The 54,560-nt window shown below is 65.6% G+C and carries 61 protein-coding genes and 1 tRNA gene (2 of these 62 only partly in view); 11 read left to right on the top strand and 51 right to left on the bottom strand.

Annotated features, from left to right (window positions below; all coding sequences use genetic code 11):
* The 12 genes from der to EBN1_RS03535 form a co-directional block, all read right to left on the bottom strand.
* Positions 1–769, bottom strand: partial view of a ribosome biogenesis GTPase Der gene (der, locus tag EBN1_RS03480; RefSeq protein ID WP_011236522.1) — the 5' portion only. It extends 560 nt beyond the left edge of the window; 769 of the gene's 1,329 nt are visible here — the first part of the coding sequence; it begins with the start codon at positions 767–769; the stop codon falls past the left edge of the window.
* Positions 770–783: 14 nt separating this feature from the next.
* Positions 784–1,926: an outer membrane protein assembly factor BamB gene (bamB, locus tag EBN1_RS03485; protein ID WP_011236523.1), complete on the bottom strand. Its 1,143-nt coding sequence runs from the start codon at positions 1,924–1,926 to the stop codon at positions 784–786.
* A gap of 3 nt (positions 1,927–1,929) precedes the next feature.
* A complete protein-coding gene (locus EBN1_RS03490) occupies positions 1,930–2,577 on the bottom strand; it encodes a tetratricopeptide repeat protein (RefSeq protein ID WP_011236524.1) in 648 nt (215 codons plus the stop codon).
* The gene (hisS, locus tag EBN1_RS03495; RefSeq protein WP_041646893.1) at positions 2,564–3,862 is read right to left on the bottom strand and encodes a histidine--tRNA ligase; all 1,299 of its coding nucleotides are present in this window, start codon (positions 3,860–3,862) and stop codon (positions 2,564–2,566) included. The genes EBN1_RS03490 and hisS overlap by 14 nt, the downstream gene beginning before the upstream one ends.
* Positions 3,863–3,891: 29 nt before the next feature.
* Positions 3,892–5,136 carry a flavodoxin-dependent (E)-4-hydroxy-3-methylbut-2-enyl-diphosphate synthase gene (gene ispG / locus EBN1_RS03500; RefSeq protein ID WP_011236526.1) on the bottom strand — a complete coding sequence of 415 codons (1,245 nt, stop codon included), beginning with the start codon at positions 5,134–5,136 and terminating at the stop codon, positions 3,892–3,894.
* 6 nt (positions 5,137–5,142) lie between these two features.
* On the bottom strand, positions 5,143–6,075 hold the full coding sequence (locus EBN1_RS03505; RefSeq protein ID WP_011236527.1) for a RodZ domain-containing protein: 933 nt from the start codon (positions 6,073–6,075) through the stop codon (positions 5,143–5,145).
* On the bottom strand, positions 6,072–6,869 hold the full coding sequence (pilW, locus tag EBN1_RS03510; RefSeq protein WP_011236528.1) for a type IV pilus biogenesis/stability protein PilW: 798 nt from the start codon (positions 6,867–6,869) through the stop codon (positions 6,072–6,074). Before pilW ends, EBN1_RS03505 begins: the two co-directional genes overlap by 4 nt.
* Positions 6,870–6,871: 2 nt before the next feature.
* Positions 6,872–8,098 (bottom strand): 23S rRNA (adenine(2503)-C(2))-methyltransferase RlmN, encoded by a 1,227-nt coding sequence (gene rlmN, locus EBN1_RS03515; protein WP_011236529.1) that lies wholly within the window; start codon positions 8,096–8,098, stop codon positions 6,872–6,874.
* Between the two features lie 87 nt (positions 8,099–8,185).
* Positions 8,186–8,611: a nucleoside-diphosphate kinase gene (gene ndk / locus EBN1_RS03520; RefSeq protein ID WP_011236530.1), complete on the bottom strand. Its 426-nt coding sequence runs from the start codon at positions 8,609–8,611 to the stop codon at positions 8,186–8,188.
* Between the two features lie 131 nt (positions 8,612–8,742).
* Complete coding sequence (gene sucD / locus EBN1_RS03525; protein WP_011236531.1) at positions 8,743–9,636, bottom strand: succinate--CoA ligase subunit alpha; 894 nt, start codon at positions 9,634–9,636, stop codon at positions 8,743–8,745.
* A gap of 11 nt (positions 9,637–9,647) precedes the next feature.
* Entirely contained in the window at positions 9,648–10,808 is a 1,161-nt protein-coding gene (sucC, locus tag EBN1_RS03530) for an ADP-forming succinate--CoA ligase subunit beta (protein ID WP_011236532.1), read from the bottom strand.
* 246 nt (positions 10,809–11,054) lie between these two features.
* Positions 11,055–11,609 carry a DUF2889 domain-containing protein gene (locus EBN1_RS03535; RefSeq protein ID WP_011236533.1) on the bottom strand — a complete coding sequence of 185 codons (555 nt, stop codon included), beginning with the start codon at positions 11,607–11,609 and terminating at the stop codon, positions 11,055–11,057.
* Positions 11,610–11,876: 267 nt separating this feature from the next.
* On the opposite strand from EBN1_RS03535, the gene EBN1_RS03540 reads away from it, so the two are divergent.
* Entirely contained in the window at positions 11,877–13,595 is a 1,719-nt protein-coding gene (locus EBN1_RS03540) for a type IV pilus assembly protein FimV (protein ID WP_049780165.1), read from the top strand.
* Positions 13,596–13,627: 32 nt separating this feature from the next.
* Here EBN1_RS03540 and EBN1_RS03545 read toward each other — a convergent pair whose 3' ends face one another.
* Positions 13,628–14,374, bottom strand: coding sequence for a Nif3-like dinuclear metal center hexameric protein (locus EBN1_RS03545; RefSeq protein ID WP_011236536.1), 747 nt, complete (start codon positions 14,372–14,374; stop codon positions 13,628–13,630).
* A gap of 84 nt (positions 14,375–14,458) precedes the next feature.
* On the opposite strand from EBN1_RS03545, the gene EBN1_RS03550 reads away from it, so the two are divergent.
* A complete protein-coding gene (locus EBN1_RS03550) occupies positions 14,459–15,622 on the top strand; it encodes a Do family serine endopeptidase (RefSeq protein WP_011236537.1) in 1,164 nt (387 codons plus the stop codon).
* 31 nt (positions 15,623–15,653) lie between these two features.
* Here EBN1_RS03550 and tatC read toward each other — a convergent pair whose 3' ends face one another.
* From tatC to hisB, 10 genes are all read right to left on the bottom strand, one after another.
* Positions 15,654–16,442, bottom strand: a complete 789-nt coding sequence (tatC, locus tag EBN1_RS03555) for a twin-arginine translocase subunit TatC (RefSeq protein ID WP_011236538.1) — start codon at positions 16,440–16,442, stop codon at positions 15,654–15,656.
* On the bottom strand, positions 16,439–16,882 hold the full coding sequence (tatB, locus tag EBN1_RS03560) for a Sec-independent protein translocase protein TatB (protein WP_011236539.1): 444 nt from the start codon (positions 16,880–16,882) through the stop codon (positions 16,439–16,441). Before tatB ends, tatC begins: the two co-directional genes overlap by 4 nt.
* A 104-nt stretch (positions 16,883–16,986) precedes the next feature.
* Positions 16,987–17,214: a Sec-independent protein translocase subunit TatA gene (gene tatA / locus EBN1_RS03565; RefSeq protein WP_011236540.1), complete on the bottom strand. Its 228-nt coding sequence runs from the start codon at positions 17,212–17,214 to the stop codon at positions 16,987–16,989.
* A gap of 11 nt (positions 17,215–17,225) precedes the next feature.
* On the bottom strand, positions 17,226–17,573 hold the full coding sequence (locus EBN1_RS03570) for a histidine triad nucleotide-binding protein (RefSeq protein WP_011236541.1): 348 nt from the start codon (positions 17,571–17,573) through the stop codon (positions 17,226–17,228).
* 12 nt (positions 17,574–17,585) lie between these two features.
* Positions 17,586–17,912, bottom strand: coding sequence for a phosphoribosyl-ATP diphosphatase (locus tag EBN1_RS03575; RefSeq protein ID WP_011236542.1), 327 nt, complete (start codon positions 17,910–17,912; stop codon positions 17,586–17,588).
* The gene (gene hisI, locus EBN1_RS03580) at positions 17,909–18,310 is read right to left on the bottom strand and encodes a phosphoribosyl-AMP cyclohydrolase (RefSeq protein ID WP_011236543.1); all 402 of its coding nucleotides are present in this window, start codon (positions 18,308–18,310) and stop codon (positions 17,909–17,911) included. Before hisI ends, EBN1_RS03575 begins: the two co-directional genes overlap by 4 nt.
* Entirely contained in the window at positions 18,307–19,065 is a 759-nt protein-coding gene (gene hisF / locus EBN1_RS03585) for an imidazole glycerol phosphate synthase subunit HisF (RefSeq protein ID WP_011236544.1), read from the bottom strand. Before hisF ends, hisI begins: the two co-directional genes overlap by 4 nt.
* Positions 19,065–19,814 carry a 1-(5-phosphoribosyl)-5-[(5-phosphoribosylamino)methylideneamino]imidazole-4-carboxamide isomerase gene (gene hisA, locus EBN1_RS03590; protein WP_011236545.1) on the bottom strand — a complete coding sequence of 250 codons (750 nt, stop codon included), beginning with the start codon at positions 19,812–19,814 and terminating at the stop codon, positions 19,065–19,067. The genes hisF and hisA overlap by 1 nt, the downstream gene beginning before the upstream one ends.
* A 55-nt stretch (positions 19,815–19,869) precedes the next feature.
* On the bottom strand, positions 19,870–20,508 hold the full coding sequence (gene hisH, locus EBN1_RS03595) for an imidazole glycerol phosphate synthase subunit HisH (RefSeq protein ID WP_011236546.1): 639 nt from the start codon (positions 20,506–20,508) through the stop codon (positions 19,870–19,872).
* Positions 20,509–20,550: 42 nt separating this feature from the next.
* Positions 20,551–21,138: an imidazoleglycerol-phosphate dehydratase HisB gene (gene hisB, locus EBN1_RS03600; RefSeq protein ID WP_011236547.1), complete on the bottom strand. Its 588-nt coding sequence runs from the start codon at positions 21,136–21,138 to the stop codon at positions 20,551–20,553.
* A gap of 185 nt (positions 21,139–21,323) precedes the next feature.
* Here hisB and hisC point away from each other — a divergent pair, with 185 nt between their 5' ends.
* Entirely contained in the window at positions 21,324–22,394 is a 1,071-nt protein-coding gene (gene hisC / locus EBN1_RS03605) for a histidinol-phosphate transaminase (RefSeq protein WP_011236548.1), read from the top strand.
* Positions 22,395–22,439: 45 nt separating this feature from the next.
* Here hisC and hisD read toward each other — a convergent pair whose 3' ends face one another.
* Together hisD and hisG are read right to left on the bottom strand one after the other, a co-directional pair.
* Entirely contained in the window at positions 22,440–23,756 is a 1,317-nt protein-coding gene (gene hisD, locus EBN1_RS03610; RefSeq protein WP_011236549.1) for a histidinol dehydrogenase, read from the bottom strand.
* Positions 23,753–24,394: an ATP phosphoribosyltransferase gene (hisG, locus tag EBN1_RS03615; RefSeq protein WP_011236550.1), complete on the bottom strand. Its 642-nt coding sequence runs from the start codon at positions 24,392–24,394 to the stop codon at positions 23,753–23,755. Before hisG ends, hisD begins: the two co-directional genes overlap by 4 nt.
* A 133-nt stretch (positions 24,395–24,527) precedes the next feature.
* On the opposite strand from hisG, the gene rnk reads away from it, so the two are divergent.
* Positions 24,528–24,923 carry a nucleoside diphosphate kinase regulator gene (gene rnk, locus EBN1_RS03620; RefSeq protein ID WP_041645676.1) on the top strand — a complete coding sequence of 132 codons (396 nt, stop codon included), beginning with the start codon at positions 24,528–24,530 and terminating at the stop codon, positions 24,921–24,923.
* A gap of 27 nt (positions 24,924–24,950) precedes the next feature.
* Here the strand turns inward: rnk and murA are convergent, their stop codons facing one another.
* The 11 genes from murA to EBN1_RS03675 form a co-directional block, all read right to left on the bottom strand.
* A complete protein-coding gene (gene murA / locus EBN1_RS03625) occupies positions 24,951–26,201 on the bottom strand; it encodes a UDP-N-acetylglucosamine 1-carboxyvinyltransferase (protein WP_011236552.1) in 1,251 nt (416 codons plus the stop codon).
* An 8-nt stretch (positions 26,202–26,209) separates the two neighbouring features.
* Complete coding sequence (locus EBN1_RS03630) at positions 26,210–26,467, bottom strand: BolA family protein (protein WP_011236553.1); 258 nt, start codon at positions 26,465–26,467, stop codon at positions 26,210–26,212.
* A gap of 10 nt (positions 26,468–26,477) precedes the next feature.
* Positions 26,478–27,248 carry an ABC transporter permease gene (locus tag EBN1_RS03635; RefSeq protein ID WP_011236554.1) on the bottom strand — a complete coding sequence of 257 codons (771 nt, stop codon included), beginning with the start codon at positions 27,246–27,248 and terminating at the stop codon, positions 26,478–26,480.
* On the bottom strand, positions 27,241–28,137 hold the full coding sequence (locus EBN1_RS03640) for an ABC transporter ATP-binding protein (RefSeq protein ID WP_011236555.1): 897 nt from the start codon (positions 28,135–28,137) through the stop codon (positions 27,241–27,243). The genes EBN1_RS03635 and EBN1_RS03640 overlap by 8 nt, the downstream gene beginning before the upstream one ends.
* A complete protein-coding gene (locus tag EBN1_RS03645) occupies positions 28,134–28,436 on the bottom strand; it encodes an STAS domain-containing protein (protein WP_011236556.1) in 303 nt (100 codons plus the stop codon). The genes EBN1_RS03640 and EBN1_RS03645 overlap by 4 nt, the downstream gene beginning before the upstream one ends.
* Entirely contained in the window at positions 28,433–29,089 is a 657-nt protein-coding gene (locus tag EBN1_RS03650; RefSeq protein WP_011236557.1) for an MlaC/ttg2D family ABC transporter substrate-binding protein, read from the bottom strand. Before EBN1_RS03650 ends, EBN1_RS03645 begins: the two co-directional genes overlap by 4 nt.
* Before the next feature lie 6 nt (positions 29,090–29,095).
* Positions 29,096–29,935, bottom strand: coding sequence for an MlaA family lipoprotein (locus EBN1_RS03655; RefSeq protein WP_011236558.1), 840 nt, complete (start codon positions 29,933–29,935; stop codon positions 29,096–29,098).
* 25 nt (positions 29,936–29,960) lie between these two features.
* Entirely contained in the window at positions 29,961–30,428 is a 468-nt protein-coding gene (mlaD, locus tag EBN1_RS03660; protein ID WP_011236559.1) for an outer membrane lipid asymmetry maintenance protein MlaD, read from the bottom strand.
* Positions 30,425–31,219 carry a lipid asymmetry maintenance ABC transporter permease subunit MlaE gene (gene mlaE / locus EBN1_RS03665; protein ID WP_011236560.1) on the bottom strand — a complete coding sequence of 265 codons (795 nt, stop codon included), beginning with the start codon at positions 31,217–31,219 and terminating at the stop codon, positions 30,425–30,427. The genes mlaD and mlaE overlap by 4 nt, the downstream gene beginning before the upstream one ends.
* Entirely contained in the window at positions 31,216–32,043 is an 828-nt protein-coding gene (locus tag EBN1_RS03670) for an ABC transporter ATP-binding protein (protein ID WP_011236561.1), read from the bottom strand. Before EBN1_RS03670 ends, mlaE begins: the two co-directional genes overlap by 4 nt.
* 147 nt (positions 32,044–32,190) lie before the next feature.
* Positions 32,191–34,161, bottom strand: a complete 1,971-nt coding sequence (locus EBN1_RS03675; protein WP_011236562.1) for a monovalent cation:proton antiporter family protein — start codon at positions 34,159–34,161, stop codon at positions 32,191–32,193.
* A 150-nt stretch (positions 34,162–34,311) separates the two neighbouring features.
* Between EBN1_RS03675 and EBN1_RS03680 the strand changes: the two genes are divergently transcribed.
* The 6 genes from EBN1_RS03680 to EBN1_RS03705 all read left to right on the top strand — a co-directional run bounded on the left by EBN1_RS03680 (position 34,312) and on the right by EBN1_RS03705 (position 38,726).
* Positions 34,312–35,307: a KpsF/GutQ family sugar-phosphate isomerase gene (locus tag EBN1_RS03680; RefSeq protein WP_041645680.1), complete on the top strand. Its 996-nt coding sequence runs from the start codon at positions 34,312–34,314 to the stop codon at positions 35,305–35,307.
* A complete protein-coding gene (locus tag EBN1_RS03685; RefSeq protein ID WP_011236564.1) occupies positions 35,307–35,828 on the top strand; it encodes a KdsC family phosphatase in 522 nt (173 codons plus the stop codon). Before EBN1_RS03680 ends, EBN1_RS03685 begins: the two co-directional genes overlap by 1 nt.
* 8 nt (positions 35,829–35,836) lie before the next feature.
* A complete protein-coding gene (lptC, locus tag EBN1_RS03690) occupies positions 35,837–36,418 on the top strand; it encodes an LPS export ABC transporter periplasmic protein LptC (RefSeq protein WP_011236565.1) in 582 nt (193 codons plus the stop codon).
* On the top strand, positions 36,415–36,987 hold the full coding sequence (gene lptA, locus EBN1_RS03695; RefSeq protein WP_011236566.1) for a lipopolysaccharide transport periplasmic protein LptA: 573 nt from the start codon (positions 36,415–36,417) through the stop codon (positions 36,985–36,987). The genes lptC and lptA overlap by 4 nt, the downstream gene beginning before the upstream one ends.
* A 50-nt stretch (positions 36,988–37,037) precedes the next feature.
* On the top strand, positions 37,038–37,814 hold the full coding sequence (locus EBN1_RS03700; protein WP_011236567.1) for an enoyl-CoA hydratase: 777 nt from the start codon (positions 37,038–37,040) through the stop codon (positions 37,812–37,814).
* 351 nt (positions 37,815–38,165) lie between these two features.
* A complete protein-coding gene (locus tag EBN1_RS03705; RefSeq protein WP_011236569.1) occupies positions 38,166–38,726 on the top strand; it encodes a phasin family protein in 561 nt (186 codons plus the stop codon).
* Positions 38,727–38,823: 97 nt separating this feature from the next.
* On the opposite strand, the gene EBN1_RS03710 is transcribed toward EBN1_RS03705, so the two are convergent.
* The 10 genes from EBN1_RS03710 to miaB all read right to left on the bottom strand — a co-directional run bounded on the left by EBN1_RS03710 (position 38,824) and on the right by miaB (position 49,854).
* Positions 38,824–40,053, bottom strand: coding sequence for a PilT/PilU family type 4a pilus ATPase (locus tag EBN1_RS03710; RefSeq protein ID WP_011236570.1), 1,230 nt, complete (start codon positions 40,051–40,053; stop codon positions 38,824–38,826).
* Between the two features lie 108 nt (positions 40,054–40,161).
* Positions 40,162–40,953: a lysophospholipid acyltransferase family protein gene (locus EBN1_RS03715; protein ID WP_011236571.1), complete on the bottom strand. Its 792-nt coding sequence runs from the start codon at positions 40,951–40,953 to the stop codon at positions 40,162–40,164.
* An 8-nt stretch (positions 40,954–40,961) separates the two neighbouring features.
* The gene (gene gmhB, locus EBN1_RS03720) at positions 40,962–41,495 is read right to left on the bottom strand and encodes a D-glycero-beta-D-manno-heptose 1,7-bisphosphate 7-phosphatase (RefSeq protein WP_011236572.1); all 534 of its coding nucleotides are present in this window, start codon (positions 41,493–41,495) and stop codon (positions 40,962–40,964) included.
* Between the two features lie 15 nt (positions 41,496–41,510).
* Positions 41,511–43,598 carry a glycine--tRNA ligase subunit beta gene (gene glyS / locus EBN1_RS03725; RefSeq protein ID WP_041646897.1) on the bottom strand — a complete coding sequence of 696 codons (2,088 nt, stop codon included), beginning with the start codon at positions 43,596–43,598 and terminating at the stop codon, positions 41,511–41,513.
* Positions 43,598–44,518: a glycine--tRNA ligase subunit alpha gene (gene glyQ, locus EBN1_RS03730; protein WP_041645683.1), complete on the bottom strand. Its 921-nt coding sequence runs from the start codon at positions 44,516–44,518 to the stop codon at positions 43,598–43,600. The genes glyS and glyQ overlap by 1 nt, the downstream gene beginning before the upstream one ends.
* A 127-nt stretch (positions 44,519–44,645) precedes the next feature.
* Entirely contained in the window at positions 44,646–46,145 is a 1,500-nt protein-coding gene (lnt, locus tag EBN1_RS03735; protein WP_041645685.1) for an apolipoprotein N-acyltransferase, read from the bottom strand.
* A gap of 40 nt (positions 46,146–46,185) precedes the next feature.
* Positions 46,186–47,034, bottom strand: a complete 849-nt coding sequence (locus EBN1_RS03740) for an HlyC/CorC family transporter (protein ID WP_011236576.1) — start codon at positions 47,032–47,034, stop codon at positions 46,186–46,188.
* 49 nt (positions 47,035–47,083) lie between these two features.
* The gene (ybeY, locus tag EBN1_RS03745) at positions 47,084–47,548 is read right to left on the bottom strand and encodes an rRNA maturation RNase YbeY (RefSeq protein WP_011236577.1); all 465 of its coding nucleotides are present in this window, start codon (positions 47,546–47,548) and stop codon (positions 47,084–47,086) included.
* Positions 47,545–48,516, bottom strand: coding sequence for a PhoH family protein (locus tag EBN1_RS03750; RefSeq protein WP_011236578.1), 972 nt, complete (start codon positions 48,514–48,516; stop codon positions 47,545–47,547). The genes ybeY and EBN1_RS03750 overlap by 4 nt, the downstream gene beginning before the upstream one ends.
* Positions 48,517–49,854 carry a tRNA (N6-isopentenyl adenosine(37)-C2)-methylthiotransferase MiaB gene (miaB, locus tag EBN1_RS03755; protein WP_011236579.1) on the bottom strand — a complete coding sequence of 446 codons (1,338 nt, stop codon included), beginning with the start codon at positions 49,852–49,854 and terminating at the stop codon, positions 48,517–48,519. It lies immediately after the preceding gene.
* Between the two features lie 52 nt (positions 49,855–49,906).
* Here miaB and EBN1_RS03760 point away from each other — a divergent pair.
* Positions 49,907–49,983 (top strand) — tRNA-Met (locus tag EBN1_RS03760).
* Between the two features lie 439 nt (positions 49,984–50,422).
* On the opposite strand, the gene EBN1_RS03765 is transcribed toward EBN1_RS03760, so the two are convergent.
* The 5 genes from EBN1_RS03765 to EBN1_RS03785 all read right to left on the bottom strand — a co-directional run.
* Entirely contained in the window at positions 50,423–50,620 is a 198-nt protein-coding gene (locus tag EBN1_RS03765) for a hypothetical protein (RefSeq protein WP_157866568.1), read from the bottom strand.
* A gap of 714 nt (positions 50,621–51,334) precedes the next feature.
* The gene (locus EBN1_RS03770) at positions 51,335–53,128 is read right to left on the bottom strand and encodes a DUF927 domain-containing protein (protein ID WP_241762800.1); all 1,794 of its coding nucleotides are present in this window, start codon (positions 53,126–53,128) and stop codon (positions 51,335–51,337) included.
* A gap of 128 nt (positions 53,129–53,256) precedes the next feature.
* Entirely contained in the window at positions 53,257–54,141 is an 885-nt protein-coding gene (locus EBN1_RS03775) for a toprim domain-containing protein (protein WP_011236584.1), read from the bottom strand.
* Positions 54,138–54,377, bottom strand: coding sequence for a hypothetical protein (locus tag EBN1_RS03780; protein WP_041645689.1), 240 nt, complete (start codon positions 54,375–54,377; stop codon positions 54,138–54,140). Before EBN1_RS03780 ends, EBN1_RS03775 begins: the two co-directional genes overlap by 4 nt.
* A 13-nt stretch (positions 54,378–54,390) precedes the next feature.
* Positions 54,391–54,560, bottom strand: the 3' portion of a protein-coding gene (locus EBN1_RS03785) for a helix-turn-helix domain-containing protein (RefSeq protein WP_041645691.1). Its footprint extends 58 nt past the window's final position; 170 of the gene's 228 nt are visible here — the last part of the coding sequence; its start codon lies off the right edge, out of view; the stop codon is at positions 54,391–54,393.

A 54,560-nucleotide genomic window follows, 5' to 3' on the forward strand; every position in this document is an offset into this window, starting at 1 on the left:
CGATCGCCTGCAGCGTCTTGATCACCGAGAACTTCTCGACCGCCTCGAACACTTTGCCGCGCCGGCGCAGGCCGGCCGTATCGATCAGCGTGTAGTGGCGCCCGTCGCGTTCGAACGGGATCGCGATTGCATCGCGTGTCGTGCCCGGCATGTCGAACGCGATGACGCGCTCCTCGCCGAGCAGGCTGTTGACGAAAGTCGACTTGCCGACGTTCGGACGGCCGACGATCGCGATCCGTGGCGTGCGCCCCTCGTCCTCTTCGGGCTCCACATCCGGCGGAAAGGCGCCGAGCACGAGGTCGAGGAGCTGTTTCACCCCCTCGCCGTGGGAGGCGGAAACCGGCAGCGGATCGCCGAGCCCGAGCGCATGGAATTCGGCCGCGACCATCGTCCGCTCCATGCCTTCCGACTTGTTGACGACGAGATAGACCGGGCGCCCGGCGCGGCGCAGGCGTGCAGCGATCTGTTCGTCATGAGGCGTGAGGCCGCTGCGGCCGTCGACCATGAACAGCAGCGCGTCGGCCTCGGCGATCGCCTGCTCGGCCTGCCGTGCCATCTCGTGCATGATGCCGTCCTTGGCGACCGGATCGAAGCCGGCCGTGTCGACGACGAGATAATCGCGGTCGCCGACGCGGCCGATGCCGTAGTGGCGGTCGCGCGTCAACCCGGGCTGGTCGGCCACGAGTGCGTCACGGGTTTTCGTCAGCCGGTTGAACAGCGTGGACTTGCCGACGTTGGGCCGGCCAACCAGAACTATTGTGGGTTTCAAGCGCTCATTCCCGCCTAGCGGACTTCAAAGACGCGGATGTTGCCGTCACGCGTCTGGATGACAAAACCCTGGGCACCGAAGCGGCGCGGATCGGCAACGATCGCGCTGTCGTCGGCACGCGCCCGCGCCGCGAAAGCGCCGCTCTCGCGGTCGAGGAGATGCACGTACCCTTCCATGTCGCCCACGGCGACGAAGTTCCCCGCGACAAGCGGGCGCGATACGGTCCGTCGCGCCAGCGCATCCTGTTTCCACGCGCTCGCGCCGCTGCCGGCCTCCAGCGCATGGACGGCGTCCCTGTCGTCCGTGATGTAGACAAAGCGCGCGTCGCGGTCCATGCCCGCGCTGCTCGAGAACTCGCGCGACCAGATCGCGTTGCCGTTGGTCGCGTCGAAGCACGCCGCGCGTCCCTGATAGGCCACCGCGCACACTTCCCGCCGGCCGAGCACCGGCGTTCCGGCGACGTCGGCAACCCGCTCGAGTTCGGTCGCGCCGCGCGGCGTCGCCACCGTCAGCTCCCACAGCGGCCCGCCGTTGGCGAGATTGACCGCGACCAGCTTGCCTCCCGGATAACCGACGAGCGCCACACCGCCTTCGATCGTCATGCCGGCGAAACTGCGCAGCGCCAGCGGCGGCGTCGGCCGCTGGAACACCCAGCGCCGACTGCCATCGCGAGCGTCAAGCCCGATCAGGCGGCTGTCGGATGCGCGCACGACCACCACCGCGTCCCCGACCGCGGGCGGGGCGAGGACTTCAACTCCTGCCGGAACTCGCCAGCGCGGCTCACCGGTCGCTGCGTCGTATGCGACCACTTCGCCGCCGGTCGTCACGACCACTGCCAAGCGGCCGTCGCTGCCGACTCCGGCAGACAGGCGCTTGCCGACTTTCGCCGTCCACACGGCTTTTCCGTCCTGGTAGCGCGCGACCGTGCCGTCGTGCGCCGCCGCATAGACTTCCTCGCCGACGACGGCCGGCTGGAACACGTACGGCCCCGACGAGCCGACTTCCGCCTGCCAGACCGTGTGCAGCTCGGCCGAAGGCTTGAAGGCGACGAGCTCCGCCGGCTCGGGTGTCGACGACGCAAAAGGATTCAGCGACGAGCAGCCGGCGGAAAGCGCGAGCGAGCCCGCGAGCAGCAGGGTGACCAGAGGACGCGTCATCGCTCAGCCCTCCAGCGCCTGAAGCTTCACGCGCACCACTTCGCGCAACGTCTCGCCGCCTTCGGTGCCGCCCTGCGCAATCGCATCCAGCGCGCCCTGGTAGGCGCTGCGGGCTTCGGCCAGCTTGCCGTTCGCGGCCAGCACGTCACCGCGCAGATCGGCGAAACGCCCTTTCAGCGCTGCATCCGGCTCGGCTTGCAGCCGGGCGAGCGCATCGGCATGGGCGCCTTCGTCGAGCAACACGCTCGCGAGTCGCAGCCGCGCGATGTCACGCAGGACCGCGTCGTCGCCGTGCTCCACCAGCCACTCGAGCTGGGCACGCGCGTTCTTTCCCTCGCCGGCGCTGAACTGCACGCCGGCCGACAGCAGCGCGGCCATTTCGGCATAGACGGTGCCGGAGAATTTTTCGATGATCTGCCCGGCGGCCTCGCGGGCCTTCTGCGCGTCGCCTCGCTCGGCGGCCTGCTGCACAACAAAATACAGCGCGCCGGCCTCGCTCGCCTGCTTGTTCTGGTACCACCTGAAGCCTTGCCAGCCGACCGACGCGAGCGCCGCCGCCACTGCGAGCGTCGTCACGAGCTTGCCGTACTGGGCCCACCAGGCCTTCAGCTCGGAAATCTGCTCCTGTTCTTCCAGGTCATAAACTGCCATCTTCTTCCTCATTTTCCGTGAACAGGCATTCGGCCACTGCATTGGCGAGGCCATCGAGCGCGACGCGCTGCTGGCCGCCGGGGCCGCGCAACGGCTTCAGGCCGACTTCCCCCGTCGCCGCCTCGTCGTCACCGATCACGACTGCGACCGGCGCCCCGCTTGCGTCCGCTTTCTTCATCTGCGACTTGAAGCTGCCGCCGCCGCAATGCATCAACACCGCGAAACCATGGCTGCGCAGGGCCTCGGCGGCGCGAAACGCGAGGCGCTGAGCCTGCTCGCCGAGGTGGACGACGTACACGTCCGGCTGGGCCGGTTCGGCCTCGCCGCCGCTTTCGCGCCATAGCGCGAGCAGCCGCTCGATGCCCATCGCGAAACCGGCCGCCGGCGCCGGACGGCCGCCGAGCTGTTCGACGAGACCGTCGTAGCGGCCGCCCGCGCACACCGTGCCCTGCGCGCCGAGCCGCGTCGTGACCCACTCGAACACGGTACGGTTGTAATAGTCGAGGCCGCGCACGAGCCGGTGGTTGATGCGGTACGGCACGCCAGCGTCCTTGAGCAGCACCTGTACGCCATTGAAGTGCTTCAGCGAGTCCTCGCCGAGGAAATCGAGCAGCTTGGGCGCGTTATCGACGAGGTCCTGCAGTTCGGGGTTCTTGGTGTCGAGGATGCGCAGCGGATTCGTATGCAGGCGCCGCCTGCCATCGTCGTCGAGGCGCTCGCGATGCCTCTCGAGGTACGCGACGAGTTCCGCCCGGTGGCGCGCCCGTTCGTCGGAGGAGCCGAGCGAGTTCAGCTCCAGCCTGACGTCCTCCAGCCCGAAATCGTCCCACAGGCGCGCGCACATCAGGATGTGTTCGGCGTCGATATCGGGACCGTCGAAGCCCAGCGCCTCGACGCCGATCTGGTGAAACTGGCGGTAGCGCCCTTTCTGCGGCCGCTCGTGGCGGAACATCGGGCCGTGATAGTAGAGGCGCTGCGCGCCGGCGGACAGCATCTTGTGCTGGATCGCCGCGCGCACGCACGATGCCGTGCCCTCCGGGCGCAGCGTCAGTTGTTCACCGTTGAGCGCGTCCTCGAAAGAGTACATTTCCTTCTCGACGATGTCCGTGACTTCACCGATCGCGCGCTTGAACAGCGGCGTCGGCTCCACGATCGGCATGCGGATCGGCCGGTAGCCGTAGCTGCGCAACCAGTCGCGGACGATATCTTCGAAATGCTCCCAGGCTTCGGCCTCGTCGGGCAGGATGTCGTTCATCCCGCGTACCGCCTGCAAGGCCTGAATCATCGGTTTTTTTTCTGTCATAAGCTGACGGTTCAGCCCGCCTTTTTCACGTATCTGGTGGCCACGTAGTCGTCGACGATGGCCTTGAATTCGGTGCCGATATTGTCGCCGCGCAGCGTGACGGTTTTCTCGCCATCGACGAACACCGGTGCCGCGGGAGTCTCGCCGGTGCCGGGCAGCGAGATGCCGATGTTGGCGTGCTTGCTCTCGCCCGGCCCATTCACGACGCAGCCCATCACCGCGACGGTCATGTTCTCGACGCCGTCGTACTGCTCGCGCCACACCGGCATCTGGTCCCGCACGTAGGACTGGATGCCCGACGCCAGTTCCTGGAAGAAAGTGCTGGTCGTGCGCCCGCACCCCGGGCACGCGATCACCATCGGCGTGAACGCGCGCAGGCCCATCGTCTGCAGGATTTCCTGCGCGACGACGACTTCCTGCGCGCGGCTGCCGTTCGGTTCCGGCGTCAGCGAGATGCGGATCGTGTCGCCGATGCCTTCCTGCAGCAGTACCGCGAGCGCCGCGGTCGAGGCGACGATGCCTTTCGACCCCATTCCCGCTTCGGTCAGCCCGAGGTGCAGCGGATAGTCGCAGCGCGCCGCCAGATCGCGATACACCGCGATCAGGTCCTGCACGCTCGACACTTTCGCCGACAGGATGATGCGGTCGCCCCCGAGCCCATATTCTTCGGCTTTCGCCGCCGACTCCAGCGCCGAGACGACGAGGGCTTCGCGCATCACCGCGTTCGCGTCGCGCGGCTGTGCGAGCTTCGCGTTCTGGTCCATGACGCGCGCCAGCACCGACGGATCGAGGCTCCCCCAGTTCACGCCGATGCGCACCGGCTTGTCGTGGCGGCACGCGATGTCGACGATCGCGGCGAACTGCGGGTCGCGCTTCGCGCCCGCGCCGACGTTGCCCGGATTGATCCGCAGCTTCGCCAGCGCCTCGGCGCAGGCCGGATGCTCGGAGAGCAGCTTGTGCCCGTTGTAGTGGAAGTCGCCGACGAGCGGCACGTCGACGTTGAGCGCCAGCAGGCGATCACGGATATGCGGCACGGCTTTCGCGGCCGCCTCGTTATTGACCGTGATGCGCACGAGCTCGGAGCCGGCGCGGGCGAGCTCGGCGACCTGCATTGCGGTTCCGAGCACGTCGACGGTGTCGGTGTTCGTCATCGACTGCACGACCACCGGCGCGTTCGAACCGATGCTGATGCGCCCCACCCTGACCTGCCGGGTCTTGTGACGGACGAGTGATCCCGAAGAAGAATTCGTTGCCATTTCAGCTCACTTCACGGTCAGCTTTGCGACGCCGACGCGAATATGGGGAACAAGGTCCAGCGGCTGGCCGCGAAATTCCGTCGTGACCTTTTGCGCGTTGCCGACGACGAGCCCGAACGGCGGCTGGCCCTGGACCGTACGGGTGCTGCCCGCCGCATTGAGGCCGGAAAAAATGACCTTCCCCGTCGCGTCGCGCACCTCCACCCACGATTCACCGGCAAAACGAAACACGAGGTGTTCGACGCCCGGCAGTCCGGCGGGAACGGTGGTGGTCGCCCTGTCTTCCGCAATGGACGCGGGAGCGGCTTCCGCCAAAGGCGCCGCGGCGGGCGCCTGCGGCGGCACGTCGTTCGCCGCCACGCCATCCGGCGTCACCGCAGCAGGCGAGGACAGTTGCGGCGCCACGTCGGGCTCGGCCGCGGACGGAGGTTCGAGCGGCACCGGCAATGGCGTTGCCTCCCCTTCGGACGGCGCCAATTCGACAGTCGCGGTTTCGGTATCCGGCATCTGGAACCAGTCGAAAAACCATCCCGCGACGACAACGGTCAATAAGGCGCCGGCAACCAGCGCTGCCGGCAGACGAGCGGAACGCGCCGCCCTGCCGCTCGGCATCACACCTTCGGCATTCGACAGCGGAGCGAGTTCGACCGGCATCGCAGCGGCGTTTTTTGCGAGGCCGGCGAGCAGCGCGGCCGGATCGATCCCGAGATACCGCGCGTAATTGCGCAGAAAGCCGCGAACAAACGCCGGCCCTGGCAGCAGCTCGAAGCGCTCGGCTTCCATCGCCTCGATCTGCCGGGAAGTCAGTTTCAATGCGTACGCGACGTCGCCTACGGTCTCGTGGCGGGCTTCGCGTGCACGCCGCAGGATCTGTCCGACAGATGCGGCAGCAGCCGGCTCGACCGGGGTCGCGTCCTCTTCACGATGAACGTCGTTCACTCGTAATTTCCCTGTTTCATTGCCCGATGTTCCCCGCTATCGGCAAAACGGCCGCGCAGTTGCGCCGCGTAGCTCGACTCGGCCTCACGATTGCCGAGTTTGCGCTCGGTGCGCACACCGAGCCATACGGACTCCGCTGACGGCTCGCTTTGCTGGTGCAACTGCACGAGATGGTTCCGCGCAAGCTCGTAGTCGCCGCGGCGGTAGGCGATCGCGGCAAGGTGGTAGAGCGCCTGCGCGTTGGATGGGTCGAGCTCTGCCGCGCGCTGGAACTCGGCCTCGGCCGCAGCATCGTTGCCGCGCCGCAGATGGCACAGGCCCGCGTTCGCGTAGGGCCGTGAAGGCGTGCGGTAATAGGGGTTGCGCGCGGCGAGCGCGAGCCGTTCGAGCCCTTCCGCTTCCTGCCCCGACACGCACAGGAACCAGCCATAGCTGTTGTTGAATTCGGGGTCGTTCGGCGCCTTCTGCAGTGCGCGCTGGAAATTGTCGCGCGCCGCGTTCCGGTCGTCGATGAACATATAGACGAGACCCATCAGGTGATACGCCGGCGAGTACGCGGGATCGCTCGCGAGAGCCGCCCGCCCCTCGTCGAGCGCAACCGCGTAGCGCCCGACTTGTAGATAGGCCATGCCGAGATCCACGTGGACCTTGGCGCTCGCCGTCGCCGGATTCGTCGCCGGCACGTCGGAGACCGGTCGCTCCGCGATCGGGCGTCCTGCCCCCGATGGGGCCGCGCACGCAGTCAGCCCGAACACGACAGCGCAAAGGAGCAGCCGTCCCGCGAACCGGCGCATCCTCAGCGGCCCTCCATCGGCTTCACCAGCCTGACCGTGCGCCGCGACCGGTCCTGCACTTGTCCGGCGAGCTGCCCGCAGGCCGCGTTCACGTCGTCGCCGCGCGTCTTGCGGGTCGTCGTGACGATGCCAGCGTCGATGAGGATCGCCGCAAAGCGCCGGATGCGTTCGGCCGGGGAACGATCGAAGCCGGAGTTCGGAAAAGGATTGAACGGGATCAGATTGAACTTGCACGGCACGTCGCGCACCAGTTCGACGAGCGCGCGGGCGTGTGCGTCCGAGTCGTTGACGTCGTCGAGCATGACGTATTCGAAGGTCACGAAGTCGCGCGGCGCCCGTTCGAGGTAGCGCTGGCACGCTGCCATCAGCTCGCGCAACGGATATTTGCGATTGATCGGCACGAGGCGGTCGCGCAACGCATCGTCCGGCGCATGCAGCGACACTGCCAGCGCGACCGGGCATTCGTCGCGCAAGCGATCCATTGCCGGGACGATGCCGGATGTCGACACCGTTACGCGGCGGCGCGACAGTCCGTACGCGTGATCGTCGAGCATCAGCCGCAGCGCAGTGACGACGTTGTCGAAGTTCGCGAGCGGTTCGCCCATCCCCATCATCACGACGTTGCTGATGACACGGCCGTTGTGATCCTCCTCCGGGTCAGAGGATCGCCACGAGTCGGATTGGACGCCCTTGGCGTCCGCAGCACGATGGTCCAGCTTGGTCGCGCGGGACGCGTGGTCGGGCCCGCCGTCCCCGTCCTTCGAACCTGCCGGCGACGCGCTGCCGCCGAGGAGCCGGTTCGCGAGCCACAGCTGGCCGATGATCTCGGCCGCCGAAAGGTTGCGATTGAAGCCCTGCTTGCCGGTCGAGCAGAACGCGCAGTCGAGCGCGCACCCGGCTTGTGACGAAATGCACAGGGTGCCGCGATTCGTCTCGGGAATGAACACCGCTTCGACCGCGTTCGCGCTGCCGACGTCGAGCAGCCATTTGCGCGTCCCGTCGACCGATACCGCATCGCGAATCGCGCGGGGCGCGCGGATGCAGGCTTCTTCGGCGAGCTTCGCGCGCAGGCTTTTCGCCACGTCGGTCATGTTGCCGAAATCGGTTTCGCCGAAACGGTGCATCCAGCGCATCACCTGGCGCGCGCGAAAAGGCTTCTCGCCCCGTTCAGCGAACCAGGTGACGAGACCGTCGACGTCGAAATCGAGCAGGTTGACCGGTGTAAGCATCTGCGTTCCGTACAGCTCCCATAATGCAATCGGCCCGCTATCGATGAAGATGCGCGGGCCGATGCGCGGGCTCTCCCCGTGAGGGGTTCAGCGGGTGTAAACGTTCATGCCGGGAAAGAAGAACGCAATCTCGACTGCCGCCGTTTCCGGCGCATCGGAACCATGGACCGCGTTCGCGTCGATGGATTCCGCAAAATCCGCACGAATCGTGCCGGCATCGGCTTTTTTCGGATCGGTGGCGCCCATCAGGTCGCGGTTCGTCGCAATCGCGCTCTCGCCTTCGAGCACCTGGATCATCACCGGCCCGGAAATCATGAAGGACACGAGATCCTTGAAGAACGGGCGCTCCTTGTGCACGGCGTAGAACTGGCCGGCTTCGCGCTCGGACAGATGCACCATCTTCGACGCGATGATCTTCAGGCCTGCATCTTCGAAGCGCTGGTAGATCTTGCCGATCACGTTCTTCGCGACGGCGTCGGGCTTGATGATGGACAGGGTACGTTCGATTGCCATGAAAAACTCCGGATGGACGATAAGCGGGAAAAAGCGCAGCGAAGGATTCTAGCAGTTTTTCCCTGCCCGCTCCCAGCAACGAAAAGCGCCGGTCCAGCCGGCGCTTTTCCACTGGGCGGGGTGAGTCGTGCTTACAGCATCGCCTTCAGCAGCTTGGCCATCTCCGACGGGTTGCGCGTCACCGTGAAGCCGCACTCTTCCATGATCGCGAGCTTGGCGTCAGCAGTGTCCGCACCACCCGAGATCAGCGCACCGGCGTGGCCCATGCGCTTGCCGGCCGGCGCGGTGACGCCGGCGATGAAGCCGACGATCGGCTTCTTCATGTTGGCCTTGCACCACTGCGCCGCTTCGGCTTCGTCCGGACCGCCGATCTCGCCGATCATGATCACCGCATCGGTGTCCGGATCGTCGTTGAACATGCGCATCACGTCGATGTGCTTCAGGCCGTTGATCGGGTCGCCGCCGATACCGACTGCCGACGACTGACCCAGACCGATTTCGGTCAGCTGCGCGACGGCTTCATAGGTCAGCGTGCCCGAACGCGACACGACACCGATGCGGCCCTTGCGATGGATGTGACCCGGCATGATGCCGATCTTGATCTCGTCCGGCGTGATCAGACCGGGGCAGTTGGGCCCCAGCAGCAGCGTTTCCTTGCCGCCCTTGGCCACTTTCTGCTTCATCTTGTTGCGCACGATCAGCATATCGCGGACCGGGATGCCTTCGGTGATGCAGATCGCCAGATCCAGGTCGGCCTCGCAGGCTTCCCATATCGCATCGGCGGCACCGGCCGGCGGCACGTAAATCACGGACACGGTCGCGCCGGTGGCCTGCTTGGCGTCCTTGACCGAGCCGTAGATCGGCACGTCGAGGATCTTCTCACCGGCCTTCTTCGGGTTCACGCCGGCGACGAAGCAGTTCTTGCCGTTGGCGTACTCGATGCACTTCTCGGTGTGGAACTGGCCGGTCTTGCCGGTGATGCCCTGGGTAATGACTTTGGTGTCTTTGTTGATCAGGATGGACATTCACACTCTCCTTACTTGACCGCCGCGACGATCTTGGTCGCAGCTTCCGCCATCGTGTCGGCGGCGATGATCGGCAGGCCCGACTCGGCGAGGATCTTCTTGCCGAGGTCTTCGTTGGTACCTTTCATGCGCACCACGAGCGGGACGGAGAGATTGACTTCCTTGGCTGCGGCGACCACGCCGGTGGCGATGGTGTCGCACTTCATGATGCCGCCGAAGATGTTGACCAGGATGCCCTTGACCTTGGGGTTCTTGAGCATGATCTTGAACGCTTCGGTGACCTTCTCGGTCGTCGCGCCGCCGCCGACGTCGAGGAAGTTGGCCGGCTCGGCGCCGAACAGCTTGATCGTGTCCATCGTGGCCATCGCCAGACCGGCGCCGTTCACCAGGCAGCCGATGTTGCCGTCGAGCGAGATGTAGGCGAGGTCGAACTTCGAGGCTTCGATCTCGTCCGCATCTTCTTCGTCGAAGTCACGGAAATCGACGATTTCCGGGTGACGGTACAGGGCGTTCGAATCGAAGTTGAACTTGGCGTCGAGCGCCTTGATGTTGCCGTTGCCTTCGAGGATCAGCGGGTTGATTTCCGCCAGCGAGGCATCGGTTTCCATGTAGCAGGTGTACAGGCGCTTCAGCGCATCCACGGCCTTGGCGACTGAAGCTTCCGGCACGCCGATACCGCGCGCCAGGTTCTCGGCTTGTGCGTCGGTCAGGCCGACCAGCGGGTCGACGAATTCCTTGAGGATCTTCTCGGGCGTGCTGTGCGCGACTTCCTCGATGTCCATCCCGCCTTCGGAGGAGGCCATGATCGCGACCTTCTGGGTGGCGCGATCGGTCAGCGCCGCGACGTAGTATTCCTTCTGGATGTCGGCGCCTTCTTCGATCAGCAGGTTGCGCACCTTCTGGCCTTCGGGGCCGGTCTGGTGCGTCACGAGCTGCATGCCGAGGATGTCGCTTGCGTGCTGGCGGACTTCATCGAGCGAGCGGGCGAGTTTCACGCCACCGCCTTTTCCGCGCCCGCCCGCATGGATCTGCGCCTTGACGACCCAGATCTTGCCGCCCAGTTCTTCAGCCGCCTTGACTGCGCCATCCACCGACACGGTGTGGAAACCGCGCGGCGTGACGACGCCGTACTTTCTCAACAGCTCTTTTGCCTGATACTCATGAATCTTCATGGTTGCCCTTCGATCGAAGACGCGACGCGCAAGCGGCGCGAACAGGTTGATGGGACGCTTCGGAGCTTCGCTCCGCGACGGGCGCCGTCTCCCTCGTCCGACGCACGCCGCTGCCGGCCGGACACTGCAGCCCGGCCCCGTCTCATGACTCGCCCCCTCACCGGGCGCGATCGCCGCAAGATCGCCGGATTATAACCGGAATTGCGCAGTGCGGAATTTCAGCCGGGCCCGTGTACCCAATAGGAATTACGAGTCTTTCGCCCGCTCCCGATGCCACTTCGGGTAGTACAGGCGCACAGTCTGCGTCGAGGTCTCCAGCGCGTGGCAACGGTCGAGCTGGAACGGCTTCTCGCCCCCGTCCTCGTTGTCGCGGCGAAAAGTGGCCAGCGTCTGGATTGCCACGGTGGGCAGGCTCAGCAACAACTCTGTCATGTGGGAGCAACCGCGGACGTCGCTGAACATTTCGCCGACGGTCCGGCGAAAACCGTGCATCAGGTTCAGGCCGATGAGTTGCCGGTAGGCCGGCGCGATGGTCTCGCAGCCACCCGGATACGGCACGCGCTCGGAACAGGCTTCCGCGTCGACGATCGTGAAATCGGCGTCGAGGGTGACGCGCACCCTCATCTCGTGGATCGCGTCGCCAGCCCGGCGGACACCGGAAGCGAGCACATAGTCGAGATCTTTCGTGTCCCGCAGGCAGGCTTCGAGCTCGAGCATTCCGTCGTCGCGCCGGTACCCTTCGACGCTTATCTGGCGCAGATGGGCTTTCTGGCGGGGAACACGCGGAGGAGGAAGGGGCATCTTCACGTACGGCAGCGTATGGGACGTCGATACTACCGTGAATTCCGCAGTCGTGGCTGAAGCGCCAACGCAGGATACGAACCCTGCGAGGCAGCGGCGACCCGTGGCGGGGCAGAGAGCCGCAAACCGAATCGGGTGTTTTCCGAATTACTGCACACCGCGCTGAAGAATGCCCGCCCCCTGCACATGTAGGCTGTTTAAAATGGCGGCACCAATTGATACAAACTGTAACGCCTCCTTGCCCACTGCAGCGTCGACGAGCCGACCATGAACAGAACCGCGCACCTGGCCGTCTCCTTTTCCGTTGTGCTGAGCGTCACCGCGCTCGCGCCATCGCCGGGCATGGCCGCCGTCGCGCTTGGCGAGCCGGTGGCGTTGTCGGCGATCGGAGCACCGCTGCGCGTGGAGATCGCGATCGCCGGCGGGGAGCCGGCGCGCGCCCGCGAATGCCTGAAGCTGACGCCAGGTACCGTAGAAGGCGGCGTGCCCTGGGTACGGGACGCGCGGATAGGCATCGTCGGGCACGGTCACGCGGCGCGCATTGTCGTGTCCGGAACGGCCCCGGTCGCCGAGCCGATCGTGCAACTCGGGATCGAAGATACGTGCGACGCGCACCTGCGGCGCGAGTACACGCTGCTGCTGCCCTTCCCCGATTTTCCGCCGGAGGTGCCGGCGATTCCCGCAGCGATCGGGCACGACGCCGAAACACGCGCCGCACCACCCGAGCCCTCCGCCACCAGGACAAAACCGCGGACTGTCCCGGGTGCGGGCACGTCCTCCGTGCAATCTGCGCGTTCGGCAAGAATGACAACGCGAACTCCCGCGCCCGCATCCGCCATCAGAAGAGAACCCCGCCTCCGGCAAGAAGGCCATCGGCTTCCCTCCGGTCCGGAAGTTCGCCGTGAAGACGGCTTGCGTCTTAGCAGCGCCCCCCTCAAGACGGAGCCAACCGGGGCGGCAACGGACGCCGGGCAGGATCAGTTACAGCGCGAACAAAACGCGATCGTCGCGATCGACCGGACGATCGTCGCCCAGCTCGAACTGAACGAACGCATCCGCCGGCTGGAGCAAATCCAGGCGGCGATGATGGAGCGATTGCGCGCAACTGCCGATCCCGCTTCCAGAACGAGCGCAATCGCCCCCTCCGCAGCGGTGCCGTCGGCAACGCCCGCCTCGTCACCGCGCGGCTGGATCGTTCCGGCGACGGCGCTCGCCACCCTGTTACTCGTCCTGGCCGGAGGGGGACTGTGGCTGCGCAGACACCGGAGGGACGACGCAACCCGCTCCGGTCCGACCCGATTTGCGAACACTCCATCGCTTCCTGGCCTGTCCGGACGACTCGACGCCCCGTCCGCAACACCTGACACTCCCGCCGCGCCGGCCTCGGCAGGACCCGGATTTCCGCTGTCTGCAGCAACTTCCGTCCCGGCCCGCCCGCCCGTTTCCCCACCTGAATACCCGCGTCCGGAGCTCCCGGCGGCGCTCCTCGTCGAGGACGATGCGGAAGAGCATGAATCGGCGATCGAACTGGCGGAAATCATGATGGCTTTCGGCCGCGTGCAAGGAGCGGCCGAGACGCTCGCCGAGTTCATCGAGTCGAACCCGAAGAAAGCCGTCACGCCGTGGCTGAAACTGCTCGAAGTGTATCGTGCCGCGGGATTGCGGCCCGAGTTCGACACGCTCGCGCGACAGCTGAACAAGACGTTCAACGTCAAGGCGGTAACCTGGGACACGTTCGACGAAGCGCGCCGGCCGACGGGCACGATCGAACAGATGTCTCACGTCATGGGCCGGATTCAAAACCTGTGGGGAAGCCGCGACTGCCAGGCCTACCTGGAGAACCTGCTACGCGACAACCGCGACGGCATGCGGGAAGGCTTCCCGCTCAGCGTGATCGACGAGATCCTCATTCTTGCCGGCGTTCTCGAAGAGCACCTCGGTCCGTATCAGCCGGACGTCCGGAAGGAGCTGTCCCTCTCGTCCTGACCCCGCGGCTGCTGCGAACGGCCGGGCGGCGATCAGACCGGATTGTCGAGATCGGCAAACCGGGCGTCGAGCCCGAAAGCGTCGGACAGATATTGCGCGAGCGCGTGCACGCCGTAGCGCTCCGTCGCGTGATGCCCGGCAGCGATGAAGGCGACGCCGGATTCGCGGGCAACATGCACCGTCTGCTCGGAGATTTCCCCGGAGACATAGAGATCCGCTCCCGCGGCAATGGCCTCCTCGAAATAACCCTGGGCACCGCCGGTGCACCATGCCACCTGCCGGACGACGCGCTCGGGGTCGCCGACGAGCAACGGCTCCCGACCAAGCCTCGCAGCGAGCGAACGGGCGATATGGCCGGCGCTGTTCGGCTGCAGCGGGGTTCCGATCCAGCCCAGTTCCTGATCGCCGAACCGTCCTTCCCCGTGCCAGCCCAGCAGCTTCCCCAGTTGAGCGTTGTTGCCGAATTCCGCGTGGGCATCGAGCGGGAGATGGTAGGCGAGAAGACTGATATCGTTGCGCAGCAGCCCGGCGAGGCGCCGCTTGCGGATCCCCGTGATGCGGCCGTCCTCGCCGCGCCAGAAGTAGCCATGGTGCACAAGCAGCGCGTCGGCGCCTTCGGCGACCGCCAGATCGACCAGCGCCTGGCTCGCCGTCACCCCGCACAACACCCGTCTCACCTCCGCGCGTCCTTCCACTTGCAATCCGTTTGGGCAATAATCCCTGAATCGCGCGATATCCAGCAGTTCATTCAGATGGGTTTGCAGCTCGATGAGTTGCATGCGCTCTCCGCTCACCAACTTGTCCGGTTTTGTCCGATTCCTCCGCGAGTGGCTGTGCAGCCGCTCGCGCATCAGAGCAACATTATGCGCCGCCTGTGGCTGACTTTCGCGCAGGCCGTGACGATCAGCGTCGCGGTGCTGTTTGTCCTCACCACCCTGAAGCCCGAGTGGCTCAAAGGCACTGCGCCGTCCTCGGTGGTGGAAATCCTCGAAGCCCCCGGCGCCGCCTCCGCTTCGGCCGCCGTGGCCCCGGGTTCGTACGCGGAAGCCGCCCAACGCTCGATGCCGGCGGTGGTGCACATCTACACGACAAAGGACGTCGCGCGCCCGCGTCATCCGCTTCTCGACGATCCGATCTTTCGTCATTTCTTCGGCGAGCGCCAGGACAACGCGCCGCCGCAGCGCGCGTCGGGGCTGGGCTCGGGCGTCGTCGCGAGCCCCGACGGATTCATCCTCACGAACAATCACGTGATTGAAGCCGCGGACGAGATCGAGGTCGCACTCAACGACGGGCGGAAATTCCCCGCCAAGCTCGTCGGCCGCGACCCGGAGACCGATCTCGCGGTGCTGAAGCTCGAAGGCAACGGAAAGCTTCCGGCGATCACGTTTGCGGCAACTGACGCCGTCGAGGTCGGTGACGTCGTGCTCGCGATCGGCAATCCGTTCGGGGTCGGCCAGACGGTAACGATGGGAATCGTTTCGGCACTCGGCCGCAGCCAGCTCGGGATCAATACCTTCGAGAACTATATCCAGACGGATGCGGCGATCAATCCCGGAAACTCCGGCGGCGCACTCGTCGACAGTCACGGGAACCTCGTCGGAATCAATACCGCGATCTATTCGCGTTCGGGAGGCTCGCTCGGTATCGGTTTCGCGATACCGGTCTCGATTGCGCGAAACGTCCTCGAACAGATCGTTTCCACCGGGGAAGTGACGCGCGGCTGGATCGGCGTCGAGATACAGGAAATAACTGCCGAACTGGCCGAATCCTTCGGTCTGCCGAAAGTCGATGGCGCCCTGATCGCCGGGGTGCTGCGCGGCAGCCCGGCCGAACGCGCAGGAATCCTGCCGGGCGACGTGCTGCTCAGCGTTGACGGGACGTCGGTGCATGACCCCCGGGGAATGCTGGAAACTGTCGCAGCCCTGCCCCCGGGACACGAAGCCCTGTTCCGCCTCCGCCGCCCGACTGGCGAAATCGAGCTGAAAGTACAGATCGGACGCCGACCGACACCCCCTGCCGAGCGCTGATCGCGCTTGCGCGTCCAGCGGCGGCCCTTGCTTATTTCCGGTCGGGCTCCGGCGCTTCGAGGCGATCGAGGTCCGGCTCGACTCGCTCAGGTTCTTCCGTTCCCGCCCGCTTGCTAACGAACTTCGCCAGCAGGATTCCCACTTCGTAGAGCAGGCACATCGGCACTGCGAGCATGAACTGCGACACCACATCGGGAGGCGTGATGATCGCCGCGATGACGAACGCGCCGACAATGACGTAGGGCCGGACTTCGCGGAGCTTGGAAATGCTGACCACCCCTGCCTTGACGAGCAGGATCACCGCCACGGGAACTTCGAACGTCAGGCCGAAGGCGATGAACAGGGTCATCACGAACGACAGATACTGTTCGATATCCGGCGCGGGGACTATGCTCTTCGGCGCGAACTCGGCAATGAACTTGAAGACGGTACCGAACACGAAGAAATAGCAGAAGGCCATGCCGAGCAGAAACAGCAGCGTGCTGCCGAGCACCAGCGGCAGGCCGAGGCGGCGCTCGTGGGCATACAGTCCCGGGGCGATGAACGCCCAGGCCTGATAGAGCACGAAAGGCAGCGCGAGAACGAAAGACACCATCATGGTGACTTTGACCGGCACGAAAAACGGCGTGACCACGCCGGTGGCGATCATGTGCGTGCCTTCTGGCAGCGTATTCATCATCGGCTTGGCAAGCAGGTCGTAGATCTCGCCCGCCCAGGGCATCAGGCAGACGAACACCACGATGACCGCGACCATCGCCCGCAACAGCCGGTCGCGCAGTTCGACGAGATGCGAGATGAAGGTTTCTTGAAGCTCGCTCATGCTTTCTCCGGCCCCGACCCGGGAACAGCCGCCGGCTCCCTGCCCGCCGAAGCGGCATCACCGTGCGGCGCAAGGGACATGGGAGCGGGAGCAGCCGGCGCTTCCACCGCGTGAGTGAGCGGCACGGGAGCCGCATCGACCGTCACGCCGGATTTCACCTCCGCGACGGTCTTATTCACGTCCGCCTCGATTTTTGCCGCCTCGCCACGCATCGACGATTCCAGTTCTCGTGCCTGTTGTTCGACCTGCTGTTGCAGCGCCTTGAGCTCTTCGAGCTGCATTTCACGCTTGATGTCCGACTTCACATCCGAGACGTAGCGCTGCAGCCGGCCCAGCAGGTGACCAGCGGTGCGGGCCACCTTCGGCAGGCGCTCCGGGCCGACGACGATCAGCGTCACCACTGCGATGACGATGAGTTCCGAAAAACCGAAATCAAACATGATCTAGCTGGTTGTCCCGCCTGGATGCTGCGCTAGCGGATCGCTCCAAAACGAAGGGGCGCACTGCCGCGGCGCCCCTTTGAGCGGGTATATCCCATGGGAGGTCAGTGGCTGACCGTGTGGCTCTTGTCCGTCGCCTGAGCGTCGAGCGTGTCACCGCCGATCTTCTGCTGCACGTCTTCGCCGGACTTTTCGGAATCCCGCATGCCGTCCTTGAAACCCTTGACTGCGCCACCCAGATCCTGGCCCACATTGCGCAGCTTCTTCGTACCGAAGACCAGCACCACAATCACCAGAACGATCAGCCAGTGCCAGATACTGAATGAACCCATTACTTCTCTCCTTAACGCCTCAACATTGCCGGAAGCACCTCCGGCCCGCCCAGGATGTGGACGTGCAGATGATACACCTCCTGCCGTCCCACCCGACCCGTGTTAATGATCGTTCGAAAGCCGTCGAGGCAACCTAGTTCCCCGGCGATCCTGGCAGATTCGGTCATCACCCGGCCCATCACCGCTGCGTGCTCGGGTCGCAACTCGGCCATCGACGGAATGTGCAGCTTCGGGATCACCAGGAAGTGAACCGGCGCGACCGGATGGATGTCGTGAAAGGCGAGGATGTCCTCGTCCTCGTGGATCTTTTTCGCCGGGATCTCGCCGGCCACGATCCTGCAGAAGATACAGTCGCTCATGGTTCGTTCGCCTCACGAAACCGTACGGGATTTCTTCTCGTCGATGCCGGAGACTCCTTCGCGACGCCGGAACTCCGCGAGTACGTCATCGACCGACAGGCCGAAATGCGTCAGCAGCACCAGTGAGTGGAACCACAGGTCGGTGACTTCCCAGACCACGTGGAGCATGTCCTTGTCCTTGGCTGCCATGATCGTCTCGGCCGCCTCCTCGGCGACCTTCTTGCAGATCGCGTCGGTACCCTTGGCATACAGGCTCGAGACGTAAGACGAATCCGGGTCGGCTTTCTTGCGCTCGGCGAGGGTCGCGGCGACTCGGTGCAGCACTTCGATATCGATCATTTGTAGATATCCTTCGGATCTTTGACGACCGGATCGACTGTTTCCCATGAACCGTCGGCCAGGTAGCGCTGGAAAAAACAACTGTGGCGGCCGGTATGGCAGGCGATGCCTCCGATTTGCTCGATTTTCAGCAGGACGACGTCGCTGTCGCAGTCGAGACGGATTTCCAGCACTTTCTGGATATGGCCGGACTCCTCGCCCTTGTGCCACAGCCGGCGACGTGAACGCGACCAGTAGATCGCCTCGCCGGTTTCGGCGGTGCGCTGCAGCGCCTCGCGGTTCATCCACGCGAACATCAGCACGTCGCCGCTCGCCGCTTCCTGCGCGATCACCGGCACCAGCCCCTGGTCGTCCCACTGCACCTCGTTGAGCCAGCGTACGGAGTTCGGTCTGCTCACAGTCTCACCTCGATCCCCCGGCTGCGCATCAGTTCCTTCGCTTCGCGCACCGTATGCTGCCCGAAGTGAAAGATGCTGGCGGCGAGCACCGCATCCGCGCGCCCCTCCGAGACGCCCTCGGCCAAGTGCTCGAGCGTTCCGACGCCGCCGCTGGCGATCACCGGGATCGGCACTGCGTCGGCGACGGCGCGCGTCAGTCCCAGGTCGAAACCGATTTTCGTGCCATCCCGGTCCATGCTCGTGAGCAGGATTTCACCGGCGCCGAGCGCGGCCACCTTCTGCGCCCACTCGACTGCGTCGAGCCCGGTGTTGTTGCGCCCGCCGTGCGTGAACACCTGCCATCTGCCGGGCGCCGTCTGTTTCGCATCGATTGCGACGACGATGCACTGGCTGCCGACTTTGCCGGCGGCCTCGGCGACGACCTGCGGGTTATTCACCGCGGCGGTGTTGATGCTGACTTTGTCGGCGCCGGCGTTCAGCAGCCGGCGCACATCTTCGACGGTGCGCACGCCGCCGCCCACCGTCAGCGGGATGAAAACCTGCTCGGCAACCTGTTCGACGACATGCAGGATGATGTCGCGAGCATCCGAGCTGGCAGTGATGTCGAGAAAGGTGATCTCGTCGGCACCCTGCTCGTCGTAGCGACGCGCGATTTCGACCGGATCACCGGCGTCGCGCAATTCGACGAAGTTGACCCCCTTGACGACGCGCCCGGCATTGACATCGAGACAGGGGATGATGCGTTTGGCAAGCATCAGCCTTCGCCGCCGTTGAGTTCGTCGGCGCGCGCCTGCGCGACGGCAAAATCCAGCGCCCCTTCGTAGATGGCGCGCCCCGTGATCGCGCCCATGATCCCTTCGGCCTCGACTGCGCAGAGCGCATCGATGTCCGCGATGCTGGCGATGCCGCCGCTCGCGATGACCGGAATGCGCAGCGCCTGGGCCAGGCGGACGGTTGCTTCGACATTGACGCCCGACAGCATGCCGTCGCGGCCGATGTCCGTGTAAATCACCGCTTCGACGCCGTAGTCCTCGTATTTCTTCGCCAGATCGACGACGTCGTGACCGGTCATCTTCGACCAGCCGTCAACGGCGACCTTGCCGTCCCTGGCATCCAGGCCGACGATGATATGGCCTGGAAACGCGCCGCAGGCGTCATGCAGGAAGCCCGGGTTCTTCACTGCGGCGGTGCCGATGATGATGTACGAAATGCCGTTGTCGAGATAATGCTCGATCGTGTCGAGGTCGCGGACGCCTCCGCCGAGTTGCACCGGAATGTCGTCGCCGACCTCATCGACGATCGAGCGGATCGCGGCGCCGTTCTTCGGCTTGCCGGCGAACGCACCGTTCAGATCGACCAGGTGCAGGCGTCTCGCCCCCTGCTCGATCCAGTGCCGGGCCATCGCGGCCGGATCCTCGGAAAATACGGTCGCATCGTCCATTTCGCCCTGCTTCAGGCGTACACAATGGCCGTCCTTGAGATCGATAGCGGGAATCAGCAGCATACGGGGGATGGGGTCAATATCAGAAGTGGATGGGAAACGGCAATGGCCAGACGGGTCAGGGCGCCCAGGAAATGAAATTCGCAAGCATTTTCAGGCCCGCCTGGGCGCTCTTTTCCGGATGGAACTGAACCGCGAAGATGTTAGCCCGGGCGACTGCACTGGTAAACCTTGTCCCGTAGTCGCTTTCGGCGGCGACCAGCGCCGCGTCGGCTGGCGCGACGAAATAGCTATGGACGAAATAGAAGCGCTCGTTGTCCGGGATCCCCTCCCACATCGGATGAGGCTTGCGCTGGCACACTTCGTTCCAGCCCATGTGCGGCACTTTCAGCCGGCTGCCGTCGGCCGCGACCATCTTCGCGTCGGGGAAGCGGACCACGCCCCCCGGCAGGATTCCCAGTCCGGGCACGTTGCCTTCCTCGCTGTGCTCGAACAGCATCTGCTGGCCGATGCAGATGCCGAGGAAAGGCTTCGACGCTGCGGCAGTTTTGACCACCTCGCGCAGGCCGCGCAGGTCGAGTTCGCGCATGCAGTCGGGCATCGCGCCCTGCCCGGGGAACACCACTCGTGCGGCGGCGGCCACGACGGCCGGATCGGAAGTTACGGCCACCCGCTTGCCGGGCGCCACATGTTCGATCGCCTTGGCAACCGAGCGCAGATTGCCCATGCCATAGTCGATGATCGCTACGTCGCTCATCGCGGAATCGCTCGTATCGTAATCAGATGAATCGGGAAGGAATCAGAGTGCGCCCTTGGTCGAGGGGATCGCTCCCGCCGCACGCTCGTCGCGTTCGGCCGCCATCCGCAACGCGCGGCCGAAAGCCTTGAAAATCGTTTCGCACTGGTGGTGGGCGTTGTCGCCGCGCAGGCTGTCTATGTGCAGCGTCACGCCGGCGTGATTGACGAAGCCCTGGAAAAATTCGCGCGCGAGATCGACATCGAAGCTGCCGATTCGCGCCCGCGTGTAGCTGACGAAATAGTGCAGCCCGGGGCGTCCGGAAAAATCGACGACGACACGCGACAGCGCCTCGTCGAGCGGCACGTAGGCGTGACCATAGCGGCGGATGCCCCGCTTGTCGCCCAGCGCCCTGGCGAAAGCCTGCCCGAGCGTGATACCGACATCCTCGACGGTATGGTGGTCGTCGATGTGCGTATCGCCCTCGGCCCGGATATCCAGGTCGAACGCACCGTGGCGGGCGATCTGGTCGAGCATGTGGTCGAGGAACGGCACTCCGGTGGCGAAAGCGGCCTTGCCACTGCCATCAAGGTCGACGCGCGCGGTGATCCGGGTTTCGAGGGTATCGCGAGTAACTTCGGCTTGCCGCATGGGAGTGGGAACAAAAATGAGAAGGGCCGGATGCCGGCAGGCATCGTTCTCGCGCCATGATACCATCGCCCGCGAGTCGCGCCGCAATGCTGCCGTTCCGGTACCTGCGCGGACGCGCGGCATGCGGGGCGCAGCAGCGATCCCTTTCTCTTTCCCTTTCCAGTCCGACACGCCCTGATCCGCCGATGAGCCAATACTGGAGCGCCGTTGTCCACGGCCTGACCCCTTATGTCCCGGGCGAGCAGCCCAAGCTCGCCAACCTGGTCAAGCTCAACACCAACGAGCATCCGTATGGGCCGTCGCCCCGCGCGCTCGCGGCGATCCGCGCCGAAGCGTCGGACGCGCTGCGGCTCTACCCCGACCCGCACGCCGACCGGCTCAAGGCGGCGATCGCGACGCGCTTCGGCGTCGAGCCGCGCGAGGTGTTCGTCGGCAACGGTTCGGACGAAGTGCTCGCTCATGCGTTCATGGCGCTCCTGAAGCACGAGCGCCCGCTGCGCTTTCCGGACATCTCGTACAGCTTCTATCCGGTCTACTGCGGCCTGTACGGCATCGCGTTCGAGACCGTGCCGCTCGACGACGACTTCGCGATCCGCCCGGATGACTACCTGCCGCACGGCTCGGTCGCTGCCGGCGGCATCATCTTCCCGAACCCGAACGCACCGACTGGCCGGCTGATGCCGCTAAGTGACATCGAACGCATCGTCGCAGGCAATCCACAGTGCGTCGTCGTCATCGACGAAGCGTATGTCGACTTCGGCGGCGAATCGGCGATTCCGCTCGTGCGGCACCATCCGAACCTGCTCGTCGTCCAGACGTTGTCGAAATCGCGTTCGCTCGCCGGCCTGCGCGTCGGCTTCGCCGTGGGCAACCCGGATCTGATCGAAGCGCTCGACCGCGTCAAGGACAGCTTCAACTCGTATCCGCTCGACCGCTTGGCGATCGCGGGCGGTGTGGCCGCGATCGAGGACGAGGAGCACTTCCAGCGCACCCGCATGGCGGTGATCGCGACTCGTGAGCGCCTTTCGGCGGATCTCGCGTCGCTCGGCTTCGACGTGCTGCCGTCGGCAGCGAACTTCGTGTTCACCCGGCATCCGCACCGCGATGCGGGAGAGCTCGCCGCGCAGCTGCGCCGGCGCGCGATCATCGTGCGCCACTTCCGTCAGCCGCGGATCGAGCAGTTCCTGCGCATCACGGTCGGCACCGACGAGCAGTGCGCCGCGCTCGTCGAAGCGCTGCGCGACATCCTGCGTTAGGGCAGCGCGGCGAACATCGCCGGCCTCTGCCCGCCCGCCAGGCGACTATCGATCGTGCAGCCGCATTTCGGCCGAGCGCGCGTGCGCCTGCAGGCCCTCGCCGCGCGCGAGGATCGACGCGACGCGGCCGAGCGTCTGCGCGCCGGCTTCGGATATCTGCACGATGCTGGTGCGCTTCTGGAAGTCGTACACACCGAGCGGTGACGAAAAGCGCGCGCTGCGCATCGTCGGCAGCACGTGGTTCGGCCCGGCGCAGTAATCGCCGAGCGCCTCGACCGACCAGTGTCCGACGAAAATCGCTCCGGCATGGCGGATGCGGCCGATCCACGGTTCGGCATCGTCCAGCGAAAGTTCGAGGTGTTCGGGGGCGATACGGTTCGCGATCGCACAGGCCTGCTCGAGGCTGTCGACGTGGATCAGCGCGCCGCGGTTCGCAAGCGACGCGGCGATCGTCTCGCGGCGCGGCATCGACGGCAGCAGGCGCTCGATCGACGCGGCAACCGCATCGATGAAGCCGGCGTCGGTGCACAGCAGGATCGACTGCGCGAGCTCGTCGTGCTCAGCTTGGGCAAACAGGTCCATCGCGACCCAGCCCGCCTGACCACTGCCGTCCGAGATGATCAGCACTTCCGACGGACCGGCAACCATGTCGATGCCGACGGTGCCGAACACGCGGCGCTTCGCCTCGGCGACATAGGCGTTGCCGGGACCGACGATCTTGTCGACCTGCGGCAGAGTCTGAGTGCCGTACGCGAGTGCGGCCACCGCCTGTGCGCCGCCGATCGTGAATACGCGGTCGACGCCGGTGATCGCAGCCGCCGCGAGCACCAGCGGATTCTTCTCGCCATTCGGCGTCGGCACCACCATGATCAGCTCGCCGACCCCGGCGACCTTGGCCGGAATCGCGTTCATCAACACGGAACTCGGGTACGACGCGCGCCCGCCCGGCACGTACAGGCCGACGCGGTCGAGCGGCGTGACTTTCTGGCCGAGCCGCGTGCCGTCGGCTTCGACGTAGTCCCAGGATTCGGCGCGCTGGCGTTCGTGATAGACGCGCACGCGGTCGGCCGCGACGCGCAGCGCCTCGCGTTGCTCGACGGTGAGGCTGTCGAGCGCCGCTTTCAGCTCCGACTTCGACAGTTCCAGCTGAACCATCGACTTCACGTCGAGATGGTCGAAACGCCGCGTGTATTCGAGCACTGCCGCATCGCCCGTAGTGCGCACCGCGCGCAGGATCTCGCTGACCGCGGCGTCGATGCGCGCGTCCGCGCCGCCTTCGAACGCGAGCAGCGCATCGAGTGTCGCCAGGAATTCGGGTTCGCGCGCGTCGAGGCGGCGGATCGCGGCAGCCGGAGCGGTCATTTCACGGCTCCTGCAAAGGCCTCCAGCAGCGGCTGGATGAGTTCGCGCTTGAGCTTGAGCGAAGCCTGGTTGACGATCAGACGCGAGCTGATCGGCATGATCTCCTCGACTTCCTCGAGATTGTTCGCGCGCAAAGTGCTGCCGCTCGACACGAGGTCGACAATCGCATCGGCGAGGCCGACCAGCGGCGCGAGCTCCATCGAACCGTACAGCTTGATCAGGTCGACGTGCACACCTTTCGCGGCGAAATGCGTCTTCGCGCTGTTGATGTATTTGGTCGCAACACGGACACGCCCTCCGGGCCGGGAAGCCGCGGCATAATCGAAGCCCTTGCGCGTCGCCACGCACAGCCGGCATTTTGCGATATCGAGGTCGAGCGGCTGGTACAACCCCGCTCCGCCGTGCTCGAGGAGGACGTCCTTGCCGGCGATGCCGAGGTCGGCAGCGCCATACTGCACGTAGGTCGGCGTGTCGGTTGCGCGTACGATGACGAGGCGCACGTCCGGACGGTTCGTGTCGATGATCAGCTTGCGCGAGGTCTCGGGATTGTCGGCGGGCACGATGCCGGCCGCCGCGAGCAGCGGCAGCGTTTCCTCGAAGATGCGGCCCTTCGACAGGGCGAGGGTGATGCTGGACACGGACGGCGCCTCGGAAGAAATCGGGCTGACATTGTAACCCGGCACGCCTTCTGTTAGCCTGCAGCGGTTGGCTGAACCGCGCAGCGGTTCGGCCATTTTTACTTTTCCCAGCAACGATTTGAGGTGAGATGAGATGAAACCCGAGATCGTGATCTCTTCACGCGACCTGGAGCGCCTGGAGGGCCTGCTGTTCTCGCCCGCCGCTCGCAACCGGGGCGACCTGAATGGCCTGCGCGATGAACTGGAGCGCGCTGTCGTACGCGAACCGGAGAACATGCCGGGCGACGTGATCACCATGAACAGCCAGGCGCGCTTTCGCGAACAACCCAGTGGCCGGGAATACGAGCTGACTCTCGTCTATCCCGGCGATACGGAGCAGGGTCCCGGCAAGGTGTCCGTATTCTCGCCGGCTGGCAGCGCGCTGCTCGGCCTGTCGGTCGGCCAGGCGATCGACTGGAAGACCGACGACGGGCGTTCGATCCACCTCGAAGTGCTCGAAGTCCGGCAGCCGGAAGCCGCCGGACACTGAGCTGCCAACCCGCGTCGCGCCTGCGCTTCAGGCGATGCGACGCACGTGGGCACCGAGCGCGGCGAGCTTCTCCTCGAGCCGCTCGTAACCGCGATCGAGGTGGTAGATGCGCTCGATGACCGTTTCACCTTCGGCGACGAGGCCGGCGATGACGAGACTTGCCGAGGCGCGCAGATCGGTCGCCATCACGGTCGCCCCCTGCAGCCGCTCGACCCCCTGCACGACGGCGGTATTGCCGTCGATGCGGATGTCGGCACCGAGGCGCTGCAACTCGACGGCATGCATGAAGCGGTTCTCGAAGATCGTCTCACGGATCATCGCCGCCCCGCTGGCGACCGCGTTGATCGCCATGAACTGCGCCTGCATGTCGGTCGGAAACGCCGGATACGGCGACGTGCGGATATTCACCGACGTCAGGCGCGCCGGCGCCTTCAGGCGGATCGCGTCGCGCTCGGTGACGACGTCGCAGCCGGCATCCATCAGCTTGTCGACGACGGCATCGAGATACGCGGTCGACGTGCGGGTCAGGCGGATCTCGCCGCCGGTCGCCGCCGCCGCACACAGGTAGGTGCCGGTTTCGATGCGGTCCGGCATGATGCGGTGCGTCGCGCCGTTGAGGCGGTCGACGCCGCGGATGCGGATGACGTCGGTGCCGGCACCCGAGATGCGTGCACCCATCGCGACGAGGCAGTTCGCCAGATCGACGACTTCGGGTTCGCGCGCGGCGTTCTCGATCACCGTTTCGCCGTCGGCGAGACAGGCCGCCATCATCAGGTTTTCAGTGCCGGTGACCGTCACCATGTCGGTGAAGAGGCGCGCACCGGCGAGGCGCGACACGACCGCGTGCACGTAGCCGTGCTCGACCGTCACCTGCGCTCCCATCGCCTGAAGGCCCTTGATGTGCTGGTCCACGGGGCGCGCGCCGATCGCGCAGCCGCCCGGCAGGCTCACGCGCGCTTCGCCGCAGCGCGCGACGAGCGGCCCGAGCACGAGGATCGACGCCCGCATCGTCTTGACCATCTCGTACGGCGCGACCGGGTTGTCGATCGCGGACGCGTCGAGCGTGACGGCGGCGTTGTCGCGACTGACCTTGACTCCCATCTGCCCGAGCAGATTCAGCAGAGTGTCGATGTCGTTCAGCTGCGGCACGTTCGTTAACGTCACCGGCTCACGGGTCAGCAGCGCGGCACACAGGATCGGCAAGGCCGCGTTCTTCGCGCCGGAAATCGCCGCTTCTCCGGCCAGGCGCACGCCGCCTTCGATCAGTAGCTTGTCCATCGCGTCGCTCAGAACCCGAGTCCGCCGCGCACTTCGGCCCACTTCGCGGGCGTGAAGGTCTGCAGCTGCAGCGCATGGATCTCGTTGCCCATCAGCTTGCCGAGCGTCGCATACACGGCTTGGTGCTGACGGACTTTCAGCTTGCCCTCGAATTCGGCACTGACGACGATGCCGGTAAAGTGGACGCCGTCGTCGCCCTGGATTTCGACGAATTCGCAGGGCAACCCCTGCTCGATCAGTCTCTTGATTTCGCTTGCTTCGAACATTTTGATTTCCTCAGGCACGCAGCTTGTAGCCCCGGGCGAGCATCGCCAGGGTCAGGGCCGCAAGTAACATCAGACACACACTAACGACACCCAGACTCAGCCACGGCGACACGTCGGACTGGCCGAAGAAGCCGTAACGAAAACCGTCGATCATGAAGAAGAACGGGTTGGCATGCGACACGTCCTGCCACAGCTGCGGCAGGGAATGCAGCGAATAGAACACGCCGGACAGCATCGTCAGCGGCATGATCAGGAAGTTCTGGAACCCGGCGAGCTGGTCGAACTTGTCGGCCCAGATGCCGGCGATGACGCCGAGCGAAGCGAGGATCGCGCTGCCCATCAGGGCGAACGCCAGTGCCCAGCCCGGCGCCGCGATCGACAGGTCGACGAACGGAATCGACACCAGCAGCACGCCGGTGCCGACGAACAGTCCGCGCAGCATCGACGCGATGACGTAGGCGGCATAGAACTCGCGGTACGACAGCGGCGGCAGCAGGACGAAAATGATGTTGCCGGTGATCTTGCTCTGGATCAGCGACGACGAGCTGTTCGCGAACGCGTTCTGCAGCAGCGACATCATCACCAGCCCCGGGACGAGAAACGCCGTGTAGGCGACTTCGCCATAGCCGGTGACGTGGCGGTCGAGCACGTGCGAGAAGATCAGCAGGAACAGCATCGCGTTGATCACCGGCGCCAGAACGGTCTGGAACCCGACTTTCCAGAAGCGCAGCACTTCCTTGTACAGCAGCGTGCGAAAACCCGCGAGGCGCGACTCAGGCACGGTGCATGACCTCGACGAAGACCCGTTCGAGATCGGCTTCGCCGAGCTGCATCTCGACGATCCGCCCGCCTGCTTCGCGCAGGCGCGCGAGCGTCGGTTCGAGCTCGTCGTAGGTGTCGAGCGCGAACTCCGCCCAGCCGCCTTCGGCGAGCGCCGCGCCGAGGCCGCTGGCGATTTCGGGACGCTCGAGACGCACGCGCAGCGAATGCGTCGCGAAACGCCGCAGCAGGTTGTCGGTCGTGTCGAGCGCGACGACGCGACCCGCCTTCAGCATCGCGATGCGTCCGCACAGCGCCTCGGCCTCTTCGAGGTAGTGCGTCGTCAGCACGATCGTATGGCCGTCGCGGTTCAGCTTGCGGATGAACTGCCACAGGCCCTGGCGCAGTTCGACGTCCACGCCGGCGGTCGGCTCGTCGAGCACGATCACCGGCGGCCGGTGCACCAGCGCCTGGGCAACCAGCACGCGACGCTTCATGCCCCCCGACAGCATGCGCATGTTCGCACCCGCTTTCGCGGTCAGGTCGAGGCTCGCCAGAATCTCGTCGATCCAGTCGTCGTTGTGGCGGATGCCGAAGTAGCCGGACTGGATGCGCAGCAGCTCCCGCACCGTGAAAAACGGATCGAATACCAGCTCCTGCGGCACCACGCCGAGTTTGCGGCGCGCATTGCGGTAATCGGACACGACGTCGTGGCCCATCACTTCGAGCGTGCCGCTGTCGGCGCGCACCAGCCCCGACAGGGACGAGATCAGCGTCGTCTTGCCGGCACCGTTCGGGCCGAGCAGGCCGAAGAACTCGCCGCGGTCGACGTCGAGGTCGACGCCGGCGAGCGCCTGCACGGAGCCATACCGCTTCGTCACCGAAGCAATGCGGATTGCCGGCAGGCTCATCGAGTCGACGCGGCCGGGGCTTGCGCCGGCAACAGTTCGTCGACTCCATACAGGGCGGCGAGACTGCCCAATCCCTCCGGGACGCCGCTCAGCGTCATCCGGTGCCCGGCGTCACGGGCCGCTCGCAGCCAGTCGAACAGCAGCGCCAGCGCTGCCGAATCGGCTGCGGTGACGCCGGACAGGTCGACCGTCAGGTCGCCGGCCGCGGCTTTCGCGCGTCCGGCCTGCACGAACCCGCTCACGGTCGTCATCGTCAGCGGTCCGCCGAGCCGCAGCACCTCGGTCACGTTACCGTTCATGAACGTTCCGGGGAGCCGCTCAGTTCCTGCGTCTTGGCATGCAGGGAACGGATCAGCCCGTCGATGCCGCCAGCACGGATTTCCTGCGCGAACGTGCCGCGATAATTCGTCACCAGGCTGACGCCGGCAACGACGACGTCGAACACTTTCCAGCCACGATCGGTTTTTTCGAGCACGTAGTCGATGTTGATCGGCTGCGCCCCGGCCTGGCGGACCTCGGTCTGCACGCGCACGGTGGTATCGGCGGCGCCGAACCGCGCCGGCTTGTATTCGATGACCTGGTTGCGGTACTGCGTCAGGGCATTGGAATAGGTGCGGACCAGCAGCGTGCGGAACGCATCGACCAGCTCGTTCTGCTGCTCGGGAGTCGCCTGGCGCCAATCCTTGCCGACGGCGAGCATCGTCATGCGACGGAAGTTGAAGTGCGGCAGCACCTTTTCCTCGACGAGATCGACGACGCGGCCCGTATCGCCCGCACGGATCGCCTGGTCGTCGCGAACGATCGCCAGCACGTCGCTGCTCACGTCGCGAACCAGCGCGTCGGGAGCCGTCGGCACAGCCGTGGCTGGGGCACCCGGCGCCGCGCCGGGATCGGCCGCGACACTCGCGCCGATCGACAGGAGCAGACACAGAGAAAGGAAGAGTTTTTTCATCTTGTATTACCTTGTGGCCGGGCGGTCATCCCCGGATCCGCCGCTCACCTGCTGAAATTCGTTGGTATCGCTCACTGCCGCGGCACCGCTGGCGGGCGACGGCGGCGATACGGCTTCGTCACTGCCGTTGAAATCCTCGTATTCCTGCGGCGGGCTCCCGTCATGGACCCGGTAGCGACGCTGCTGCAGGTAGAAGTCGCGCGCATAGGAATACTTGTCGAGAGTGCCTTCCTCGAGCGTCTTGTCGATGCCGAGCAAGTTCGCCCGGCCATGCACGAGACGCAGCGCCGTCAGGCTGTTGCGCGTCGCGACGTCGCTCACGCCCCAGACATTGTCGCCGTACAGATCGATCGGCAGCACGGCGGCGTCGCGCACCGTACGCGGCCCGAAGAACGGCACGACGAAGTAGGCGCCTTCGCCGACTCCCCAGCGCCCGAGCGTCTGGCCGAAATCCTCGTCGCTCTTCGGCAGTCCGAACTCGGATGCGACATCGAAGACGCCGAAGATGCCGAGCGTCGAGTTCAGGCCGAACCGGGCGCCGTCGGACAGGCCTTCCCTGAACTTGCCTTGCAGCAGGTTATTGACGCCGTTCCAGACGTCGCCGACGTTGCCGAAGAAGTTGCCGACGCCGGTGCGAGCGGGAGGCGGCATCGTCGCATCGTAGGCCTCTGCGACCGGCCGGATCACGGCGCGGTCGACTGTTTCGTTGAAACCGAACATCGCGCGGTTGTAGCGCTCGAGCGGATCGTCCGGATTCGCGATGCGCGTCGTGCAGCCGGCGGCCAGCGTCAGGCAGAGGGCGATCACCGCGAGCGTTGTTTGTCGGGGGAAAGGGCTGTTATTCATTTTTATTCGATGCCGTGCGGCAGGGTCAGTTCGCCGGCGTCTCCGCTGCCTTGTTGAACAGGAATTGTCCGATCAGCTTTTCGAGCACCACCGCGGACTGCGTGATCTGCACGGCCTCCCCGCTTTTCAGCATCTCGACGTCGCCTCCCGGTTCGAGCCCGAGATATTGCTCGCCGAGCAGCCCCGAAGTCAGGATCGTCGCGATCGTGTCACGGGGGAATTGAAACCGGGTATCGACGACGAAAGTCACTTCGGCGCGGTAGCTGCCGGTATCGAAGCGGATGTCCGTGACGCGCCCGACGACGACTCCGGCGCTTTTCACCGGCGCCCTGACCTTCAGGCCGCCGATGTTGTCGAACTGCGCCTTGATGACGTAAGACTCGCTGAAATTGGCGCTCGCGAGATTACCGACTTTCAGCGAAAGGAACAGCAGTGCGGCCATGCCGATGACGACGAAGAAACCGACCCACAGGTCGAGCGTTGTACGGCTCATGACTGGCCCCTGAACATGAAGGAAGTAAGCACGAAGTCGAGCGCCAGGATCGCCAAAGCGGAACTGACGACGGTGCGGGTGATCGCCCGCGAGACGCCTTCGGCAGTGGGTGTGCAGTCGTAGCCTTCGAAGACCGCGATCAGCGACACCGCGGCACCGAACACCACGCTCTTGATCACGCCGTTGACGACATCGAAGCGAAAATCGACCGCCGCCTGCATCTGCGACCAGAAAGCGCCTTCATCGACGCCGATCAGCACGACCCCGATCAGCCAGCCGCCGAACACGCCCATCGCGGAAAAAAGCGCCGCGAGCAGTGGCATCGAGATCACGCCTCCCCAGAAGCGGGGCGCTACGACGCGGGCGATCGGATTGACGGCCATCATGTCCATCGCCTTGAGTTGCTCGGTCGCTTTCATCAGGCCGATCTCGGCCGTCACCGCCGAACCGGCGCGGCTCGCGAACAGCAGCGCGGCGACGACCGGCCCCAGTTCGCGCGTCAGCGACAGGGCCACGAGCACGCCGAGCGCATCGCCGGAGCCGAAACGCTGCAGCGTCTCGTAACCCTGCAGGCCGAGCACCATGCCGACGAAAAGCCCGGACACGACGATGATCAGCAGCGACAGCACGCCGCTGAAATAGACTTCGCGGATCGTCAGGTGCACGCGCAGCAGCGACTGCCCGGAATACAGCAGCAGCAAGCCGAAGAAGCGTGCCGCGAAACCGAGCCGCCACACCGCGTCGGTGACGGCGCCGCCGAGCCGGCGCACGAGAGCCAGCAATCCGTTCATGCCGCGCCCCGCCCCAGCAGGCTGTGCGCAAGGGGCTCGGCCGGATAATGGAACGGCACCGGGCCGTCGGCCTCGGCATGGATGAACTGCTGCACGAACGGATCGGTCGAGGCGCGGATCTCGTCGGGCGTGCCGTGCGCGACGATGCGTCCTTCCGAGATGAAATAGACGTAATCGACGATCTGCAGCGATTCGAGGATGTCGTGAGTGACCATGATCGTGCTCGCCCCGAGCGCATCATTGAGCCGGCGGATCAGCTGCCCGATGACGCCCAGCGAGATCGGATCGAGGCCGGCGAACGGCTCGTCGTACATGATCAGCATCGGATCGAGCGCAATCGCGCGCGCCAGCGCAACACGGCGCGCCATGCCGCCGGACAGTTCCGCAGGCTTCAGCGTCGCCGCACCCCGCAAGCCGACGGCATTGAGTTTCATCAGCACGAGGTCGCGAATCAGTTCGGGCTGCAGGTCGGTATGTTCGCGCAGCGGGAACGCGACGTTGTCGAACACCGACATGTCGGTGAAGAGCGCGCCGAACTGGAACAACATCCCCATGCGCCGGCGCAACGCATAGAGCTCGCGGGTCGACAAGCGCGCCAGGTCCTGGCCCGCGACGTTCACCGTCCCGCCGCTGGCCCGCAACTGCCCACCGACCAGGCGCAGCAAAGTCGTCTTGCCACAGCCGCTGCCGCCCATGATCGCCACCACCTTCCCGCGCGGGATGTCGAGATCGATGCCGCGCAGGATGACCCGCTCGCCGTATGCGAAGCGAACGTCCTGCAACTGCACGAGCGTGGCGGAAGAGTTGGATGACAAGCGAGGCAATCCGAAAAATCTTTGAAAACACAGACTAACGCATTAGGGACGAGCAGCACTTCACCAAGGTCAAGTGCTTCAGCCAATCGCCCGGCGTATTGGTCAAACAGCGAAGTTTAGCAGAGCGCGGACGGCCGCAGGGCTCCCGAGAGACGCTCAGGCCCCACCGAGCAGGCGGCGCTCGGCCTGTTCGAGATCGGCCTGAATGCCGATCAGGACGACGACATCACCTTCCTCCAGCTGCGTTTCAGGCCCCGGCGATAGCCCCCGGATGTTCCGTCGGCGCACTGCCGACACGCCGACGCCGATCTCGCCGAGCCCGATCGCACCGATCGTCATGCCCACTGCGCGGGCGCCACCCGGCAGCGTCACCGAGCGCAGGCGCGCCTGGTTCGCGTCGGGCCCGTCCGCCGCGTCGCTCGCGCCGTGAAAAAAGCCGCGCATCAGCGCATAGCGCTGGTTGCGAATGTCGCGGATGCGCCGCACGATGCGGTTGAGCGGCACGCCGATCAGCGCCAGCGCATGCGAGGCGAGGATGATGCTGCTTTCGAAAGCCTCCGGCACCACTTCGGTGGCACCGGCGTGCGACAGCCGCGCCATGTCCTTCTCGTCGCTCGCGCGCACGACGATCGGCAGGTCCGGCCGCAACAGGTGGGCGCGATGCATGACCCGCAGCGCCGCTTCGACTTCGCCGAACGAAATCACCAACGCGCTCGCCCGCATGATGCCCGCGGCCATCAATGTTTCGTGGCGCGCCGCATCGCCATACACGACGGTATCGCCAGCCGCGCCCGCTTCACGCACGCGCTCCGGATCGAGGTCGAGGGCCACGTAGCTGACGTTTTCCTGCTCCATGAAGCGCGCCATGTACTGCCCGCTGCGGCCGTAGCCGCAGACGATGATGTGCTTGCTAGTGTTCATCGTCTGCGCGGCGACACGCGTCAGCTCCATCGAGCGCTGCAGCCATTCGGAAGCGACGAAACGCAGCACCAGCCTGTCGCTCAGCTGCACGATCAGCGGCGCGACAAGCATCGACAACACCAGCGCGGCAACTGTGACCTGCAGCAGCGCCTCCGGTATCAGGCTGACGTCGTCGATGTGCGAGATCAGCACGAAGCCGAACTCGCCGCCGGCGCACAGCCACAGCGCAGTGCGCAGCGCAGTGCCGCTCGACGAACCGAAAGCTCGCGATGCCGCGAAGACGATCACCCCCTTGAATACCAGCAGCCCCACCAGCAGGCCCAGCACCGCCGCGAAGTTCGCCATGATCAGCCCGACGTCGAGGAACATCCCGACGGTGACGAAAAACAGGCCCAGCAGCACGTCGCGAAACGGCTTGATGTCCTCCTCGACCTGGTAGCGGTACTCGGTTTCCGAAATCAGCATGCCTGCCAGGAATGCCCCCAGCGCCAGCGACAATCCCACCGCGGCGGAAAGCCACGCCAGCCCCAGCGTGATCAGCAGCACGTTGAGCATGAACAGTTCGCCCGAGCGCCGCCGTGCGACGACGGTAAACCACCAGCGCATCACGCGCTGGCCGGCCACGAGCACCAGCGCGAGCAGCACCGCCGCCTTGAGCGCCGCGATGCCGAGCGTCCCGGCGAGTTCTCCGGCCGGTTGCGACAGCGCCGGGATGAGGATCAGCAGCGGCACGACGGCGATGTCCTGGAACAACAGCACACCGATCGTTTCCCTGCCGTGCGGCCGGTCCAGTTCGAGGCGGTCGGACAGCAGCTTCGAGAGGATTGCCGTCGACGACATCGCGAGCGTCGCGCCGAGCGCGAAGCTCGCCCCCCATTCGAGCCCGAAGATCGCTCCCGCCAGCATCGTGAACAGCAGCGATCCGAGCACCTGCGCCGCGCCGAGCCCGAACACGATGCGTTTCATCGCGAACAGCCGCGGCAGCGAAAACTCGAGCCCGATCGAGAACATCAGGAACACCACCCCAAACTCGGCCAAATGGCTCGCGCCGTCCGAAGCTTCGACCAGGTCGAGCGCATGTGGGCCGACTCCCGCACCGACGAGCAGGTATCCGAGCACCGGAGGCAGACTCAGGCTGCGAAAAACCGCGACCACGACGACGCAGGCCGCCAGGAGCAACAGGACCAGCTCGAGCGTGTTGTGCATGAATGAGGGTGATGGGTGGAATGTGCACGATGCGGGGGCCGCTTGGCCCGTCTGCTATACTTCGCAGCTTCGATTTGCACCGCCGGGCCTGCTGTTCGCCGCCGGTTTTCCGGCTGTCTCGTGCGTCAGAGTGTAACCGCTTCGAACCCTATGAACCCAGTCCCGCCCGCTCTCCCCGATGAAACCCGCTGCGTCGCCCTCGCCCGCCGCGTGCTGCACATCGAAGCCGCCGCCGTCGCGGCGCTGGCCGAACGTCTCGGCGCCGATTTCGAGCGTGCCGTGCAGCTGATCCTGCAGCGCCGCGGCCGCGTCATCGTCACGGGCATCGGGAAATCCGGCCACATCGCGCGCAAGCTCGCCGCGACGCTCGCGAGCACCGGCACGCCGGCCTATTTCGTGCATGCGGCGGAAGCGGCGCACGGCGACCTCGGCATGATCACCGCCGAAGACGTCGTCATCGCGCTGTCGAACTCCGGCGCGAGCGAGGAGTTGCTGACGATCGTGCCGCTCGTCAAGCGCCAGGGCGCGAAGCTGATCTCGATGACCGGCAAGCCGGATTCGCCGCTCGCGCGCGAAGCCGACGTCCATCTCGACGCCGCGGTCAGCGAGGAAGCCTGTCCGCTGAACCTCGCGCCGACCGCCAGCACCACCGCGGCGCTCGCGCTCGGCGACGCGCTGGCAGTCGCGCTGCTCGATGCGCGCGGCTTCGGTGCCGACGATTTTGCCCGCTCGCATCCGGGCGGCAGCCTCGGCAGGCGGCTGCTCACCCATGTCAGCGACGTGATGCGCGGCGCGGACCGCGTTCCACAGGTCCCGGAAACCGTCCCGATGACCTCGGCCCTGCTCGAAATGACGCGCGGCGGCATGGGCATGACCGCGGTCGTCGACGCCCGCGGGGCGCCGATCGGCATCTTCACCGACGGCGACCTGCGCCGGGCGCTCGAGCGCGGCTGCGACGCACGCACTGCGGCGCTTGCCGAAGTCATGACGCGCGCGCCGCGCAGCATCGATCCGGACGCGCTCGCCGTCGAAGCAGCCGAAATCATGGAACGGCTGCGCATCAGTCAGCTGCTCGTCGTCGACGCCGACGGCACGCTCGCAGGCGCGCTGACGACCCACGACCTGATGCTCGCGAAGGTGATCTGATGCCGGCCCACGAAAACGCCTCGCGCATCCGCCTGATGGGCTTCGACGTCGACGGCGTGATGACGGACGGGAGCCTCTATTTCACCCCCAACGGCGAAGAGCTGAAAGTCTTCTCCAGCCTCGACGGTCACGGACTGAAGATGCTGCAGAGCGCTGGCGTCGAAGTCGCGATCATCAGCGGGCGCAGCTCTCGCGCACTCGAACTGCGGGCGGCGAATCTCGGCATCGGCGAGCTGCACATGGGCGTCGAGGACAAGCGCGCCTGTCTCGACGCGCTGCTCGCGCGCCGGAGCCTCCCCGCCAGCGAAGCCGGCTACATGGGCGACGACGTCGTCGACCTGCCGATCCTGCGCGCATGCGGATTTTCGGCGACCCCGTCCGACGGCCACGAATTCGTCCGACGGCATGTCGGCTACGTCGCCAGCAAGCCTGGCGGACGCGGGGCGGTGCGTGAAGTGTGTGACTACCTGCTGGCCGCACAGGGCAGGCTCGAAGCGATGCTCTCGGCCTATCTCGTCTGAAGCCGGCAATGCGCCCGTCGATCCTGCAACTCTATCCGGTCGTTGCGCTCGTCGTGCTGGCCGGCGCCACTCTGTGGCTCGAGCGGATCACCCGCGACGATGACGGCGCGGTCCGCACCGAACAGCGACGCGCTCCGGACTTCATCGCCGAGCAGACCCGGCTGGTCAGCTTCGGCGCCGACGGGCAGCAACGCTACGAACTGCTCGCCGACCGGATCACGAATTACCCCCTGTCGGGCATCACCACGCTCGATCGTCCCCGGCTGCGCTACGACTCCGAAGGCCGTGAGTTGCGCATCACGGCACAGTCCGGCGAGATTCACGAAGGCGGCAGCGAAGTGCTCCTGAGCGGCGACGTGCGCGTACACCGCGCGGCAACCGTCGGCAGCCCGGCGATGAGTTTCGCTTCCGAGACCCTGAAAGTCTGGCCCGACGACGAGCGCGCCGAAACCAGCGACCCCGTCATCCTCACGCAAGGCAAGACGACTGCGCACGCCGGCGGGCTCAAGTCGGACAATATCTTCGGCACCCTCGACCTGCTCGACGGGGTCACCGTTCTCATGCCACGCACCTCGCGGACCCAACCATGAAGCATGTCCTTGCACTCGCCTTCCTCGCGCTCGGGCTCGTTGCCGCACTGCAGCCGCTGCCGGCGCTCGCGGAACTTGCCGACCGCGAAAAACCGGTCAACATCGAGGCGAACCGCCTGACCGTCGATGACCGCAACAAGGTGCACGTCTTCGAAGGCAATGTCGTCCTCACGCAGGGCTCTCTCGTCATCAAGGGCGATCGGCTCGTCGTGACGCAGGGCCCGGACGGTTTCCAGACGGGAGTGGCCACCGGCAGCGACAAACGGCCCGCGACGTTCCGCCAGAAACGCGAAGGCAGCAACGAATTCGTCGAAGGCGAGGCCGAACGGATCGAATACGACAGCCGGGCGGAGCGGGCGCGCCTTTTCAATCAGGCGCGCGTCGAATCCGGCGGCGACGAAGTGCGCGGGCATTACATCGAATACGATGCCCTGAGCGAGAAATACTTCGTCACGAACCAGCCGGGCACAAGCGCGGCAACGGCTGGCGACTCACGCGTGCGGGCCGTCATCCAGCCGAAAGGCTCGGCCGCGGAACCGGGCAGCGAAGCGCCGCAAAAGTCTCAATAACATTCCGGCAACACCCCCAGCAAAGCCTCAATCACCAGGAGATGAGACGCATGAGTTTCCAGAACATCCTCGTTGAAACGCGTGGCCGGGTCGGCCTGATCACCCTTAATCGCCCGAAGGCGATGAACGCGCTCAACGATCAGGTCGTCGATGAAATGTGGGAGGCGCTCGACCACTTCGAGGCCGACGAGGGAATCGGCGCCATCGTCATCACCGGCAGCGAGAAAGCTTTCGCCGCAGGCGCCGATATCGGCGCAATGGCGAACTTTTCGCATATGGACGCCTACAAGGGCGACTACATCACGCGCAATTGGGAACGCGTCAAGACCTGCCGCAAGCCGGTCATCGCAGCGGTCGCCGGCTTCGCGCTCGGCGGCGGGTGCGAACTGGCGATGATGTGCGACATGATCATCGCTGCCGACAACGCCAAGTTCGGCCAGCCCGAAATCAAGCTCGGCATCCTGCCCGGCTCGGGTGGCACGCAGCGCCTGCCCCGCGCGATCGGCAAGGCGAAAACGATGGACATGTGCCTCACCGCGCGGCTGATGGGGGCCGAGGAAGCAGAACGTTCGGGACTCGTTGCCCGGGTGGTGCCGGCCGACAAACTGCTCGACGAAGCGCTTGCGGTGGCCACCGAGGTCGCCAACTTCTCGCTGCCGGTCGTGATGATGATCAAGGAATCAGTCAATCGCGCCTTCGAAGGAAGCCTCAACGAAGGCCTTCTGTTCGAACGCCGCGTTTTCCATGCCGCGTTCGGCCTCGACGATCAGAAGGAAGGAATGGCTGCCTTCGTCGAGAAACGCAAGCCTGACTTCAAGCACCGCTGACCTTGCCGCGCCGCCACATCCCGTCGGCGGTGGATCACCCCTTCATCATTCCTAAGCCATTCTCACCGTGATGCTGCAATTGCAGCATCACGGTAATTTTCATACCTGTTTACCGTTAAAAAACCCCTCGCGTACCGCTCGAAACAACACTGGAAAACCGTGTCTTGCCGGGCTTTTCCCGTCTGGTTCGGACAGCATTGGCGGGTATTCCTTGAGTATTGTGCAGCGCACAAAAAAAACGCTTGACAAGGGCCTTGTCGTCCCTATAATCCAGACCATGTTGCGACGCACCAAACAGACTGAAAGAGTTGCGGAGCAAATCATTGAAACACCACCCTAGGAGATGAAAAAATGTTTGCTACCCCCGAGCAGTTCGCAGCGACCAACAAAGCCAACGTCGAAACCCTGCTGACCCTGGCGAACAACGTTTTCGCCAGCGCCGAGCGCTTCGCCGCCCTCAACCTGAACACTGCCCGTTCAATCCTCGAAGACAGCATCGCCAACTCGAAGGCCCTGCTCGGCGCGAAGGACGTGCAGGAACTGGTGAGCCTGCAGGCCGCGCTGGCCCAGCCCCTGGTCGAGAAGGCCGTCGCCTACAACCGCAGCGTCTACGAAATCGCGTCGCAGGGCCAGGAAGAAATTTCGAAGCTGGTCGAAACCCAGATCGCCGAAGTGAACAAGAACCTGTCGCTGGCGCTCGACAAGGCTGCGAAATCCGCTCCGGCCGGTTCCGACGTTGCCGTTGCTGCCGTCAAGTCCGCGATCGCTGCCGCAAACAGCGCCTACGACAGCGTCAGCAAGGCGGCCAAACAAGTCGCCGAGATCGCCGAAGCCAACGTCGCTGCCGCGACCAATGCCACAGTGAAGGCTGTCGGCGCCTCGGTGAAGACCGGCGTCAAGAAAGCAGCCTGATACGTTTCGACTCGCACCGCATCAAAAAGCCCCGCTTGCGGGGTTTTTTTTACTTCCGGGCAGGCCACGGGCCTGCGGAAGATCACCCCCGTCCGAATCAGGACGTGTGTGCCGTCGAGGCGCCGGACGCGGGCAGCAGCTCCGCTTTTTCCGCTTCGCCTGAATCCTCCTCCACGGACTCCTCGATCGACAGGCTGAACTCGCTGCCAATGCCCGACGACGGCTGCCCGCGGCCGGCCTTCAGCTTGATCTGCAGGCGCAACTCGTTCGCCGAGTCGGCATTCCGGATCGCCTCTTCGTAGCTGATGTGGTGCGCGTCATACAGGGCGAACAGCGCCTGATCGAACGTGCACATCCCCAGTTCGCGCGACTTCGCCATGATCTCCTTGATCGAATGGAACTGTCCCTTGAAGATCATTTCGGCGATCGTCGGGGTGTTCAGGAGGATTTCGATCGCGGCCTTGCGCCCGGCGCCGTCCTCGGTGCGGACGAGGCGCTGCGAGACGATCGCCCGCAGGTTCGACGAAAGGTCCATCAGGAGCTGGTTGCGGCGCTCTTCGGGGAAGAAGTTGATGATCCGGTCGAGCGTCTGATTCGAATTGTTCGCGTGCAGCGTCCCCAGACACAGGTGCCCGGTTTCGGCAAATGCAATGGCGTGCTCCATCGTCTCGCGATCGCGGATCTCGCCGATCAGGATCACGTCCGGCGCCTGGCGCAGCGTGTTCTTCAGCGCGTGCTCCCAAGAATGCGTATCGACGCCGACTTCACGGTGAGTGACGAGGCAGCCCTTGTTCTTGTGCACGTACTCGACCGGATCCTCGACGGTGATGATGTGGCCGGCCGAATTCGTGTTGCGGTGGTCGATCATCGCCGCCAGTGTCGTCGACTTGCCCGATCCCGTGCCGCCCACGACAAGCACCAGACCGCGCTTCGTCATGATGACGTCCTTGAGCACGCCGGGCAGGTCGAGCTTGTCGAGATTCGGAATTTCCGAGGCGATCGTCCGGATCACCATGCCGACCTGCTGTTGCTGGATGAACACGTTGACGCGGAAGCGGCACACGTCGGGCAGCGAGACGGCGAAATTGCACTCCATCTCGGCCTCGAATTCGCGCCGCTGGCGCTCGTTCATCAGGCTCAGCGCGAGCGACTTGGTCACTTCGGCAGCGAGCCGCTGCTGGCTCAGCGGTTTCATGCCGCCGTGCGACTTGATGCTCGGCGGGAAGTCGGCCGAGATGAAAAGGTCCGAGCCTCCCATCTGGTGCATCGCCTTCAGCAGCTTGTGCATGTAATTGCGTGCTTCTTCAGGGCCGAGCGCGGATGCCATGCTGCCTCCTTGGTTCGATGTGAGAGTTCCGGGTCCGGGTCGGAGAGTCGGCGGGGCTGCGGGGTGAATTCGTGCCGAACGGACCGCCCGGGTGCTGGCGGACGAGGGTCAGCTCTCGCCAGAGCCCCGGCGCTCTGCCGCGACGACGCCGCTGTCCGGCTGGTCGCCGCGTTTTGCGCCGGCTGCATAGTGATGCGGGAACAGCCGGTGCATCTCCGCCTCGATCCACAGCTGGGCTCGCGCATTGACTTCGTTCGCGTCGAGCCCTTCGGGTCCGAGCGCCGGCCCGATGCTGACGGTGATTTCGCCGGGGTATTTCAGGAACGCATTGCGACGCCAGAATTCGCCGGCGTTGTGGGCCACCGGCACCACCGGCACGCCCGCTTTTTGCGCCAGCCACGCTCCACCTGGCTTGTAGCGCCGCGTCGTGCCCGGCGCGACCCGCGTCCCCTCGGGGAACACGACGACCCAGAAGCCTTCCGCCAGGCGCGCCCGGCCCTGCTCGACGACTTGCGTCAGCGCGTCCTTGCCAGCCGCGCGGTCGATCGCGATTCCCGGAATCTGCGCGAGTCCCCAGCCGAAGAACGGCACTTTCAGGAGCTCGCGCTTGAGCACGAAACACAGCGGCGGGAAGATCACCTGCAGCGCCATCGTTTCCCATGCCGACTGATGCTTCGACAATATCACCGCCGGTCCGGAAGGGATGTTGTCGCTCCCGAGCACGCGGTAGCGGATGCCGAGCAGGTGCCGCACGAACCACATCACGAGCGGCGCCCACGAGGTGATGATGCGATGACGCATGTGCGGCGGAAGCGGAAACGTCAGCATTCCGAAGATCGCGTAAGGCGGCGTGACGATCGCGAGGACGATCGCAAACAACAGGGAGCGCAGGACGATCACGGTTTTCTTCAGGCGGTGAGGTCGGCGACGGCCGTGGCGAGATCGGGATAGATCAGCGTTCCTTCCGGCAGCGCAGGATCGTCGCGTGTCTTGAGTCCCTTGCCTGTCAGTACGAGGTAAGGCTTGCAGCCGACCTCCAGGCCCGCCTGCAGGTCGCGCAGGCTGTCACCGACCGAAGGCACGCCGGCCAGCGTGACGTTGAAGCGGTCGGCGATCTGCAGGAACAGGCCGGGCTTCGGCTTGCGGCAGTTGCACGTGGAGTCCGCCGCATGCGGGCAGAAGAAAATCGCATCGAGCCGGCCACCGACCTGCGCAAGGCTCCTGACCATTTTCTCGTTGATTGCGTTGAGCGTGTCCATGCCGAACAGTCCGCGGCCGATGCCCGACTGGTTCGATGCGATGACGACGCGCCAGCCCCACTGGTTCAGCCGCGCGATCGCTTCGAGCGAACCCGGAATCGGCTTCCACTCGTCGGGCGACTTGATGAACTGGTCCGAGTCGTAGTTGATGACGCCGTCGCGGTCGAGGATGATCAGTTTCATCGCAATCGGGCGCCTTTATGCGGACAGCCGCGACAGGTCCGCGACCTGGTTCATCAGGCCGGCGAGCTGGCGCAGCAGCGCGAGGCGGTTCCGGCGCGTGAGCGGCTCCTCGACCATCACCATGACGTCGTCGAAGAAGGTGTCGACTGCCGCCCGCAAGCCGGCGAGTGCGCACAGGGCATCGGTGTAGTCCTCGTTCGCGACGTGCGAATGCACCAGCGGCGCGACTTCGACGACGGCATGGAACAGCGCCTTCTCGGCCTGCTCCTGCAGCAGCGCGACGTCCGGCTCCGGCAGCTCGTCCTCGGCTTTTTTCAGGATATTGACGATCCGCTTGTTCGCCGCGGCAAGCGCCTCGGCTTCCGGCAGTCCGCGAAACACGCGCACCGCGTCGAGTTTTGCCGGAACGAGGTCGATGCGCGTCGGGTGCAGCGCGAGCACCGCATCGACCACGTCCACGGCGTGGCCCGCCTCGCGCAGCAGGTTCCTGAGCCGCTCGAACATGAAGTCCAGAAGCTGCGACTCGAAATCCGCAGCGGTCAGCAGACCCGGGGCGAAGCCTTCCGCGGCATCGCCGACCAGTGCCGCGAGGTCGAGCGGCAGCGGCGTCTCGATCAGGATGCGCAGCACGCCGAGCGCCGCGCGGCGCAGCCCGAACGGGTCCTTGTCGCCGGTCGGCAGCTGGCCGATGCCGAAGAAGCCGACCAGCGTATCGAGCTTGTCGGCGAGCGCGACCGCGCACGCGGTGTTGCCTGCGGGCAACGTATCGCCGGCGAAGCGCGGCTGGTAGTGCGACTGGACAGCGTCGGCGACGACTTCGCCTTCGCCGTCATTGAGCGCGTAATAGCGCCCCATGATGCCCTGCAGCTCCGGAAACTCCCCGACCATGTCGGTGACGAGATCCGCTTTGGCGAGACGCGCGGCGCGCGAGGCGGCAGCGACGTCGCCATGCAACCGGTCGGCGATTCGCCCGGCGAGGCGTTCGAGGCGTTCGACGCGCTCGAGCTGGCTGCCGAGCTTGTTGTGATAGACGACCGGCGCCAGCCGCGGCAGGCGACTGTCGAGCGTGTGCTTGCGGTCCTGCTCGAAGAAGAAGCGCGCATCCGACAGGCGCGGGCGCACGACGCGCTGGTTGCCGGCGACGATGTTCGACGGGTCGGCAAGGCGCATGTTCGAGACGATCAGGAAGCGGTTCAGAAGCTTGCCGGCAGCGTCGAACAACGGGAAGTACTTCTGGTTCGCGCGCATCGTCAGGATCAGGCATTCCTGCGGCACGGCAAGGAACTCGAGTTCGAACTCGCCGACATAGACCGTCGGGTGCTCGACGAGCGCCGCGACTTCGTCGAGGAGGTCCGCGTACTCGCCGAGGCTCGCGCCCTGCTCCTGAGCGGTCGCGACGAGCTGACGCTCGATGTTGGAGCGACGTTCCGCGAAGTCCGGGATCACCTTGCCTTCGGCGAGCAGCGTCGGTTCGTAAGCTTCTGCGGTCGCCAGCTCGATCTCGCCGCGGCTCATGAAGCGGTGGCCCATCGTCACGCGGCCGGCATCGAGGTCGAGCACGCGGCCCGGCACGACGCGCGCGCCGTGCAGCATCGCGAGCTTGTGCACCGGCCGGACGAACTGCGCGTCGCCCGCGCCCCAGCGCATCAGCTTCGGAATCGGCAGCGCCTTCACGGCCTCCTGGACGATTGCCGCCAGCACGTCGTCGAGCGCGGCACCCGGTTCGAGGTGCGTATAGAACAGTGCTTCGGCCTTGCCGTCGACGCGTCGCTCGAAGCTCGCGACGGCTTCCGGCGCAATGCCTTTCGCCTGGAGTTTCTTCAGCAGCGCCGGCGTCGGCCGGCCTTCGGCGTCGAGCGCGACCTGCACCGGCATGATCTTTTCGGTGACTTCACGCGACGGCGCGGCGGCGCGCACGGTCGGCACCGTGACTGCGAGCCGGCGGGGCGCAGCGAAGCAGCGGAACCCGCGGTCTTCGGCGACGAGATCGCGCGCCTTCAGGCCTTCGAAGACTTTCGCGGCAAACGTTTCGCCCAGACGCGGCAGCGCTTTCGGCGGCAGTTCCTCGGTCAGGAGTTCGACGAGCACAGTCGCGGTGGTCATCATGCCGCCTCCTGCGAAGGATTCTGATTCAGCATCGGAAAACCCAGACTCTCGCGGGATGCGGAATAGGCCTGCGCGACCGCGCGCGACAGGTTGCGGATGCGGCCGATGTACGCTGCGCGCTCGGTGACCGAGATCGCGCCGCGGGCGTCGAGCATGTTGAAGCTGTGCGCGGCCTTCAGCACCATCTCGTAGGCTGGCAGCGCAAGACCCGCTTCCATCAGGCGCTTCGCCTCTGCTTCGTAGTTGCCAAACAGTGAAAAGAAGAAGTCGACGTTCGAATGCTCGAAGTTGTACGTCGACTGCTCGACTTCGTTCTGATGAAAAACGTCGCCGTAAGTGACTTTCGAGCCGTCCGGATACACCGCCCAGACGAGGTCATAGACGTTCTCGACCCCTTGCAGGTACATCGCGAGCCGCTCGAGGCCATACGTGATCTCGCCGAGCACCGGCTTGCAGTCGAGGCCGCCGACCTGCTGGAAGTACGTGAACTGCGTGACTTCCATGCCGTCGAGCCACACTTCCCAGCCGAGACCCCACGCGCCGAGCGTCGGGTTCTCCCAGTCGTCTTCGACGAAGCGGATGTCGTGCGCGTTGGTGTCGATGCCGAGCGCGCGCAGCGAATCGAGGTACAGCTCCTGGATGTTCAGCGGCGACGGCTTCAGCACCACCTGGAACTGGTAGTAATGCTGCAGCCGGTTCGGGTTCTCACCGTAGCGGCCGTCCTTCGGCCGGCGCGACGGCTGCACGTACGCGGCGTTCCACGGCTCCGGGCCGATCGCGCGCAGAAAAGTCGCGGTGTGCGACGTGCCGGCGCCGACTTCGAGGTCGTACGGCTGCAGCAGCACGCAGCCGCGCTCGCCCCAATACTGCTGGAGCGTCAGGATGACTTGCTGGAACGTGGGTTTGTGCGGGGACATGGTCTCGGACGGCTGGAGAGGCGGCACGCGGGCCGCGCTGCGAACGCAAAGAAGCGGATTTTACTGGCATTCGCCGGCAGGAGCGACGTTTAGTCTTGCCCTTGCACGGGAATTGTTGCCGGGCAGCCTAACCGGACACCGTTTTCAGACTGCCGGCCGGTTGCCGCGGCGCCCCCGCAACGCCCACACCTGCCGCAACCAGCGCCAGCAGCATCGCGGCGCGGTCGCCCCACCGCGCATACGGCGTCAGCCCTGCGTAGCCCTGCACCGGGACGCGCAGGGCCCCTTGCGTGAACGGGGGCAGCACGTCCGAAACGCTGCCATCGGGCCGGACCACCGCGGTCATGCCGGTGTTCGTCGAGCGCAGCATCGGCCGACCGGTTTCGAGTGCCCGCATGCGGGCGATCTGCAGGTGCTGCGGCTGCGCGAACGAATCGCCATACCACGCGAGGTTCGAGATGTTCAGCATCAGCGTCGCCTCCGGCAGGCTGCGGATCAGCTCGCGGCCGAACAGGTCCTCGTAGCACACGTTGACGGCGACACGCTGCTCCCCGAGCCTCATCGGCGCCTGGTCCGGCGCACCGCGCGTCTGGTCGGACATGGGGATGTCGACAAGGTCGTAGAACCAGCCGAACAGTGGCGGCGAATATTCGCCGAACGGCACGAGGTGGCGCTTCGCGTAAGTCTGGCTCGGGGATGCGCCGATGCTCAGCGCAGCGTTGTAGATGCCACCCTGCGCATCGCGCAGAAAGACGCCGAGCACGAGATTGCCGCCGGCCGCCCGGACGTCGCGGGCGAGCTCGTCCAAATAGCCTTCCGGCAGGCGGTCGGCCAGCAGCGGCAGCGTCGTTTCGGGCAGCACGACGAGATCGGCCGCATGCTCGCGGGCGAGCCGGACGTTGGTCTGCAGCCAGTCGGCAAGACGTTCCGGGCGCCACTTCAACCCCTGCTCGATGTTCGTCTGGATCAGCGCGACTTCGACGGGCTCGCCGACGGGTCGGGTCCACGCGACCTGGGCGAGGCCGAAGCCCGCGACGCCGAGGCCGACGATCGCGAGCCCCGCCGCAGCCGCCCCACGCAGGCGCCGCCAAGGCGCCACGGCGGCGAGCGCGGCGGCAAAAGCGAGCAGTCCGCCCACGCCATACACGCCGATCAACGGAGCGAACCCGGCGAGCGGGCTCGGCGGCGTCTGCGAATAGCCGATCGCCAGCCACGGGAAGCCGGTGAACAGCCAGCCGCGCAGCACTTCGGCGCCAACCCACAGGCCCGCGAACAGCGCGGCCTGCCGGAAAGGGCCGCCGCGCCGCCAGCGCACGAACAGTCCCCCGACCAGCGCGGGAAAGAGCGCCAGATAGGCGCAGAACAGCGCGATCGCAAACCCGGCCAGCGGCATCGGCATGCCGCCGTAACGATGGAGCGCGACATAGAGCCACGACACGCCGGCGAGAAAGGCGCCGAACCCCCACGCGAATCCGACCACGAAACCGCCGCGAGCACGCGGCACCCGCTGCAGGGATCCCGCGAGCACCGCCAGGCTCGCGAAAGCCAGCGGGAAAATCCCGAACGGCGCAAACGCGAACACCGACGCGCCGCCTGCCAGCGCGGCGAGCATCACGATCCGGACCATCAGCACTCAGCCACCGCGCGTTTCGTGCGACGCACGCGCATCACGCCTGTCTTGCGTCCGCGACCGGCACCGCATGCTCGACGAGCAGCGTATATACCCGTCGACTGTCCGCACGCAGCACCTGGACTTTCACGTCTGCGAGGATCACGGTGTCGCCGCGCTGCGGCAACCGACCCAGCGCGCGGATCACCAGGCCGCCGATCGTGTCGACGTCGGCATCGCTGAAATTCGTCGCGAAAGCGGTGTTGAAGTCGGCGATCTCGGTCGTCGCCTTGACCCGGTAACGCCCGTCCTGCATGAGCCGGATGTTGTCGCCGGCCAAATCGCTGTCGTATTCGTCCTCGATTTCTCCGACGATCTGCTCGAGCACGTCCTCGATCGTCACGAGTCCCGCGACACCGCCGTACTCGTCGACGACGATCGCCATGTGGTTGCGGCTGACGCGAAAGTCGCGCAGCAGCACGTTGAGGCGCTTGGTCTCCGGCACGAACACCGCCGGTCGCAAGGCGTCGCGCAACTCGAATTCCTGCCCGACGAAATAACGCAGCAGGTCTTTCGCGAGAAAGATGCCGACGACGTCGTCCTTGCTTTCGCCGACGGTGGGAAAACGCGAATGGCCGGTCTCGATCACGAAGCTGGCGATCTTGTCCATCGCGTCGTCGACACCGATCACCTCCATCTGCGAGCGCGGGACCATCACGTCGCTGACCTGCAGGTCGGACATCTGCAGCGTGCCCTCGATGATCGACAGCGCGTCGGCATCGAGCAGGTTGCGCTCGAACGCCGAGTGCAGCAGCGCCATGAGTTCGCCACGGTCTTCGGGCTCGCGCGACAGCAGCGCCGAAAGCCGTTCAAGCAATGAAAGGGGTTTTCCGGGGAGACTGTCCATGGAGTCGGTATCGTCGAGAAGGCGCTCTCAGGCGTAAGGATGGCACGCCTCAGGCGTAAGGGTTCGGGTAGCCGAGCGTGGCGAGCACGCGGGTTTCGAGGGTTTCCATTTCCTCGGCCTCGTCGGGCGCTTCGTGGTCGAACCCCTGCAGGTGGAGCATGCCGTGCACGATCAGGTGCGCGAAATGGGCCTCGAGCGGCTTGCCCTGCTCGGCCGCTTCGCGCGCCACGACGGGAACGCACAGCACCAGGTCGCCGGCCAGCCGCTCGCTTTCGTCGTAGACGAACGTCAGCACGTTGGTCGCGTAATCCTTGCCGCGATAGTCCCGGTTGAGGCGTCGCCCTTCGGCTTCGCCGACAAGGCGGACGGTCATCTCGGCATCGCCACGCAACGCGGCGAGCGCCCAGCGCCGGATGAGCGCGCTCGTCGGCGAACGGGCGCGGTTCTCGGCCCCGATCGCCCGTTGCACCGTCAGCGCGAGGCGAGACGACGCAGTTTCGGTGTCCGCGCTCACGACTTGCGGGCGAGCGCAGCCTGAGCGTCGCGCGCGGTCTGGTTGTCGTACGCCTCGACGATGCGGGCGACCAGCGGGTGGCGCACGACGTCTTCTTTCTGGAACTCGGTGAAGGCGATGCCGCGCACCGTCGCGAGCACTTCGCGCGCCTCGAGCAGCCCGCTGCGGTTGCCGCGCGGCAAGTCGATCTGCGTGAGATCGCCGGTGACGACCGCCTTCGCGCCGATGCCGATGCGCGTCAGGAACATCTTCATCTGCTCGGGCGTCGTGTTCTGCGCTTCGTCGAGGATGATGAAGGCGTGATTGAGCGTGCGCCCGCGCATGAACGCGAGCGGCGCGATCTCGATGCTGCCGCGCTCGAAAAGCTTGGCGACGCGGTCGAAGCCCATCAGGTCGTACAGCGCATCGTAGAGCGGGCGCAGGTAGGGGTCGACTTTCTGCGCAAGGTCCCCGGGCAGGAAACCGAGGCGCTCGCCCGCCTCGACCGCAGGCCGTGTCAGGATGATGCGCTCGACCAGCTGGCGCTCGAACGCGTCCACCGCGCTCGCGACGGCGAGATAAGTCTTGCCGGTGCCGGCCGGGCCGATGCCGAAGGTGATGTCGTGCGCCTGGATGTTGCGCAGGTAGTCGATCTGACGCGGGGTGCGCCCGTGCAGCTCGGTCTTGCGCGTCAGGAGCGCCGGGGTCGGCTGGTCGGACTGGCGACGGTTCGCGAGCTCGATCAGGCCGAGCTGGATGTCGTCGACCGACAGGTGCTCGTCGGCCTGCTCGTAGAACTCGCCCAGCGCCTTCGCCGCGAGCTGCATCTGCGCGGGACTGCCCTGCAGCGTGAAACATTCACCGCGACGCGCGATCGTGACGTCGTACGCTGTTTCGATCTGGCGCAGGTTCTCGTCGAGCGCGCCACACAGGTTGGCAAGCCGCTCGTTGTCGACCGGCTCGAGGACCACTTCCGTCGGACGCCCCATTCAAGTCTCCGTTGTGACGATTTCGCCGCGCAGGCTGTGCGGTAGTGCGGCAGTGATCGTCAGGTCGACGAACTGGCCGATGAGGCGCGGATTGCCGACGAAATTGACGACACGGTTGTTGCCGGTGCGCGCCGCCAGTTCAGTGGCGTCCTTGCGCGACAGTCCTTCGACGAGCGCGCGCTCGACCCGTCCGACCATCGCCTGGCTGATCGCCTGCGCCTGCTGGTCGATGCGCTTTTGCAACCGCGCGAGCCAGCGCAGCTTGGTTTCCTGCGGCACCGGATCTGCGAGATCCGAGGCCGGCGTGCCGGGCCGCGGGCTATAGACGAAGCTGAACGACGCGTCGAAACCGACTTCGTCGATGAGCTTCATCGTCTTCTCGAAATCCTCTTCGGTTTCGCCGGGGAAGCCGACGATGAAGTCGGACGACAGCGACAGATCCGGGCGCGCCGCGCGCAGCTTCCTGACGACCGACTTGAATTCCAGCACCGAATAGCCGCGCTTCATCGCCGCGAGGATGCGGTCCGAACCCGACTGCACCGGCAGATGCAGGTGGCTGACGAGCTTCGGAATCTTCGCGTACGCGTCGAACACGCGCTGCGTCATCTCGCGCGGGTGCGACGTGGTGAACCGCAGGCGCTCAATGCCCGGGATCTCGGCGACGCATTCGAGCAGGAATGCGAAGTCGCCCTGCTCGCCGCCATCGCGCGTGATCTCGCCGCGCCACGCGTTGACGTTCTGCCCGAGCAGCGTGACTTCCCTGACGCCCTGCCCGGCGAGCCCCGCGACTTCGGCGAGCACGTCGTCGAGCGGCCGTGACACTTCCTCGCCACGTGTGTAGGGCACGACGCAAAACGTGCAGTACTTCGAACAGCCTTCCATGATCGACACGAAAGCGCTCGCGCCTTCGACGCGCGCCGGCGGCATGTTGTCGAACTTCTCGATCTCCGGGAACGAGATATCGACCTGCGACCGCCCGCTGTGGCGCCGTTCGGCGATCAGCTGCGGCAGGCGGTGCAGCGTCTGCGGGCCGAACACGACGTCGACGTACGGCGCACGCGCGACGATCGCATCGCCTTCCTGGCTCGCGACGCAACCGCCGACGCCGATGATCAGGTTCGGGTTCGACTGTTTCAGATGCTTGACGCGACCGAGATCGTGGAACACGCGCTCCTGCGCCTTCTCGCGCACCGAGCAGGTGTTGAAGAGGATTACGTCCGCCTCTTCCGGGTTGTCGGTCTTCACCAGCTCTTCGCTGGCGCCGAGCACGTCCGCCATTTTGTCGGAATCGTACTCGTTCATCTGGCACCCGAAGGTGCGGATGTAGAGTTTCTTCATCAACGCGTCTTGACGCCTCGTTTCTCAAACCTATATATTAGCAGGCTCGCGTGGTGATGTAGCTCAGACGGTTAGAGCGATGGATTCATAACCCATAGGTCGGCGGTTCGATTCCGCCCATCACCACCATTAAATTCAAGGGCTTGCAGCGATGCAGGCCCTTTTGCTTTTTGGTCGGGGTTACACCGGGGTTACGTTTCCCCCTAAACCCCCTCCTGGAAGCCTAAGCGTTTTCTCGTCGTGCCACCCCCTACGCCTGCCCCTTGCGCCGCATGGCGCGCAAGCTACCGGGGTCCTGCGCAGACCATCGCGCGTCACAGCGTGAAACTGTACGCCTATGACCGTGAATGGTGCGGGCGGTTTCCAGATCGTGGGAGGGCGGGTCAAATCTTCAGGCGTTCGGGATCGGAAACCGCCCGGTTATCGTCCTGCGCATAACCGCGAAATGCGTCGAATTTTTGACAGACTCGCCCGGCCCCTCCGATCTCCGCCAGCCGCAGGCTTTGCGTAGTCGTTTTTTCGGAGCGGTGAAAATTTGTGGAACCGTCCGGTCCTATGGCCGGAAGGGTCAGAGATTTGACCGGCCCCCGGCCTCGTGCGTTTGTCGCTCCAAGTGCGCAAGCATCTCCGCATGGGTCGCGCCATTGCCCTTCAGACGCGCCAGTTCCGCCGCCAAGCGGCTTTTGACGGCTTCGGCATGGCGCAAACCTTCGCGGTGCGCCAACCGGTTCAAAGCGCCTGTAACGGTTCGGGGAAAGTTCTGCATGGTATCTCCTACGCGCGAGCGGGTGCCCGCGCACGAATGGTTTTTCCGGGTTAGCGATTGCTCGGCACTTATCGGGCGGTTACCGCGCTCCAAGCGCCAGACTTTTGACCCGCCCCTGTCCTTTTTTTGGTTAGCCTTTGCGGGCAAGCTGGAACCTAGCGGTTGAGTAGATCGAACCGCCAGACTTCTGAACCGCCCCTCCCGATTTGAATCCTTTTTGAAAACCGGGATTTTTTCCGCGCGTGCGGAACCGAGCGGTTTCCGGGCCAGCGAGGTTCCAGGCTTTTGACCCACCCTCCCCTTGCCGGCAGCCGGTCGGCGCGGCTGGATAGGGGAGGTCAGGCCCAAGGCCACGCCTCGAACAGATCACAGTCCGCACCGCCATCCGCAGGCAGACGGTGCAGGGGGTGCCCCGGCCCGTAAGCGTTCGGTTGATCGGTGCGCAGTGCGCAGTAACCCGGTTCCGCGTGTCCGGGTCGTGCTCGGTGTCGGCAGCGCGTGCATAGCAGTACAACGGCTGGCGGATCAGGTTCAGCCTCCAGCGGTTCCTCCGCGACCGCTCGCGCGGCTTCACCCTGCCCGTTGTCGATTTGTGCCGTTACAGGCGTTACAGCCGTTACAGCCAGTAGCAGCGCGGATTCTGGCGTAACGTCAGGCGTAACGGCTGCCGTTACAGGCGTTACAGCCCCGCGCTCCAGCTTGGCGAGCAGCGCATCAAGAGACATGCTCGCCCCCCAGCGAGTCGGCGCGAACCTCGTACAGCTTCACGACGCGCCCGCCGATCCGTTCGGCTTTCGCTCGTTCGCCGCGCGCATTCGCCTTCGGAAGCACCCCCGCCTCTTCGAGCAGGTCAAGCGCGTGCTTGAAGTCGAACCCCTTCAGGGCTTCGCGCAGTCCGTCCGCATTGAAGAGATACAGCCGCCCGCCCGCATCGTCAGGCTTCCACCAGCCGGCCCGGTCGCGGACCATTACGCCGTCCGCCGTCCAGTCGGAAAAGCGGCTATCGCCATGCCGTTCGAGGAACCCGGCCAGCCGGTCGAGGATTTGCCGCCGCTCGTCGTTACCGCGCCCGCGCATCGCTCGCCACGCGCGAAACCCGGTTCCCGCCGCCTCGGTCGCCGCGCCTTCCGGCCATCCCGTGATGCCGTACTCGGTCGCCAGTTCGCCCGCCAGCGCGAGCAGCGCGAAGCGGCCCGCCGCGCGCTTGTCCTGCCCTTCGGTGTCGGGCGGATTGAAGGCAGGCAGTGCCTTGAACCGTTCGAGCAGCGCCGCGAAGTCCCGCCCGTCGTGCGTCAGCCGGTCGAGGAAGGCGCGCCCGGCCCGGCCATGATGTTGAGTCGCCGCCCGCTTGATCGCATCCGACAGCGCGGTGCCGGTCGCCATGCCGTGCAGATCATCGAAGCAGCCGAAGCGCCGCGCCGCCGGGAGGTCGAGCAGTCGAACCGCTTGGCCCGCCTTGGTGCGGTGCCCGCCCTCCGCCATCGTCGTGCCAATGGTGCGCTCGCCGGTCGAGATGATGAATGCGGCCCACCGCGTTACGGCTCGTGCCGCTCCGGTGCGGCTCGCCCGTTGCTTGCCGCGCCCGTTGCCCAAGCTGTAGACGATTGCGCCGACTTCGCGCGGATCGCATTCGCTGATTTCGTCCAGCGCCAGCAGGCAGTCATTGAACAGCGCCGCCGCGCCTTCCATGCCGTTCGCCGTCGCCCGCCAGCTTCGCCGGTAGCCCGGCCCGCCCCATACGGAACAGGCAGCTTCCAGAATCGTCGTCTTGCCGGTCGAGCTGTCGCCTACGAAATGCAGCCCGCCGCCCTCGGTGTTCGTGCGCTTGAGCAGCGGCCCGGCGAAGGCTGCCGCCAGCGCGAGCAGGAACAGCGGGTTGCCCACCGCCCGCGCAGCGATCTCGCTTCGCCAGCCGTCGAGCGTTCCCGCCTGCCCGTGTTCCTCGTGTCCGCGCTCGCCGCTCTGAAAGATCACGCTGCCCGCGTCCGGCCCGATCACCGCATCCGGCAGCACGAACACGTTGCCGCACCAGCCTACTTGCAGCGCGCAGCGAACCCGTTTTTTCGGTGCCCGCTCTTGCAGGTAACGCGCGAGGCTTTGCCGGGCGAACGGGTCGATTTCGAGTCCCATCGCCAGCAGCTCGCCGCGCAGGTCGGAGCCGTCGCCCCGAAGCAGCTCCATCGGCATGGCCCACGCCCGCCAGTGCCCCGCCGTGTTCTTGAAGCGCAGCAGCCGTCCGAAGTTGTTGCCGGTGCCGTCGAACGTTTGCGCCTCGATATGCAGCGGCCCGCACACCCAGGAATCGACCGGAACGGGCATTTCCTCTTTCTTCGGCTTGCTCATGCCGTGATGCCACACGCCCGGCCTCAGCTTGCGTCCGGTGTCGAGTAGCGTCCAGCCATCATGGACGCGGAAGCACGGGCGTTCCTCTTCGGGAACAGTCGGAATCGCCTCTTGTTGGCGGGCGTCGCCGTCCTGCTTCGCTACCCGGTCGAGCAGATCAGCCAAGGCTGTAACGTCCGTAACGTCTGGCGTTACGGCAGCCGTTACAGCGGAACCCGTGCCGTTGCTGGGATGTACGCCTGTAACGTCCGTAACGTCATCAATCGAAGGTGCGTCGAGAAATTCAGCAGTCGTCATGCGGCCCTCACAGTGCGCCGCAGCGCCGCCAAGTCGTTGAAGTCCGTCCCGCTTGCGCCTTCGGGGAACTGCGGAACGATCAGCGCCGCGCCGGTCGCGTTCGCCGCCGCCGTCGCAGCGGTCACGCCCGGATTGCCTTCGGTGCCCCGGTCGTTATCGGCACAGATCACCAGTTCAGCGGCAGGCCATGCAGCCCGCGCCGCCTTCGCTACCGGCAGCAGGTTTCCGGCATTCATCGCACACAGCGCCGGAAGCCCGGATTCCTCGTGCAGCGTCGCGCCGGTCGCCCAGCCTTCACAGATCAGCAGCCGCGCCGGGTCGGTCAAGTCGCCCACCGGGGAAAACAAACCGCCAGCGCGGCCCGGTCGAAACCGCTTGCCGCCGTCCGGTGCGATGCGTTGCACGTTCCACAGCAGCCCGAAAGCATCGAACAGCGGAACGATCAGCAGCCCGGCCCGCTGGCGCAGGTTGTGCGCCTTCACGCCCTTGGCGGTCAGGTACGGATGCGCCGCGCCCGCCGGTGCCGCAGCGTCCCATTCAGCCCGCGCCTCTTTCGCTCGTGCCTCGTGTTCCGCTCGCCGCTCGGCTTGCGCCTTTTGCCGCGCCGCCTCGATCAACTTGGCGAAGGCGTCGCGCTCAGGGTCCGTCATGCGCTTGCCGTCCGCCGCCCAGGTCGAGCGTAGCCCGGTTTTCCAGCTACCGAACACGCCTGCCGCCCGGCCATCCAGGTGCAGCGAATACCAGCCGTTGAGCGTGCCGCGCCGGTCGCCTTCGACGTGGAAGCGATGCAGCAGCCCGTCTGCCTCGATCACCGCTGGCGGAACGATGCGGTTCTCGCGCATCGCATCGCGGAAGGCTTCGATGGTGTCGAGCGCGTTCATAGCCGGCCCTCCGCGAGCAGCAGCGCCGCCACCGCCGCGAGGATCAGCAGCACAGCCAGATCAACGTTGATCGCGCCGCCGCTCCTGTGCCGCCAAGTGCGCTTTGGTCGGCGATTTGTCCGGCTGGCCTTTCCCAGCGAATACCAGCCCACCACCGGGTCGACGTTGATAGAATCGCGGGAGTCGTTTTGCTTGGGGTCGTGCCGCTCGGTGCGGCCCTTTGTTTTTTGGGTCATCGCCGCCCGCCCCTTATGCCGTTGCGCCGGTTGCACGGGTGCGGCTTTCCATCCATGCGAGCAGGTCGGCACGGCGGTAACGGACTTTGCGCCCCACTTTCAGGAACGGCAGCGCATAGCGCCCAGTCGAGCGCCACACGGACAAGGTGCCGGGGGAAACGTCGAGGATCGCGGCAGCGGCCT

Source organism: Aromatoleum aromaticum EbN1, assembly GCF_000025965.1.
GTDB lineage: Bacteria > Pseudomonadota > Gammaproteobacteria > Burkholderiales > Rhodocyclaceae > Aromatoleum > Aromatoleum aromaticum.

Excerpts from the sequence above, each read along its gene's own strand:
- EBN1_RS03490 (WP_011236524.1), bottom strand. The coding sequence starts at position 2,577 with ATGGCAGTTTATGACCTGGAAGAACAGGAGCAGATTTCCGAGCTGAAG.
- mlaD (WP_011236559.1), bottom strand. The coding sequence starts at position 30,428 with ATGAGCCGTACAACGCTCGACCTGTGGGTCGGTTTCTTCGTCGTCATC.
- lptA (WP_011236566.1), top strand. The coding sequence starts at position 36,415 with ATGAAGCATGTCCTTGCACTCGCCTTCCTCGCGCTCGGGCTCGTTGCC.
- EBN1_RS03675 (WP_011236562.1), bottom strand. The coding sequence starts at position 34,161 with ATGCACAACACGCTCGAGCTGGTCCTGTTGCTCCTGGCGGCCTGCGTC.
- tatA (WP_011236540.1), bottom strand. The coding sequence starts at position 17,214 with ATGGGTTCATTCAGTATCTGGCACTGGCTGATCGTTCTGGTGATTGTG.
- lnt (WP_041645685.1), bottom strand. The coding sequence starts at position 46,145 with ATGGTCCGGATCGTGATGCTCGCCGCGCTGGCAGGCGGCGCGTCGGTG.
- gmhB (WP_011236572.1), bottom strand. The coding sequence starts at position 41,495 with ATGAAACTGATCATCCTCGACCGCGACGGCGTCATCAACTACGACTCG.
- hisA (WP_011236545.1), bottom strand. The coding sequence starts at position 19,814 with ATGCTGCTGATTCCCGCTATCGATCTCAAGGACGGCCATTGTGTACGC.
- rnk (WP_041645676.1), top strand. The coding sequence starts at position 24,528 with ATGAAACCCGAGATCGTGATCTCTTCACGCGACCTGGAGCGCCTGGAG.
- tatC (WP_011236538.1), bottom strand. The coding sequence starts at position 16,442 with ATGAGCGAGCTTCAAGAAACCTTCATCTCGCATCTCGTCGAACTGCGC.
- rlmN (WP_011236529.1), bottom strand. The coding sequence starts at position 8,098 with ATGCTTACACCGGTCAACCTGCTCGATTTCGACGTCGACGGTCTCGTC.
- tatB (WP_011236539.1), bottom strand. The coding sequence starts at position 16,882 with ATGTTTGATTTCGGTTTTTCGGAACTCATCGTCATCGCAGTGGTGACG.
- EBN1_RS03645 (WP_011236556.1), bottom strand. The coding sequence starts at position 28,436 with ATGAACGGTAACGTGACCGAGGTGCTGCGGCTCGGCGGACCGCTGACG.
- bamB (WP_011236523.1), bottom strand. The coding sequence starts at position 1,926 with ATGACGCGTCCTCTGGTCACCCTGCTGCTCGCGGGCTCGCTCGCGCTT.
- EBN1_RS03535 (WP_011236533.1), bottom strand. The coding sequence starts at position 11,609 with ATGCCCCTTCCTCCTCCGCGTGTTCCCCGCCAGAAAGCCCATCTGCGC.
- pilW (WP_011236528.1), bottom strand. The coding sequence starts at position 6,869 with ATGCGCCGGTTCGCGGGACGGCTGCTCCTTTGCGCTGTCGTGTTCGGG.
- murA (WP_011236552.1), bottom strand. The coding sequence starts at position 26,201 with ATGGACAAGCTACTGATCGAAGGCGGCGTGCGCCTGGCCGGAGAAGCG.
- EBN1_RS03765 (WP_157866568.1), bottom strand. The coding sequence starts at position 50,620 with ATGCAGAACTTTCCCCGAACCGTTACAGGCGCTTTGAACCGGTTGGCG.
- EBN1_RS03680 (WP_041645680.1), top strand. The coding sequence starts at position 34,312 with ATGAACCCAGTCCCGCCCGCTCTCCCCGATGAAACCCGCTGCGTCGCC.
- EBN1_RS03655 (WP_011236558.1), bottom strand. The coding sequence starts at position 29,935 with ATGAATAACAGCCCTTTCCCCCGACAAACAACGCTCGCGGTGATCGCC.
- EBN1_RS03750 (WP_011236578.1), bottom strand. The coding sequence starts at position 48,516 with ATGGGGCGTCCGACGGAAGTGGTCCTCGAGCCGGTCGACAACGAGCGG.
- hisH (WP_011236546.1), bottom strand. The coding sequence starts at position 20,508 with ATGAGCGACGTAGCGATCATCGACTATGGCATGGGCAATCTGCGCTCG.
- ndk (WP_011236530.1), bottom strand. The coding sequence starts at position 8,611 with ATGGCAATCGAACGTACCCTGTCCATCATCAAGCCCGACGCCGTCGCG.
- EBN1_RS03705 (WP_011236569.1), top strand. The coding sequence starts at position 38,166 with ATGTTTGCTACCCCCGAGCAGTTCGCAGCGACCAACAAAGCCAACGTC.
- hisD (WP_011236549.1), bottom strand. The coding sequence starts at position 23,756 with ATGACCGCTCCGGCTGCCGCGATCCGCCGCCTCGACGCGCGCGAACCC.
- EBN1_RS03570 (WP_011236541.1), bottom strand. The coding sequence starts at position 17,573 with ATGAGCGACTGTATCTTCTGCAGGATCGTGGCCGGCGAGATCCCGGCG.
- mlaE (WP_011236560.1), bottom strand. The coding sequence starts at position 31,219 with ATGAACGGATTGCTGGCTCTCGTGCGCCGGCTCGGCGGCGCCGTCACC.
- sucC (WP_011236532.1), bottom strand. The coding sequence starts at position 10,808 with ATGAAGATTCATGAGTATCAGGCAAAAGAGCTGTTGAGAAAGTACGGC.
- EBN1_RS03700 (WP_011236567.1), top strand. The coding sequence starts at position 37,038 with ATGAGTTTCCAGAACATCCTCGTTGAAACGCGTGGCCGGGTCGGCCTG.
- sucD (WP_011236531.1), bottom strand. The coding sequence starts at position 9,636 with ATGTCCATCCTGATCAACAAAGACACCAAAGTCATTACCCAGGGCATC.
- hisC (WP_011236548.1), top strand. The coding sequence starts at position 21,324 with ATGAGCCAATACTGGAGCGCCGTTGTCCACGGCCTGACCCCTTATGTC.
- EBN1_RS03540 (WP_049780165.1), top strand. The coding sequence starts at position 11,877 with ATGAACAGAACCGCGCACCTGGCCGTCTCCTTTTCCGTTGTGCTGAGC.
- EBN1_RS03740 (WP_011236576.1), bottom strand. The coding sequence starts at position 47,034 with ATGGACAGTCTCCCCGGAAAACCCCTTTCATTGCTTGAACGGCTTTCG.
- EBN1_RS03630 (WP_011236553.1), bottom strand. The coding sequence starts at position 26,467 with ATGTTCGAAGCAAGCGAAATCAAGAGACTGATCGAGCAGGGGTTGCCC.
- hisS (WP_041646893.1), bottom strand. The coding sequence starts at position 3,862 with ATGATTCAGGCCTTGCAGGCGGTACGCGGGATGAACGACATCCTGCCC.
- lptC (WP_011236565.1), top strand. The coding sequence starts at position 35,837 with ATGCGCCCGTCGATCCTGCAACTCTATCCGGTCGTTGCGCTCGTCGTG.
- EBN1_RS03550 (WP_011236537.1), top strand. The coding sequence starts at position 14,459 with ATGCGCCGCCTGTGGCTGACTTTCGCGCAGGCCGTGACGATCAGCGTC.
- glyQ (WP_041645683.1), bottom strand. The coding sequence starts at position 44,518 with ATGTCCCCGCACAAACCCACGTTCCAGCAAGTCATCCTGACGCTCCAG.
- EBN1_RS03775 (WP_011236584.1), bottom strand. The coding sequence starts at position 54,141 with ATGAACGCGCTCGACACCATCGAAGCCTTCCGCGATGCGATGCGCGAG.
- hisF (WP_011236544.1), bottom strand. The coding sequence starts at position 19,065 with ATGCTTGCCAAACGCATCATCCCCTGTCTCGATGTCAATGCCGGGCGC.
- EBN1_RS03640 (WP_011236555.1), bottom strand. The coding sequence starts at position 28,137 with ATGAGCCTGCCGGCAATCCGCATTGCTTCGGTGACGAAGCGGTATGGC.
- EBN1_RS03710 (WP_011236570.1), bottom strand. The coding sequence starts at position 40,053 with ATGGCATCCGCGCTCGGCCCTGAAGAAGCACGCAATTACATGCACAAG.
- EBN1_RS03685 (WP_011236564.1), top strand. The coding sequence starts at position 35,307 with ATGCCGGCCCACGAAAACGCCTCGCGCATCCGCCTGATGGGCTTCGAC.
- EBN1_RS03545 (WP_011236536.1), bottom strand. The coding sequence starts at position 14,374 with ATGCAACTCATCGAGCTGCAAACCCATCTGAATGAACTGCTGGATATC.
- hisB (WP_011236547.1), bottom strand. The coding sequence starts at position 21,138 with ATGCGGCAAGCCGAAGTTACTCGCGATACCCTCGAAACCCGGATCACC.
- EBN1_RS03780 (WP_041645689.1), bottom strand. The coding sequence starts at position 54,377 with ATGACCCAAAAAACAAAGGGCCGCACCGAGCGGCACGACCCCAAGCAA.
- miaB (WP_011236579.1), bottom strand. The coding sequence starts at position 49,854 with ATGAAGAAACTCTACATCCGCACCTTCGGGTGCCAGATGAACGAGTAC.
- glyS (WP_041646897.1), bottom strand. The coding sequence starts at position 43,598 with ATGACCACCGCGACTGTGCTCGTCGAACTCCTGACCGAGGAACTGCCG.
- ispG (WP_011236526.1), bottom strand. The coding sequence starts at position 5,136 with ATGGCAACGAATTCTTCTTCGGGATCACTCGTCCGTCACAAGACCCGG.
- EBN1_RS03650 (WP_011236557.1), bottom strand. The coding sequence starts at position 29,089 with ATGAAAAAACTCTTCCTTTCTCTGTGTCTGCTCCTGTCGATCGGCGCG.
- EBN1_RS03575 (WP_011236542.1), bottom strand. The coding sequence starts at position 17,912 with ATGATCGATATCGAAGTGCTGCACCGAGTCGCCGCGACCCTCGCCGAG.